This is a genomic window from Sediminihabitans luteus (genome assembly GCF_002797595.1).
GTDB classification, from domain to species: Bacteria; Actinomycetota; Actinomycetes; order Actinomycetales; family Cellulomonadaceae; genus Paraoerskovia; species Paraoerskovia lutea.
The window spans coordinates 338,644-394,459 of sequence record NZ_PGFE01000003.1 but is presented as its reverse complement, the minus strand read 5'-3'; the positions used below and the strand labels follow the sequence as shown (position 1 = coordinate 394,459).

Here is a 55,816-nt window from a genome sequence, read left to right as displayed (position 1 = left end):
GGCGACGCCGGCAGCCGGCGCGTGCTGTTCGACGCGGGCCAGCACCTCGGCGTCGCCGCCGCGAACCTGTGCAACATCGTCGACCCCGAGATCGTCGTGATCGGCGGGCAGCTCGCCGAGGCGGGCGAGCTGCTGCTCGGGCCCCTGCGCACCGCGCTCGAGCAGCGCACCGTGCCGAGCGTGAGCGGGCCGCCGCAGGTCGTCGCCTCGCAGTTCGGGGCGAGCGCCGAGGTGCGCGGGGCGCTCGCCGCCGCGCTCGACGCCGCGCGCAGCGCGGGCGCGCTCGGGGTGGGATCGTGAGGGCGGCGCGCCGGGCGTCCGCGCTCGGGGGCGTCCTCGCGGGCGTGCTCGTCCTCGCGGGCTGCAGCGGCCCCGACGCCTCGGGCGTCACGCCCGCGCCCGACGAGCCCGGCGCGGGGACCATCGGCCTGCTGCTGCCCGAGTCCAAGACCGCCCGGTACGAGGCCACCGACAGGCCCGCGTTCGAGTCCGTCGTCGGGCAGCGGTGCGAGGCGTGCACGGTGCTCGCGGCCAACGCCGACCAGGACGCCGCGGTCCAGCAGGAGCAGGCCGAGTCGATGATCGCGCGCGGCGTCGACCTGCTCGTGCTCGACGCGGTCGACACCGTCGCCGCGACGAGCATCGTCGACGCGGCCGAGCGGCACGGCATCCCCGTGGTCGCGTACGACCGGTACATCGACGACCCCGCGGTCGACTACTACGTGTCCTTCGACTCCGAGCTCGTCGGCTACCTGCAGGGCGAGGCCGTGCTCGCGGAGCTCGAGGCCGAGCCCGCGCGCGAGGACGGCCACGGTCCCGGCGTGCTGCTCGTCGGCGGCTCGTCGACCGACCCGAACTCGGCCCGGCTCGCCGCCGGGGCGCACCGCGCGCTCGACGGCGCCAAGGTGCACGGAAGGCTCGTCGAGATCCTCGGCGAGTACGCGACCCCCGACTGGAGCCCCGACAAGGCCCAGGAGTGGGTCGCCGGCCAGGTCACGCAGTTCGGCAGCCGCGTCGACGCGGTCGTCGCCGCGAACGACGGCACCGCAGGCGGGGCCATCGCCGCGCTGCGCGCCGCCGGCCGCGTGCCCGTCCCGCCCGTGACCGGGCAGGACGCCGAGCTCGCCGCCGTGCAGCGCGTCGTCGCAGGCGACCAGCTCATGACCGTGCACAAGGCGTTCGAGCAGCAGGCCCGCACCGCGGCCGAGCTCGCCGTGCGGGTCGTGCGCGGCGAGGACCCGGTCGCGCCCGGCGTGATCGGCGGCATCAAGAGCTTCGTGCTCGCACCCACGTCCGTCGAGCGCGACGACGTCGAACGCGTGATCGTGGACGGGCGCGTGCACACCACCGAGCAGATCTGCACCGACCCGTACCTCGCGGCCTGCCGCGACCTCGGGCTCGTCGAGGAGGACGACGCATGACATCCCCCGTCCTGGAGCTCTCCCGGGTCTCCAAGAGCTTCGGCGCCGCGCGCGCCCTGATCGACGTCGACCTCGCGGTGCACCCGCGCGAGGTCGTGGCCGTCGTCGGCGACAACGGGGCGGGCAAGTCGACGCTCGCGGGCGTCCTCGCGGGGGTCTACCCGCCCGACGCGGGCGAGATGCGCGTCGACGGCGAGCCCGTGCGGTTCGCGGACCCCGGGGCAGCCCGCGCGCGCGGCATCGCGACCGTTTTCCAGGAGCTCGCGCTGTGCGACAACCTCGACGTCGTCGAGAACCTGTTCCTCGGGCACGAGCCCGTGCGCGGCGCGCTGCTCGACGAGATCGCCATGGAGCGCCGCGCGTGGGAGCTGCTCGACCAGCTCGGCGCGAGCGTCCCGTCGGTGCGCGTGCCCGTCGCGGCGCTCACCGGGGGCCAGCGCCGCACCGTCGCGATCGCGCGCGGGCTGCTCGGGGACCCGCGCGTCGTCGTGCTCGACGAGCCCACCGCCTCGCTCGGGATCCGGCAGACCGCCGAGCTGCTCAACCTCGTCGAACGACTCCGGGAACGAGGCCACTCGGTCGTGTTCGTCAGCCACGCGACGTCCGACGTCCAGGCCGTGGCCGACCGGATCGTCGTGCTGCGGCTGGGGCGCGTCAACGGCGAGTTCGAGGCCGACGCCGCGACGTCCGAGGACCTCCTCGCGGCCATGACGGGCGCCCGGCCCGTGCGGCGCGGAGGCGGGCGATGAAGGCCGACCGGGCCCCGCTGCCCACCCCCGGCGACGTCCTGCGGCGCATGCGCGAGGGCGAGCTCACGCTCCTGCCCATCGCCGCGGCGCTCGTGGTCATCTGGATCGGGTTCGGCCTCGCCAACCCCACGTTCTGGTCGAGCGAGAACCTCGTCAACCTGAGCCTGCAGAGCGTCTCGACCGGCGTCATCGCGCTCGGCGTCGTGATCGTGCTGCTCGTCGGGCAGATCGACCTCTCGGTCGGGTCCGTCAGCGGGGTCGCGGCGGCCGTGGTCGCCGCGGGCGCCGTCAACGGCGGGTGGCCCCTGTGGGTCGGGGTGCTCGTCGCGATCGCGGTCGGCGTCGTGGTCGGGCTCGTGCTCGGGATCGCCGTGACCCGGCTCGGGCTGCCGAGCTTCGTGCTGACCCTCGCGGCGCTGCTCGTGCTCGCCGGGGTGCAGGTGCGGATCCTCGAGCCCGCCGGGTCGGTCAACATCCCGTTCGACTCGTGGCTCGTGAAGTTCTGCCAGGCGTGGTTCCTGCCCACCTGGTTCGCGTGGAGCGTCGTGGTCGTGGTCGTCGTCGGGTTCGCCGCGACGCGCTGGTCGGACCGCCGACGCCGCCGCGCCGCCGACCTCCCGTACGCGTCGACCGCCACGACCGCGCTGCACGTCGGCACGCTCGCCGCGGTGCTCTGCACGGTCGTCGCGGTGCTCGGCGGGGCACGCGGCGTCGGCTACTCGGTCGTGCTGTTCGTCGTGCTCGTCGCCGTCGCCGACGTGCTGCTGCGCCGCACCCGCTGGGGCCGCGCCGTCCACGCGATCGGCGGCAACCGCCGCGCCGCGGTGCTCGCCGGGCTGCCCGTGCGCCGCACCGTCGTCTCGGCGTTCGTCGCCTGCTCGGCGCTCGCGGCGCTCGGCGGCGTGCTCGCCGCGGGGCGCCTCGCCGCCGCCAACCAGGAGACCGGCGGCGGCGACATCTTCCTCACCGCGATCGCCGCGGCCGTGATCGGCGGCACGAGCCTGTTCGGCGGGCGCGGGCGCGCCTGGTCGGCGCTGCTCGGCGTGCTCGTGATCCAGTCGATCTCGAACGGCCTCACGCTGCTCGACCTCGACACCGCGACCCGGTCCATCGTCACGGGTGCGGTGCTCGCGCTGGCCATCACGATCGACACCGTCGTGCGCGGGCGCCGACCCGAGTAGCGGACGCGCCCCCCGCCCGACGTACGGTGGGGCGATGACGACGCACGACGACGCCGCCGGGCTCGGCCCGGCCTGGCGCAGCACCCAGGTCCGCGGACTCCTCGAGTTCGGCGCCGGCTCCCTCCTGCCGGACGGCGGGGCGGGTTGGCTCGACGACGACGGCGGCCTCGACCCCGCGCAGCCCGTGCACACCTGGATCACGAGCCGCATGGCGCACACCTTCGCGCTCGGCGCGCTGCTCGGGGTGGACGGCAGCACGGACCGGGCGGCCCGTGCGCTCGCCGGGCTGACCGGCGTCCTGCACGACGACGCGCACGGCGGCTGGTACGCCGCGCGCGGCGTCCCCGGGGCGGGAGAGTCGGGCACGGACGACGGCACCAAGGCCGCGTACGCGCACGCATTCGTCGTGCTCGCGGCCTCGACCGGCAGCGTCGCCGGGATCCCGGGCGCGCGCGAGCTGCTCGCCGAGGCGCTCACGACGCTCGACGAGCGGTTCTGGGAGGCCGACCCCGGGCTCCTGCTCGACGCCTGGGACGAAGGGTTCACCACGGCGTCCGACTACCGCGGGGTCAACGCCAACATGCACGGCGTCGAGGCCATGCTCGCCGCGTACGACGCGACCGACGACGCGCGCTGGCTCGACCGCGCCGCCGGCGTCGGCGACCGCGTCGTCGCGTGGGCCGAGGGCAACGACTGGCGCATCCCCGAGCACTTCACCGCGACCTGGGAGCCCGACCTCGAGCACCACGCCGACCAGCCCGACGACCAGTTCACCCCCTACGGCGCGACGCCCGGCCACGGGTTCGAGTGGGCGCGTCTGCTGCTGCAGACCGACGTCGCGGCCGGCACTCCTGGACGCCGCACCGACGCGGCGGTCGCGCTGTTCGAGCGCGCGCTCGCCGACGGCTGGGACGCCGAGCACGGCGGGTTCGTCTACACGACCGACTGGTCCGGGACGCCCGTGGTCGCGCGGCGCTTCCACTGGGTCGCCGCCGAGGCCGTCGCCGCCGCGTCCGTGCTCGCGACCGTGACCGGCGAGGAGCGCTACGCCGCGCTCGTCGACGCCTGGTGGGCGTGGATCGACGCCGTGCTCGTCGACGCCGAGCGCGGGTCGTGGCGCCACGAGCTCGACGCCGACAACCAGCCCGCGGCCGACGTGTGGCGCGGCAAGCCCGACGTCTACCACGCGGTGCAGGCGCTGCTCGTCGCCGACCTGCCGCTGCGCGGGAGCTTCGCCGCGTCGGCGCGCGACGGCGCGGGCGCCTGGGACTGACGCGCCCGACGCCTACGCCGGGTAGACCTGCACCTCGGCAGCCTTGACCACGAACCACACCCGGTCGCCCGGCGCGAGGCCCAGGTCGGCGACGGCGGCGGGGGTCAGGTCGGCGGCGAGGGACGGGGCGGGGTGTTGCGGTGCGGGATCCTGCGGTGCGGGGTCCTGTGGGGCGGCCTCCTGCGGTGTGGCGTCCGACGGGGCGCGGGGCGCGGACGGGACGGGCCCGACGGCGTCCGCGGGGACGGTGGTTGCCGGCCCGGCGGCGTCCGCGGGGGAGGTGGTTGCCGGCCCGACAGCGTCCGCGGGGACGGTGGTTGCCGGCCCGGCGACGTCCGACGGGGCGATGGTCTCGTCATGCACGAGCTCGGCGCGCACGCGCACGAGCGACAGGTGCGGCTCGAGGGCCACGACGCGGACGGGCAGCACGTTGCGCGGGCTCCCGTGCGGGCGCTCGCGGTGCACGGCGACGGCCGCGGGCGAGAACACCGCGACCGCGGGGGCGCCGTCGTCGACCCTCCCCGTCCCGACGAGGGTTCCGCCGCCACCCCCGGCCCTGCCGCCACTCCCACGGCCGAACGCAACGTTCTGCACCAGATCTGTCGTCTCAGCGTGCGCAACGTTGCGTTCGGCGGTGGGGCTGGTGGGTCCGGTGGGGCTGGTGGGCCGGGTGGGGCTGGTGGGCTCGGTGGCGGTGCCCGTCAGGAGGTTGACGCCCGCGAGGCGGGCCGCGAACGCCGAGCGCGGTCGGGTCAGGAGCTCGCGCGCGGGGGCGTCCTCGACGACGCGACCGTGGTCGAGGACGACGGCCCGGTCGGCCAGGAGCAGCACGTCGAGCAGGTCGTGGGTGACTAGGAGCGTCGTGCGGGGTCGCGCCGCCTGCGCGGCCTGCAGCGTGGCGCGCACCGCCTGCGCGACCTCGACGTCGAGCGACGCGAGCGGCTCGTCGAGCAGCACGACACGCGGGTCCGTCGCAAGGGCTCGCGCGATCGCGACCCGCTGCGCCTGCCCGCCCGAGAGCGCCCCGGGTCGGCGGTCCGTGAGGTGCTCCGCGCCGACCGCGACGAGCGCCTCGCGGGCGGCGGCACGTGCCTCGCGCCGGCTCGCACCCCGGGCCCGCGGCCCGAAAGCGACGTTGTCGAGCACGCGCAGGTGGTCGAGCAGCAACGGGCGCTGGCTGAGCCACGCGACCCGGCGGCGGTGCGGGGCGGACGGCGGGGCGGCGCCGTCGAGCACGAGCCGCACGTCGTCGTGGCGGGACCGGGGGAGCACGCCCGCGACCGCCTGCAGCAGCGTCGACTTCCCGGCGCCGTTGGGTCCGAGCACCGCGACGACCTCGCCCGGCGCGACGTCGAGGTGCACGACGACGTCGCGGCCGGGGACGCGCACCTTGACCCGCAGCGCGGTCGGGGCAGGGGTCGGAGCGGGAGCCGGAGCCGGAGCCGGAGCAGGGGCGGAGCCACGGGTCGGGACGGCGCTCGACGCGCGGTGCGGGTGCGGCACGTTGCTCGGGCGGGTGCCGACGGCGTCATCCTCGTCCGTGCCCGGACGCCGCCCCCGTGCGTCCGCCCGCTCGCTCGCCCGTCCGCTCGCCCGTCCGCTCGCCCGTCCGCTCGCCGGGGTGCCTCGCCCCGACGGCCCGCGCCCGTGCACGCCCGCCGTGATGACGACCGCGACCAGCACGAGCAGCAGTGACAGCGCGATCGCGGCGTCCGGGTCGGCGCTGCGCTGCAGGTAGATCTCGAGCGGCAGCGTCTGCGTGACGCCCTGGAGCGCGCCGGCGAACGTGATGGTCGCGCCGAACTCGCCGAGCGCGCGCGCGAACGCGAGCACCGCACCGCTCGCGAGCCCGGGCAGCACGCGCGGCAGCGTGACCCGGCGCAGCACCGTGGTGGGTCGGGCGCCGAGGGTCGCGGCGACGTCCTCGTAGCGCGTGTCGTGCGTGCGCAGGGCGCCCTCGAGCGAGAGCACGAGGAACGGCAGCGCCACGAACGTCTGCGCCATGACCACCGCGGCGGTCGTGAACGCGATCTCGACGCCCAGCACCTCGAGGTGCTCGCCGATCAGCCCGCGGCGACCGAACGTGTGCAGCAGCGCGAGCCCGCCGACGACGGGCGGCAGCACGAGCGGCAGCAGCACGAGCGAGCGCACGAGCCGCTGCCCGGGGAACGTGGTCCGGGCGAGCACGAGCGCCATCGGCGCCCCGAGCAGCACGCACAGCGCGGTCGCGACGAGCGCCGTGCGCAGCGACAGCCCGAGCGCTGCACCTGCCGTGGGCGAGGTCAGCAGGGACCAGAGCCGCGCCAGGCCACCGTGGCCGGTTGCGTCGTCCGACAGGTCGAGCCGGGCGACCATCGCGACCACCGGGACGACGACGAACAGCGCCCCGAGCAGCGCGGGCGCGACGACCCAGCGGGGCAGGCCGCGCATCAGGGACGCCGGGTCGCGGGGCGCACGGGTGCAGGGCACCAGGACGTGGCGCGCGGTCGCGCCGAGGGCCACGTCACGGCGCGCCGAACCCGTCCGCGGCGAGGGCCTCGCGGCCGACGGTGCCCGTCACGAGCGCGACGAACTCGCCCGCGAGCGCGGCGTCGTCGGCGGTCGGCAGGAGCGCGATCGGGTAGCGGTTGACGACGTCGGCGGTCTCGGGCGTGGGGACGACGCGCACGTCGTCGCCCGCGAGCGCGGCGTCGGTGCCGTAGACGACGCCCGCGTCGGCCTCGCCCGAGGTGACCTTGGCGAGCACGTCGGTCACGGACGCCTCCTCGCTCACGGCGTGGACCTCGCCCGCGGACGCTTCGACCTGCGCGGTCGCGGTGCCGCACGGGACCGCGACGGCGCAGATCACGACCTTGGCGTCGGGGTCGGCGAGGTCGGTCCAGCCGGTGATGCCTGCCGGGTTGTCGGGCGGCACGACCACGACGAGCGCGTTCGACGCGAACAGGGTCGGCTGCTCGGCGTCGCCCGCGTCGACGACGCGCGCCATGGTCGCCTCGTCGGCGGTCGCGAGGACGTCGGCCGGAGCGCCGGCGAGCACCTGGTCGGCGAGGTCGTTCGACCCCGCGAACGACAGCCGGACCGTGACGCCCGGGTGCGTGTCCTCGAACTCGTCGCCGAGCTCGGTGAAGACGTCGCGCAGCGACGCCGCGGCGAGCACGGTCAGGGTGCGGTCGGCGGGGCCCGCGGTCGCGGTCGCCGGGGTGTCGGACGACGTCGCGCACCCCGCGAGGGTGAGCGCGAGCAAGGCAGCGGCGGGCAAGGTCGCGGTAGTCCCGGCGGCGGCGCGGCGCGCCGACCTCCGGTGGGGCGGGGCGGACCGGGGCCGGCTCATGCGGCACCGCCCGGGGTCTCGACGATCACGGTCGTGGCCTTGACGACCGCGACCGCGAGGCTGCCGGGCACGAGGCCGAGCTCGTGCACGGCCTCGGTGCTCATGAGCGACACGACGCGCTGCCTGCCGCACACCATCTCGACCTGCGACATCACGCGGTCGGACTCGACGGCCGTCACGATGCCGACGAACCGGTTGCGTGCCGATCGGGCGATCCCGGACGGGTCGGGGGTCGCGGCGGTCTGCGCGGCCGCGTACGCGGCGAGGTCGGCGCCGTCCACGGCGAGGCGCCCGGCGGCGTCCTTGGCGGCGGGGAGCGTCCCGACGTCGACCCAGCGGCGGACGGTGTCGTCACTGACCCCGAGGAGGCTCGCGGCTTCGCTGATGCGGTACGTGGGGCGGTTGTCAGACCGTGGCTCCGGCATGGTCGGAAGTCTAGCAACGCACCTGCGGTTCTGGGAGGGTCGCGTTCCCCTGGCCCGTGTGCGTCACGTTCTGGCCCCTTCCTGGCCGCAGGAACGGGCCAGAAGGTGACGCTCGGGGGCGCGCGGTGGCGGGTGCGGGCGCGAGGGGACGCCTGCGGGCCTGCGGGGCGGCGGGACAGGGCCGGAACGTGACGCTCGCGCCGTGGCGACCCGCCGCTACGGTGGGCGCATGAGCACCCGCGCGCACGTCGTGACCGTCTCGGACCGCTGCTCGCGCGGCGAGGCCGCGGACCGCAGCGGCCCGATCCTCGTCGAGGGCCTGCGCGCGGCGGGGTTCACGGTGACGCACACCCTCGTGCCGGACGGCGTCACCGCGGTCCGCGATGCCCTGGCCGATGCCCTGGCCGGGGGAGCGCGCGTGGTGCTCACCACCGGGGGCACGGGCGTGACGCCGAGGGACCTGACACCTGAGGGCACGCGCGAGCTGCTCGTGGCGGAGCTGCCCGGGGTCGCCGAGGCGATTCGCCGACGGGGCGCCGAGCACGTGCCGACCGCGGTGCTCTCGCGCGGGCTCGCGGGCATCGCCGTGGCGCCGCCCGTGTCCCTGCCCGCCGGAGCGCCGCAGCGGGCGGTCGTCGTGAACCTGCCCGGGTCGACCGGTGGGGTTCGCGACGGGCTCGACGTGCTGCTCCCGCTGCTGCCGCACCTGGTCGCGCAGCTCGATGGCAGCGACCACTGACCCGCGGACCACTGACTGCCCGACGACCGGCTGCCCGACACCGGCTGCCCGACCACCCGCCGCGTCGCCCGTACGGACCCCGGCCCGCGTCGTCCGACACTGACGTGGGGGCGCCGAGATAGAGCTGAGCGCGCGAGATTGAACGTCCGACGTTCTATCTCGCGCGCTCAGTTCTACTTCGGCGACGGTGGGTGCGACGGTGGGTGGGACGGCGACGCTGGGCGGGCTGGCGAGGGCGCGGGGGCCGGGAAGAGCTGGTGCGGGCGGCCGCGGCCCGTCCAGCCGAGGAGGTTGAACCGGCCGCCGCGCGTCGCCTCGACCGTCCCGGCAGCAGGACCATCGCCAGCCGGACCGCCGGCAGCCGGACCGCCGCCAGCAGGAGCAACAACTGCAGGACCGGCGCCCGGGGGAGCGGCGGCCCCCATGCCCGGCCCGCCGTCCTCGTCGAGCGAGCAGCCGAGCTCGGCGAGCGCCTGCGCGGACGCGGCGTACGCCTCGGGGATCACGTTGCGGTCGGCGTAGTCGGCCTTGGTCAGCAGCTGGTGCAACTCCGTGAGCTCGCCCGGGTCGAGGCCGACCGCACGGGCCACGGCCGGGTCGGGGCCGCCGCGCCGTCCGCGCGCAGGCCGGGCGGACGTCGTCGGCCCGGGACTTGCCGCACCCGACGCACCAGCACCCGACGCGCCAGCACCGGAGGACCCCGACGACCCCGACGACCCTGCAGTGACCGCGCGCACCGCGGCGAGCCGCCGCAGCACCTCGGTCACGGGCTCGCGCGCGCCCGCGGCGAACATCTCGGCGAGGTAGTCGACCGGGCCCGCGAGCTGCTCGAACGCGGCGGCGAGGGTTGCGAAGTCCTCGCCGTCGGCGCCCGTCGCGGCGACGACGTCGACCACGGGCGACAGCGGCGGCACGTACCAGACCATGGGGAGCGTGCGGTACTCGGGGTGCAGGGGCAGCGCGACGCGGAACCTCGACACGAGCTGCCAGATCGGCGACCACTGCGCGGCCATGACCCACTCCTCGGGGATCCCCGACCGCTCGGCCGCGGCGACGACGTCGGGGTCGTTCGGGTCGAGGATCACGTCGCGCTGCGCGTCGAGGAGGTCGTGCGGGTCGGCGACGGCCGCGGCGGCCTCGACCTTGTCGGCGTCGTACAGCACGAGCCCGATGTACCGCAGCCGCCCCACGCAGGTGTCGGAGCACAGCGTCGGCTCGCCCGCCTCGATGCGCTCGACGCACAGCGTGCACTTGGTCGCCTTGCCCGTCACGGGGTTGAGGTAGACCTTCTTGTACGGGCACGCGGGCACGCACCGTGCCCAGCCGCGGCACACGTGCTGGTCGACGAGCACGATCCCGTCCTCGACGCGCTTGTACATCGCGCCCGACGGGCACGCGGCGACGCACGCCGGGTTGAGGCAGTGCTCGCACAACCGGGGGAGGTAGAACGAGAACGTCTCGGCCAGGTCGGCCGTGACGTGCTCCGACAGGTGGGCCAGCACCGCGTCGTCCGCGACCGAGTCGCGCGGCGCGGGCGAGCGGACGGGCTCGGGGCCCCGGGCCCCGCCCATGGTCTCGGGTGCGGGCCCCGCGACGCGCGACCGCAGCGCCTCCGCGACCGGGTCGTCGTACGCGGCGAGCACGGGCGTCCCGGGCGCCGCGAAGATCTGGGCGAGCGACGCGAGCCGTCCGCCGCCACGCGGGCGCAGGGTGCCGGACGACGCGCGCACCCACCCGGCGCCCGTGGCCTCGCGCTCGTCCCAGGCGTGCGGGTAGCCGCGCCCGGGCCGGGTCTCGACGTTGTTGAACCACGCGTACTCGAGGCCCTCGGCGGTCGACTGCACCTGCTTGCACGCGACCGAGCACGTGTGGCACCCGATGCAGCGGTCGAGGTGCATGACCATCGCCATCTGCGCCATGACCTTCACGAGGCATCGACTCTCATGAGACATCCACCTTCATGCAGCACCCCCGCGCGAGCGGTACACGACGTACGGCCGGGCGACGTACGGGACGGGCGCGACGAACGCGTGCACGAGCCGGGTGAAGGGCCACAGCGCGAACAGCACGAGCGCCGCGACGACGTGCAGGCCGAGCACGAACGGCACGCCGTGCATGAGCGACGGGTCGGGCTGGAGCAGCCACAGGCCGCGGAACCACGGCGAGACGGTCGTGCGGTAGTCGTACCCGCCGTCGACGAGCTGCAGCTGCACCGTGGCCCACGTGCCCACGACGACCGACGTGACGAGCAGCACGAGCATCACGACGTCGCCCCGGGTCGTCGCCGTCCGCACGCGTGGCACCGTGGCACGCCGGTACAGCAGGATCACGAGGCCCACGATCGTGGCCGCCGCGGCGACCGTGCCCAACCAGGTCGCGGCCAGGTGGTAGGCGTGGTCCGTGACGCCGGCGGCCGCGGTCCACGACGCGGGAACCGCGAGGCCCGCGACGTGACCGAGCACGACCGCGAGCATCCCGTAGTGGAACAGCGGCGAGCCCCAGCGCAGCAGTCGTGCCTCGGCGAGGCCGGTCGGTCGGGCCGACCAGCTCGCGCGGTCGCGGCGGGCGCGCCAGACGGTCCCTGCGACGAGCAGCACGAAGCTCACGTAGGGCAGCACGCCCCACAGCAGCACGTCGGTCGCGCTCGTCATCGGCCGGTCAGCCCCCGGCGAACGGCGGCAGGACGTCGACGGTGACGTCGGCGCCGAGCGGCGCGGCCGGGTCGGTGGTGCGCACCCCGCCGACGAGCACCGAGCAGCGGGGGAGCACCTCGGTCAGCCGCGGACGGCGCGTGGTGACGTCCGTCAGGAGCGCGCCGAGCGTCGGGGCGTCCACAGCCTCGGACGGCGTCCCCGCGGCGTCGCGCGCCCCGGCGAAGTAGCGGACCTGGGCCACGTCAGCGAGCACCGCCGTCGAGGTCGTCGTCCGCGAGGTCGTCGTCCAGGTCGGCGGTCGCGAGGTCGTCGGGCAGGACGCCGTCGGGCACGCCGGGTGTGTCGCCTGTGTCCCCGCCGGTGTCGTCGGCGCCGTCGACACCAGCGGCGACATCGCCGTCGGCATCGCTGTCGCTGTCGCGGTCGCTGTCGTCATCGTCATCGTCGTCGAGGTCGGACGACCAGTCGAGCGCGAGCGTCGAGGCCTTGTCGAGCGCCTCCTCGACCGCGAGCTCGGGGTCCTCGCCCGCGGCGACCGCGGTCGCCGCAGCCCACCCCGCCAGGAACGTCGACACGGGCGCGGCCGGGCGCACGACCTGGTGCGCGGCGTCCTTCGCGAGGTCCAGCACGCCGTCGACGTCGACCGCGTCGGGGTCGACCCCCAACGCCTCGGCGAGCGCCTCGACCCACCGTTCGAGCTCTCTCACAGGACTCCTCCTCGCTGTGCGTCGACCGGGCACGACCCCTTGGGAGCATCGTGCCACGAGGTCGTGCGCGGCGGGAGGGCACGCCCCGCGCGACGTCCGGCCGGGCGACGGACTGTCGCGGCTCAGGCCTCGCGGTGCCAGTCGCCCGACTTGCCGCCGGTCTTGGCCTCGAGCCGCACGTCGGTGAGCTCGACGGACTTGTCGAGGCCCTTGACCATGTCGACCACCGCCAGGCCCGCGACCGCGACGGCGGTCAGGGCCTCCATCTCGACACCCGTGCGATCGGCGGTGCGGACCGTCGCGGTGATCGCGACCCCGGCGTCGTGCACGTCGAGGTCGACCACGGCGCCGTGCACGCCGATCACGTGCGCGAGGGGCAGCAGCTCGGCGGTGCGCTTGGCGCCGGCGATCCCGGCGATCCGGGCGACCGCCATGACGTCGCCCTTGGGCACGTCGCCCGAGCGCAGCGCTGCGACGACGTCAGGGCCGCACCGGACGGTGCCGGTCGCTGTCGCGGAGCGGACCGTGGGCTGCTTGGCGGTCACGTCGACCATCCGGGCGTGGCCCGCGGCGTCGAGGTGGGTGAAGGGGGTGCTCACGGGTCCACTCTCTCAGGCCGCGTGCACCAGCGGCACGCGTCAGTCGAGCAGCACGACCTCGACCCGGTCGCCCGGGCGCACCTGCGTGACGTCCTCGGGCACGAGGGCGAGCGCGTCGGCGCGCGCGAGCACCGAGGCGCGGTGCGAGCCCGAGCCGCCCGAGGTCGCCCGCACGGGAGTGACGCGTTCGGCGTCGTCGTGCACCACGGGCACGACCTGGAGTCGCCCTGGTGGCGAGGTCCACGAGTCGCCCGCGGCCCGGGTGACCGTCGCGCGTGCCGCCGCCGGCAGCCCGCGCAGCCGGTCGATCGCGGGCCGCACGAACAGCTCGGACGACACGAACGCCGCGACGGGATTGCCCGGCACCGCGATCACGGGCACACCGCGCCAGCGGGCCAGCACCTGCGGCTTGCCGGGCTGCATGCCGACCGCGGCGACGTCGGCGTCGGACGCCGCGGGGTGGGTCGTGAGCAGGTGCCGCACCACGTCGAGCGCCCCCGCGCTGACGCCGCCCGAGGTCACCACGAGGTCGGCCGTCGAGGCCGCCGCGTCGAGCGCGGCCGCGAGCGCGTCGGCCGTGTCGGGGACGGCTCCCCGACGGTCGACGACGGCGCCGGCGGCGCGGGCGCTCGCGGCCAGGAGGTACGAGTTGGAGTCGGGGATCTGGCCGGGGCCGGGGACGGCGGCCAGCTCGCTGCCGGTCGAGACCACGGTCACGTGCGGGGTCCGGTGCACCGGGAGCGACGTCAGCCCGACGGACGCGGCGAGCGCGACGAGCCGGGCGGTGACGACGGTGCCGGGCGCGGCGAGCGTGCTGCCCGCGGCCACGTCCTCGGCGCGGTCGCGCACGTGCGACCGGCCCGGGCGCACCGGGTGCAGCACCCGGATCTCGACGTGCGCAGGGTCGAGGGGTCCGTGCGCGAACGTCCCGGTCGAGGTGTCCTCGACGGGGACGACGGCGTCCGCGCCGTCCGGCACGGGGGCGCCGGTCATGATGCGCGCGGCCTCGCCGGGGCCGACGACGCCCGTCGGGGCGACGCCGGCCGCGACGTCCGCCACGACCCGGAGCGTGACGGGGGCGCCGGGGGCGGCCGCGCGGACGTCGTCCGCCCGCACGGCGTACCCGTCCATCGCGGCGTTGGCGAACGGCGGGACGTCGGCGCGCGCGACGAGCGGTGCGGCGAGGACGGCGCCCGCGGCGTCGTCGAGCGGGAGCGCTACCACCGGCAGCGGTGCGACGAGCGCAGTCACGCGTCCGGTGTGCTCGTCGACCGTCCGGGGCGGGGTCGTGCGCGGTCGGGGCATGCGGCCACCGTAGCGGGGCGAGCCCCGGCCGCACGAGCCCCGGCCGACGTCAGTCGACGATCTCGGGGTCGACCTTCTTGCCCATGTAGCGCTGCGTGAGCTTGCCGGCCTGCTGGGCCGCGAGCCGCCGCGCGAGCACCATCGCCGCACCCGAGACGGCGGCGAACGCGACCGCCTGCGCGATCCCGATCTCCGGGTCGTCCGTGTTGGTCGGCGCGTCGTTGCCGGTCGCGCGCTTCCACACCTGGCCGACGGCCTTCTGCGCGATCCACCCGGCGGCGAAGGTCAGCGCGATCGTCGCGACCTTCGTGGGCAGGTCGACGTCGTTCTCGTTCTTCTTCTTGCCCACTGTTCCTCCAGGTCCACGGTCGGTCGATGCCTCGCCCACGCTATCCGTCCCGCCACCCGGTCGCGCCCGGGGAGCACCGCGACGAGAGGTTAGGGTGGGCCTGAACGACAGGGGAGCGCCACCCTAGGGCGCTGAGAGTGCGGACCACCGCAGACCCTCGAACCTGATCCGGTTAGTACCGGTGGAGGAAGTCGGGCTTCTCGTCCCCGCACGCGCACCCGCGTGCGGAACCCCCTCCTTGAGTCCTGGGAGGACGTATGCGTATGCACAGCACGACCCGGCTCGCGGCGGTGGCCGGTGCCGCCACCCTGGCCCTGACCCTCACGGCCTGCTCGTCGGACGACGCGTCGGACGCGGCGTCGGACGGCGCGTCCGACACCGTCACGCTCGTGACGCACGACTCGTTCAACGTCTCGCCCGAGGTGCTCGAGGCGTTCGAGGCCGAGTCCGGCCTCACGGTCGAGCAGGTCGCGCCGGGCGACGGCGGCGCGCTCGTCAACCAGCTCGTGCTCACCAAGGACGCGCCGCTGGGCGACGTCGTGTTCGGGGTCGACAACACGTTCGCCTCGCGCGCGCTCGACGCCGGGGTGTTCGAGCCGTACACGCCCGAGGGTCTCTCGGACGACGCCGCGGGCCTCGTGCTCGGCGACGGCGCGCTCACCCCGATCGACATGGGCGACGTGTGCGTCAACGCCGACACCGACTGGTTCGCGAAGCACGACCTCGCGGTGCCCACGACCCTCGAGGACCTCGCGAAGCCGGAGTACGCGGACCTGCTCGTGGTGACCAACCCGGCGACGTCGTCGCCCGGCCTCGCGTTCCTCGTCGCGACCGTGGGCGCGTTCGGCGAGGACGGCTGGGAGGACTACTGGGCGTCGCTCGCCGACAACGGCGTCAAGGTCGTCGACGGCTGGGAGGACGCCTACTCGGTCGACTTCACCACCTCGGGCGGCGACCGCCCGCTCGTCCTGTCGTACTCGTCGTCGCCCGCGTTCACCGCGTCCGATGACGGCACGACGACGAGCACGACCGCGCTGCTCGACACGTGTTTCCGGCAGGTCGAGTACGCGGGCGTGCTCGCGGGCGCCGAGAACCCCGAGGGCGCGCAGCAGCTCGTCGACTTCCTCTCCTCGACCGCGTTCCAGGAGGACCTGCCGGGGCAGATGTACGTGTACCCCGTCGACCCCGACGCCGCGCTGCCCGCCGAGTGGGAGAAGTTCGCACCGCTCGCCCCGGCGCCGTTCGAGGTCGACCCCGCCGACATCTCCGCGCACCGCGACGAGTGGATCACGGCGTGGACGGCGACGGTCGTCGGCTGACGACGTGACCACCCGACGGCACCTGCCCGGCGCCCCGCGCGCCGGGCGGGTCCTCGCCTGGCGGACCGGCTGGGTGCTCGCGGCCGTCGTGCCGCTCGCGTTCCTCGGCCTCTTCTTCGCGTGGCCCGTCGCCGCGCTCGTCGCCCGCGGGTTCGTGGCGGACGGCGCGCTCGACCTCGGCGGGTTCGCCGACGTCTTCTCCGACCCGCGCACCTGGCGGATCATCGGCACGACGCTCGGGCAGGCCGTGGTCGGCACCGTGGCGTCGGTGCTGCTCGGGATCCCGGGCGCGTACGTGCTGTACCGGTGCGACTTCCCCGGCCGCGCCCTCGTGCGCGGCCTCGTGACCGTGCCGTTCGTGCTCCCCACCGTCGTCGTGGGCGTCGCGTTCCGGGCGCTGCTCGCGACGTCCGGCCCGCTCGGGTTCCTCGGCCTCGACCAGACGTTCACGGCGATCGTGCTCGCGCTGGTCTTCTTCAACTACACGGTCGTGGTGCGCACGGTCGGCGGCCTGTGGGAGCGCCTCGACCCGCGCGCCGAGCAGGCCGCACGGTCGCTCGGCGCCTCGCCCGCACGGGCCTTCCGCACCGTGACGCTCCCGGCGCTGACGCCCGCGATCGCGTCCGCCGCGTCGATCGTCTTCCTGTTCTGCGCGACCGCGTTCGGGATCGTGCTCGTCCTCGGACCGCTCGGCTACGGCACGGTCGAGACCGAGATCTACGTGCAGACCACGCAGTTCCTCGACCTGCGCACCGCGTCCGTGCTGAGCGTCGTGCAGCTCGTCGTCGTCGCCGCGGCGCTGCTCGTCGCGAACCGAGCGCGCTCGCGCCGCGAGCGCGCGCTGCACCTGACCTCGGGCACGAGCGCGCGATCCCTCGACCTGCGCACCGACGCCGCACCGCTCGCGGTCACCGCGGCCGTCGTGCTCGGCCTGCTCGCGCTGCCGCTGGGCACGCTGCTCGTGCGCTCGTTCGAGGTGCCCGACGGCTGGGGGCTCGACAACTACCGCAACCTCGGCACCACGGGCGGTGCGAACGCGCTCAGCGTCACCGTGTGGGAGGCCGCCGCGAACTCGCTGCGCACCGCCGCGCTCGCGACGCTGTTCGCCGTCGCCGTGGGCGGGCTCGTCGCGCTCGTCGTCTCCCGTCGCCCGCGCGCCCGCGCCGGCCGGCGTGCGCTCGCGGTGCTCGACTCGGTGTTCATGCTGCCCCTGGGCGTCTCGGCCGTGACCGTCGGCTTCGGGTTCCTCATCACGCTCGACAAGCCCCTCGGGCTCGACGTCGACCTGCGCACGTCGGGCCTCCTCGTGCCGATCGCGCAGGCCGTGGTCGCGGTCCCGCTCGTCGTGCGCGTGCTGCTGCCCGTGCTGCGGGCGATCGACCCGCGGCTGCGCGAGGCCGCCGCGACGCTCGGCGCGAGCCCGGGACGCGTGCTGCGCACCGTCGACCTGCCCGTCGCCGCGCCCCCGCTCGGCCTCGCGATCGGCTTCGCGTTCGCGACGTCGCTCGGCGAGTTCGGGGCGACGTCGTTCCTCGCGCGCCCCGACACCGCGACCCTGCCGGTCGTGATCTACCGGCTCATCGGCAAGCCTGGGGCCGAGAACTACGGCATGGCCCTGGCCGCGAGCGTCGTGCTCGCGCTGCTCACGGCGACCGTCATGCTGCTCGCAGAACGTCTGCGCGGCGACCGGACAGGAGAGTTCTGATGGCTGGGCTGGAGGTCCGCGGCGCCGTGGTGCGCTACGACGGCACGACCGCGGTCGACGACGTCGCGCTCGACGTCGCACGCGGCGAGGTGCTCGCGCTGCTCGGCCCCTCGGGCTGCGGCAAGTCGAGCCTGCTGCGCGCGGTCGCGGGCCTCGAGCCGCTCGCCGGCGGGACGGTGCGCTGGGACGGCGACGACCTCGCGGGCGTGCCCGTGCACCGGCGCGGGTTCGGGCTCATGTTCCAGGACGGGCAGCTCTTCGCGCACCAGGACGTCGCCGGGAACGTCGCGTACGGGCTGCGCGTGCAGGGCCTCGACCGGGCCGCACGGGCCGCCCGCGTGGGCGACCTGCTCGACGTCGTCGGCCTCGCCGGGTACGGCGACCGGTCGGTCGCGACCCTCTCGGGCGGCGAGAAGCAGCGCGTCGCGCTCGCCCGCTCGCTCGCGCCGCAACCCCGGCTGCTCCTGCTCGACGAGCCGCTCTCGGCGCTCGACCGCGCGCTGCGCGAACGCCTCGCGACCGACCTGCGCGCCGCGCTGCTCGCGACCGGCACGACCGCCGTGTTCGTGACGCACGACCACGACGAGGCGTTCACGGTCGCCGACCGCGTCGCCGTCATGGACGCCGGCCGGCTGCTCCAGGTCGCGCCGCCCGCGACGCTCTGGGCCGCGCCCGCGACGCGCACCGTCGCACGGTTCCTCGGCTACCAGGCGTTCGTGGCGGACGACGGGCACGACCTCGCGGTCGGACCGGCCGGGCTGCGGGTCGCGGACCCGGTCCCCGACGGCGCTGCGGTTCCGCACGGCGCTGCGGTTCCTGACGGCGCTGCGGTTCCTGACGACGCTGCGGTACCTTACGACGCTGCGGTTCCTGACGGCGCCGTGCCCGGAACCGACGGCTGGTCCGCGCGCGTGGTCCGCTCCGTCGTCCGACGCGGACGGCCCGAGGTCACGGTGCGCGTCGACCTGGGGGAGGGCGTGCGGGACCTCGTGGCGCTCGCGGCGCCGGGACGGGTCCCCGCGGACGGCGCCGCCGTGCGGGTCGAGCTCGACCGCGAGGGGTGCGCCGTCGTGGGGTGACCCCGTGGCGATCCTTGACCTGGTGCGTGGCCCGGGTGACCATGTGTCCGGATTGTGCGGCGACACCTCGTCCGTGCGGTGGAGGGGGAACGATGTCGACGACCAGGACGGCGCTCGCGCGCGCCTCGATCGTGGCGTTCGCGGCCGCGGTGGTGCTCTCGGGCTGCGGCGGGCAGGACCCGGCGCTCGACGGCGTGACCGGGCTCGAGACGGTCGAGGAGTTCGCGGAGCAGCACTTCGTGGTGCTCCCGGGGACCGTGCCCGAGCGGCTCGTCGGGCTCGACGCGCTCATGGCCTCGGGCGTGTCGTACTACGAGTTCTCGCGCGACGACGACGTGGTGGTCGCGGTGTGCGTCGGCACCGAGATGCAGTGCGCGCCCGCGGTCGAGGGCACGGTGCTGCGCGAGGGCGTGGCCGACGGGCTGCCGTTCACGGTGTGGGCGATCGCGCCCGCGGACGGCGAGGTACCTGCCGACGCGCGCGACTTCTGGACTGAGGTGGTCATGTCGACCGCTCCGGGCTGGCTCGACTGAGGTCACCGCGACGGGCTCAGCGCGACCGCCGGCTCAGCGTGACGTCGTGCGGCGCGCGACCACGACGGCGACGTCGTCCTCGACCCCGGCGTCCTCGAACGCGCCGATGAGGTACGCGCAGGCCTCGTCGGGGGTCAGCGTCGCGACGCCGCGCGCGACGTCCATCAGCAGGTCGAGGCCCTCGCGCAGCGAGCGGTCCCGTCGCTCGACCAGGCCGTCGGTCACGAGCACGAGCGCGTCGTGCTCGCCCAGGACGTCCTCGTGCACCGACCGCTCGTCGGGTCGTGGCAGGCCGAGCAGTCGACCGGGCGCCTTCGCGACCGTCACACCGCCGTCCGCGCGCACGAGGAGGGCCGGGAGGTGGCCCGCGTCCGAGATCTCGGCCCGACCAGTCTCCGGGTCGAGCACGCAGACGCAGGCCGTCACGAGCTCGGGGTGGTCCTCGCGCAGGGACTCGTTGACCAGGTCGAGGGCGCGGCCCGTGGCGTGCCCCTCGCGCAGGTACGCGCGCAGGTACAGGCGGACCTCCGCCATGACCGACGCGGCCCGCAGGGAGTGGCCCTGCACGTCCCCGATGACGACGGCGACCCGGCCGTCGGGCAGGTCGAACGCGTCGTAGAAGTCGCCCCCGACGTCGAGCCGCTCGTCGGACGCCGCGTAGCGGGCCGAGACCTCGACCGCGCCCCGGACCGTCAGCCCGTCGGGCAGGAAGGTGCGCTGCAGGGCGCGCGCGAGCCGCTGCTCCTCGGCGAACGTGCGCAGGTTGGCGAGGGCCACCACGGTCGCGTCCGTGAAGCGCTCGACCGCGTCGCGCTCCTCGGGGGTTGGCGTGCAGCCCGCCGCGTCGAGCCGCACGCCGAGGCCGCCCAGGAGCGTGCCGTCGCCGTCGCGCAGCCACACGGTCCACCAGGCGCCGTCCGCGACGCCCGCCTCGGCCAGCAGCGGACGCCAGGGCGCGGGCAGCTCGGACGCGGCGAACACGGCCGACGTCGGGCCGGTGGCGTCGGTCGCGGAGGGCGAACCGGGGGGCGGGACGGGTGTCGTGCCGCGGCCGCGCACGAGCGGTCCGTCGGCGTGCGCGCACACCGTGCGCAGCACCGTCTGGTGGTCGACCACCACCATCGCCACGACCGCGGTGCCGAGCACCGTCGCGGCCCCGCGCGCGGCGCGGTCGACGACCTCCTCGGGCGTCCTGGCCTCGTGCAGCGGGACGAGCGACGCGGTGAGCGCCTCGAACCGCCGTGCGGTGCGACCCGCCCCGCGCTGGGCGTCGTGGGTGCGGCACAGCGCGCGGACCGTCGCGACGAACTCCTCGCGGTCGAGCGGCTCGGGCAGGTAGGCGTCGGCGCCGCCCTCGAGGCCCGCGGTGCGCGCCGCGGCGTCGATCGCGGTCGCGGACACGTGCAGCACCGGCACGTGTGCCGTCGCCGGGTCCCGCTTGATCGCGTCGCGCACCGCCGGACCGGGGACGTCGGGCAGGTTGATGTCGAGCACGACGACGTCGATCGTCGCGACCGCGAGCTCGATCGCCGCCGTCCCGGTCGAGGCCTCGAGCACGTCGAACCCTGCCGCCCGCAGCCACGCGCACATCACGTAGCGGTGGGCGTCGGTGTCGTCGACGACCAGGACGGTCCGCGTGCCCGTCATCGGGGACCGCCCGCGCGGCCGAGCGCGGCCCGCAGGGTCGCGCGGTCGAGCGTCGACTTGGGCACGAACGTCGCACCGTGCAGGTCGGCGGGCTGGTCGCCGCTCGACATCAGGACCGCGGGCAGGTCGCCCAACTCGTCCCGCAGGCGCGCGAGCAGCTCGACGCCGTCCGTCCCGGGCATCCGCACGTCGAGCACGACGGCGTCGGCGGGGGAGTCGTTCAGCAAGGCGTGCGCGTGACGCGCGTCGTGCGCGACGCTCACGCGCTCGGCCTCGTCGCGCAGCAGGCCCGCGACGAGCGCGCCGTAGGCGCGGTCGTCGTCGACCACGAGGACGTGGCCCAGGCGCGCGGGCGGGCTCTCGGGCGCCGCCACCGAGGACGGCTCCTCGTGCGCGGGGAGCGTCGGCAGGACGAGCGTGAACTCGCTGCCCTCGCCGTGCGTCGAGCGGGCCGTGAGCCCGCCCCCGAGCGCCTCGGCCGTGCGGCGCGAGTACGGCAGGCCGAGCCCCGTGCCGCGCGCGCTCGGCTGCAGGTGGTTGGGCACCTGCACGAACTCCTCGAAGATCGCGTCGATCTGGTCCGTGGGCACGCCCAGGCCCGTGTCGGTCACCGTGAAGACCGTCGTGCCGTCGTCGCCGGCCCGCACGGTGAGGCGCACGGAGCCGGTCTCGGTGAACTTCGCGGCGTTCGAGAGCAGGTTCCGCAGGACGCGGGCGACGAGCCGACGGTCGCTCACGAGCGTCGCCGTCGGGGGCTCGCCCACCGCGAGGTCGACCCCCGGGCGCACGAGCGGCTGGATCGTTCCGCGCAGCTCGGCGAGCAGCTCGGCGAGGTCGATGGGTGCGGGGACGACGTCCTGGTGGCCGGCCTCGGCACGCGCCAGCTCGAGGAGCTCGTCGACGAGCGTCAGGAGCGTCGCGGCGCTCTCCCGGACGAAGCTCACCTGCTGGCGCTGGTCACCGTCGAGCGCCGACTCCTGCAGCAGCGACCCGAGGCCGATGATCGAGTTCACGGGCGAGCGCAGCTCGTGGCTCACGTTGCGCAGGAACCGCGACTTGGCCTCGTTCGCCGCGCTGAGCTGGCTCCCGCGCTCGTCGAGCTCGGCGTACAGCGCGACGACGCCCGAGTTGGTCTCCTCGAGCTCGGCCGAGAGCTCGTGGAACATCGCGACGACGCCCCGGTTGGTCTCCTCGAGCTCGGCGTTGAGGCGGCGCAGCTCCTCCTGCTGCGCGAGGAGCTCGTCGTGCGTGCGCAGCAGCTCGGCGTTCTGCACGCGCAGCTCGTCGAGGGCGTCCGCGGCGTGCGCCTGGCGGACGCTGCGCCGCAGGGCGGTGAGCGCGGCCGCGTCGGTCCGCGCCGACGCCGGCAGGGCGACGACCAGCACCGCGCTGCGGCCGTCAGGCGAGAGCACGAGCTCGTCGACGAGCCGCCGGGCGGCGGGGACCCCGCCGTCGGCCGTGGACCCGGACGCCGCGAGCGGGCCCGCGGCGACCACCTCGGCCTCGATCCGGCCGCGGTCGACGTCGTGCGCGAGCCGGATCGTGACGTCCGCGGGACCGAGCGCCAGCGCGGCCCTCCCGACCTCCGAGAGCGCGGTCGCGAGCCGGACCTGGCCGCGGGCCTCGTGGCCGAGCGCGCGCCCGATCTCCCGGCCCGCGCGCCGCAGCGCGAGCAGGTCCGTGTCGTGCGCGAGGTGCGCCGTGAGCAGCGGGGTGGTCATCGCGTCCCGACCACGGGCAGGACGAGCGCGCACGCGTCGTCGGGCCGTGTGCCGAAGTCGCGCACGAGCAGCCCGGCGACCACGAGCGGCGAGTGGCCCGCGACGCCCGCGTACGGGGTGAGGTCGGCACGGTCGGTGAGCCCGTCGCTGTGCAGCAGGACGACGTCGCCGCGCTCGACCGGGTGGCTGGTCTCCCGGACGGTCGGCGAGTGCGACCCCGCGATCCCGGGGTGGCTCATGAGCCGACGCACCCGCGTGCCGACCAGGGCGCCCGCGATGTTCCCGAGCCCGGCGTGCCGCAGCGTCGAGCCCTCGAGGCGCGCGACCGCGACCGCGGCGCCCCGGGTCCCCGAGATCGCGGCGTGCACGCGACGGACGTGCCCGACCGGTCCGTCGTCCGGCGCGGCCTCGAAGGCGCGCACGGCCGCGCGCGACGCGAGCGCCGCGAGGGGCCCGTGCCCGAGGCCGTCGGCCACGAGGACCGTGGTCGCGCCGCCGTCGTACCGCACCGCGCAGGCGTCCCCGCAGACGGTCTGCCCCGTCATCGGACGCAGGATCCCGGTGGGCTCGCGCAGGGCACGGGCCGCGGCGTCCGCTCCGCCCGGCGAGGCGAAGACCGCCGCGACGACCGTCCCGGCGCCGGGCGCGGACCACGCGTCCCACGCCGTCGTCAGGCGCGGGAGGGTCCCGAGGCCGATGCCGAGCGTGCCGCGCGTCGAGACGCCGTCGCGCATCGCGGCCGAGACGTCGCGCATGCCCGGGCCCGCGTCGACCGCGAGCACCTCGAGGGCGGCGTGCCCCGCGGTGCGCCGCACGCGCAGCAGGACCGTGCCCGACCCCGCGTGCAGCGTCTGGTTGGTCGCGAGCTCGGACACGACGAGGCCCACCTCGGCCGCGCGGTCCTCGCCGAGCCCGAGCCGGACGGCGGCGGCCTGCGCCGCGCGGCGCACGCCCCCCACGGCCGACGCGTGGTCGATCGTGAACCAGACGCCGTCGCCGAGCAGCTCGGCGTCGGGCACGACGGGCGTCGCGCCGGGAGCGCTCACCGCGACCACGTGGCGATCTCGACGCGCGTCCCGGCCCCGGGCGCGGTGTCGATCGAGAACTGCCCCACGAGCCGCCGCGAGCCCGAGAGCCCGAGACCGAGCCCGCCGCCGCTGGTCCAGCCGTCGGTCAGTGCGAGGTCGAGGTCCGGGATCCCGGGCCCCTCGTCGGCGAACGCCGCGCGCACGCCCGTGCGGCGGCCGTCGGACACGACCTCGACCTCGACGTCGCCCCCGCCGCCGTAGACGAGCATGTTGCGCGCGAGCTCGCTCGCCGCCGTGACGAACTTCGTCTGGTCGACGAGGGACAGGCGCGCCTGCTGCGCGAAGGTCCGCACGGCCTGCCGCACGCGGACCACGTCGGCGTCGGTGCTGACCGCGAGCCGCTCGAGCGTCGCGGTCGTCATCTCTGCTCGCGCTCGGCGGCCGCGGCGAGCAGGACGTCCTCGGCCGACTCCTCGTCGGGCTCGAGCATCGCGAGCCCGCGCTCGACGTCGAGCGCGGTCCGGACGCCGCCGAGCGAGAGGCCGAGCTCGACCATGGTGATCGCGACGGCCGGACGCATGCCGACGACGACCGTCTGCGCGTCCAGGACGCGCGAGATGGCGGCGACCGCGGCGAGCATGCGACCGATGAAGCTGTCGACGATCTCCAGGCCCGAGATGTCGATGATCACGCCGCGCGCGCCCGTGCGCGTGATGCGGTCGGCGAGGTCCTCCTGGAGCTGGAGCGCGGTGTCGTCCTGCAGGTCGACCTGGATCGAGACGAGCAGGGTCGTGCCGATCTTCAGGATCGGGACCGACTCGGTCACGCGAGCACCGTCGCTGCCGTCCGGCGGTCGGAGCGCAGCGCGTCGACCAGCGCGTCCGCGAGCGTCGCGCGCGTGCGGATGTCGCCGAACTCGATGCCGAGCGCGACGATGGTCTGCGCGATCTGCGGCCGGATGCCGCTGATCGTGCACTCGGCGCCCATGAGGCGGGCCGCGACGACCGTCTTGAGCAGGTGCTGCGCGACCTGCGTGTCGACCGCGGGAACGCCCGTGATGTCGATGATCGCGTGCGCGCTGCCCGTCTCGACGAGCGTGTTGAGCAGGGTCTCCATGACGACCTGCGTGCGCGCCGAGTCGAGCGTGCCGACGAGCGGCACGGCGACGACGCCCTCCCAGATCTTGACGACCGGCGTCGAGAGCTCGAGCAGCTGCTCGGACTGCTCGACGATGATCGCCTCGCGCGCGGCGGCGAACGACTCGAACGTGAAGAGCCCGAGCTCGTCGACGAGGCGCAGCAGCGGCGTCACGTCGGTCGTCACGCCCTGCGCGGACAGCCCGTACAGGCCCTCCTTGAGCGCGAACACGCCGACCGCGGTCTCGCGGGGCGTGAAGCCGAGGCGGGCGCGCGCGGACGAGACGTCGCTGAGGATCCCGCGCAGCTGGTCGAACGGCTCGTCGCCGATCCGCTCACCGCCCCGCTGGAGGCCCTCGACGAGCGCGTCGAAGATGTCGGCCTGCTCGCGCTCGAGCTCGCCGCGGGACGTGCGTCCGCGGAGCTCGTCGGCGACGGCGGTGATCCAGGCCGAGCGGACGGCGTCCGCGTGGTCGGTGAGGATCTGGGCGAGGGACTGCATGGCGACAGGGGGCATCGCGGTCTCCTTCCGGGGGAAGCGCGACCGCACTGCTCGAGCCGCCCCGTGAGTGTACCGAGATCGCCTGGGTGTCCCGGACGCCGCCCGCGGCGCCGCGGGCGACCGACGGGCTCGGGGTCAGAGGCCTCGCTGCCACAGCGCGACGACGCCCGACGGGGCGAACCCCATCGCGACGTTGATGTCGAGCATCGGGCCGTTCTCCTGCGCGTTCCACGTGTGCACGCGCTCGACCGACGGCCGGATCGCGGCGAGGGCGGCGAGGTTGGTCGCCTTCGCGAGCATCCCGAGGCGGCGGCCGCGGTGCTCGCGGAGCACGAGCGTGTCCTCCTGGAAGGCGAACGCCGGCTGGTCGACGGGGTGGACGAAGAGCGTGAACGCCACGAGGTCGCCCGTGGGCACGTGCTCGACGACGGTCATGAGCAGGCGCCGCCCTCCCGCGTGGAGCGCGTCGACGAGGTCGCCGTAGCGCTCCGCGTCCCAGCTCTCCTCCTCGAGCGCGGCCTCGCCCGAGGGCGCGTCGGTGCTCATGCGCTGCATCAGGTGCGCGACCTGGCCGAGCCGCTCCGGCGGGATCGCGTCGTCCCAGGTCACGGCCCTGTAGTCGGCGCCGGCCCGCGCCGCGGACGCCGCGCGCCACCCCTCGACCTCGGCCGGGTCGGCGGGCAGCGGGAGGATCGAGTGGCGCTCGACCTGGACGAGCGTCCAGCCCGCGTCGAGCACGCGGCGGACCGCCGGCGCGTCGGTCGGGACGCGGCCGCTGCCCGTGGGCGAGGTGAGCGACCCCGGCCCCTCGGCGGGCTCGTGCGCGTGCATGGTCGCCTGGATCGCGGTGGTGCGGCCCGCGGCGGTCGCGACCGCGGTGGCGCGATCGAGCAGCGCGGTGCCGAGCGCGGCGTCGGCGTCGTGCTCCGGGTGGACGACGACCGACACCTGCGCGAGGTGCAGGTTGTCGTCGAGCGGCACCTTGACCAGCGCGAACCCGCGGACGTCGGTCGCGACCGCGGTCGCCGGGTCCGTCCCCGCGGGCACCGCCACGAGGAGCGTCTTGCGCGTGTGCCGCTGGTCGGCCATCGCGGCGAGCACCGCGGGCGCGGGCGAGCTGAGGTCGTCCCAGCCGTGCAGCGCGGTCTCGGAGGCCGCGTCGACGAGGCACCGACCCACGTACGCCCACGCCTCCGGTGCGTCGAGGCTCGAAGGGTGCGGGGCCTCGACGACCAGCCAGGCGTCGTCCTGCGAGTGTGTGGTCATCCCCCGATCGTGTCGGGGCTGGGCGTGGCCGTCCACCGAATTCCGGTGCCGGCCACGCGCAGCAGGTCGGGGGCGGACGCCGCGGCGCCGGGTCAGCCCCGCAGCGCGCGGTAGTGCTCGACGAGCGCCCGCGTCGAGGCGTCCTGCGCCTCGATCACCGCGGTGTCGCCCGCGACGGCCGGGGCGAGCTCGACCGCGAGCTTCTTGCCGAGCTCGACGCCCCACTGGTCGAAGCTGTCGATGCCCCACACGACGCCCTGGACGAACGTGATGTGCTCGTAGAGCGCGACGAGCTGGCCGAGCACCGACGGCGTGAGCGCGGGCGCCATGATGGACGTCGTCGGGCGGTTCCCGGAGAACGTGCGGGCCGCGACGACCTCCTCGGCGGTGCCCTCGGCGCGCACCTCGTCGGCCGTCTTGCCGAACGCGAGCGCCTTGGTCTGGGCGAAGAAGTTCGCGAGGAACAGCTCGTGCACGTCGGTGCCGCCGTCGCTCAGCGGGTAGGCCGGGTTGGCGACCGCGATGAAGTCGGCCGGGATCACGCGCGTGCCCTGGTGGATGAGCTGGTAGAACGCGTGCTGGCCGTTGGTGCCGGGCTCGCCCCAGAACACCTCGCCGGTCTGCGTGGTCACGGGGGACCCGTCCCACCGCACCGACTTGCCGTTCGACTCCATCGTGAGCTGCTGGAGGTACGCGGGGAACCGGTGCAGGTGCTGGGCGTAGGGGAGCACCGCGTGCGTGTGGGCGTCGAGGAAGTTGACGTACCAGACGTTGAGCAGGCCCATGAGTACAGGCACGTTGCGCTCGAACGGCGTGGTGCGCACGTGCTCGTCGATCGCGTGGAAGCCGGCGAGCATCTCGGCGAACGCGTCGGGGCCGACGGCGATCGCGAGCGAGAGGCCGATCGCGGAGTCGACCGAGTAGCGCCCGCCGACCCAGTCCCAGAAGCCGAACGCGTTGGCGGGGTCGATGCCGAACGCCTCGACCTTGTCGAGCGCGGTCGAGACCGCGACGAAGTGCTTCGAGACGGCCTTGGTGCGGGCCTTGTCGGTGTCCTTGATCGCGCCCCGGGCCTGCAGGGACTCCCAGAGCCAAGCACGCGCGAGCCGCGCGTTCGTGAGGGTCTCGAGCGTGCCGAAGGTCTTGGACGCGACGACGAACAGCGTGCGCTCGGGGTCGAGGTCGGCGACGGTCGTGGCGACGTCGGTCGGGTCGATGTTGCTGACGAACCGCACCTCGAGGCCGGCCTGGACGTAGGGCTCGAGCGCCTCGTACGCCATGACGGGGCCGAGGTCGGAGCCGCCGATCCCGATGTTGACGACCGTGCGGACCTTCTTGCCGGTGACGCCGCGCCACTCGCCCGAGCGCACATTCTCGGCGAACGCGTAGACCTTGGTGAGCTCGTCCTGCACGTCCGCGTCGACGTCCTGGCCGTCGACGACGAGGTGGTCGGCGTCGCCCTCGGGCGCGGGGCGCCGCAGCGCGGTGTGCAGCACCGCGCGGTCCTCCGTGACGTTGACGTGCTCGCCCGCGAACATCGCGGCGAGGCGCTCGCCCAGCGCGACGTCGTCCGCGAGGCGGCGCAGGATCGCGAGGGTCTCGTCCGTGACGAGGTTCTTCGACAGGTCGACGTGGAGGTCGGCGGCGTCGAACGTCATGCGCGCGGCCCGGCCCGGGTCGGTCGCGAACCAGCCGCGCAGGTCGCCGCGGAACTGCGCGAGGTGGGCGGTGAGGTCCGTCCAGGCCGGGGTGGTCGTCGCGTCGATCGGTGCCGTGCTCACGTGGGTACCGTGCCTTCTGCTCGTCGGGGACTGGTGCCTGGTGCGGCACCCGGCGGAGAGGGTCGCCGTCGATCTGCTCCGGGACAAACCTATGCGTCCTGGGCGCGACCCGCCCTCGCGGTCTGCGCTGCGGGCACTCGTCAGGAGTGCTCACGAGCCCGTACAGGCCCGGCGGGCCCGCGCGCTCAGCCCCGACGGGCCCGCGCGCTCAGGCCCGCGGCGGGGCGGTGCTGCCGCGGCGCACGAGCGACGTCTCGAGCCGCACGTGCGGGTCGCGGGGCGTGCCCGCGAGCAGGTCGAGCAGCAGGCGCAGGGCCTCGGCGCCCATGCGGCGCAGCGGCTGCGCGACGGTCGTGAGCGGGGGCACGCACAGCGCGGACTCGGGCACGTTGTCGAAGCCGACGACGCTCAGGTCGCCGGGCACGTCGAGACCGAGACCGGTGGCGACCTCGACGGCGCGGATGGCGGTGAGGTCGTTCGCGGCGAAGACGGCGGTGGGTCGGTCGGGCAGGGCCAGCAGCTCGTGCAGGGGGTGGTCGGCCGTCTCGGCGCGGTAGCCGCCGACGCGCACGAGCGCCGGGTCGACGGGGACGCCCGCGGCGGCGAGCGCGTCCCGGTAGCCCTGCTCGCGCAGCCGCGAGCTCTCGAGGTCCTCGCGGCCGCCGAGGAACCCGATGCGCCGGTGGCCGAGGTCGAGCAGGTGGGTCGTGGCGAGCAGCGCGCCGGCGAGGTTGTCGGAGTCGACCGTGGGCGGTCCCTGCGGGCCGGTGTGCGGGTCGACGGCGACGACGGGGATGCCGGGGTTCGGGTTGACGACGGTCGGGGTCACGAGGATCGCGCCGTCGATGAGCGTGCCGCTCAGGCGCGAGAGGTAGCGCTGCTCCCAGCCGACGTCCTGCCCGGGGCGCCCGCCCGCGGAGTAGGCGAGGAGCTCGTACCCGGTGCCCGCGACGGCGTCGGAGATGCCCTTGAGCAGCTCGGTGCTGAAGGGCTCGAACTCGGCGACGAGGATCCCGATGACGTTGGTGCGGCTCGAGCGCAGGCTGCGCGCGACGAGCGACGACTCGTAGCCGAGCTCGGCGATGACCGACATGACGCGCTGCGACGTGGCGGGCGCGACGCCGTACCGCTCGTTGATGACCTTCGAGACGGTCGCGGTCGAGACGCCCGCGACCCGCGCGACGTCGCCGATGGTGACTCTCCCGGTGGGTTCCACGCGTCGACTGTACCGGCGCGACGAGGCCGCGTCGTGCGTCGTCCGCCGCCTCGGGCAACGGGTTCGGCGCAGGTGTCGAAATCGTTATCGAAATCGATTGACACGCACTCTCCGCGCCGGACAGACTGCGGGCGTCCAGTCAAAGACGACCGAGGAGACCGACCATGAGGCCGACCCGCCTCGCGACGACCGTCGCGATCGCCGCCAGCGCCGCACTGCTCGCCGGCTGCAGCAGCAGCGGCGACGACCCGTCCGCGGACGGCGACGTCACCATCACCTGGTGGCACAACTCGAACACCGGTGAGGGCAAGGACTTCTACGACGACGTCGCCGCGGAGTTCGAGGCCGACCACCCCGGCGTGACCGTCGAGGTCAGCGCCATGCAGCACGAGGACATGCTGACCAAGCTCGACGCCGCGTTCCAGAGCGGCGACGCGCCCTCGGTCTACATGGAGCGCGGCGGCGGCGAGCTCGCCGACCACGTCGAGGCCGGCCTGACCAAGGACCTCACCGACGTCGCGGGCGACACGATCGACAAGCTCGGCGGCTCGGTCGCCGGCTGGCAGGTCGACGGGCACACCTACGGCCTGCCGTTCTCGCTCGGCGTCGTCGGGTTCTGGTACAACAAGTCGCTGTTCGCCGAGGCCGGGATCGACACCCCGCCGACGACGCAGGCCGAGCTCGACGACGCGGTGACCAAGCTCAAGGCCGCGGGCATCGACCCGATCTCGGTCGGCGCGGGCGACAAGTGGCCCGCCGCGCACTACTGGTACTACTACGCGATGCGGGAGTGCTCGCAGGACGTGCTCTCGGACGCGGTCGGCACGCTCGACTTCTCGGACCCCTGCTTCGTGCGGGCGGGCGAGGACCTCGAGGAGCTCGTCGGGACCGAGCCGTTCAACCCCGGGTTCCTCTCGACGCCCGCGCAGTCCGGCCCCACGAGCGCGTCGGGCCTGCTCGCGACCGGCAAGGTCGCGATGGAGCTCGCCGGCCACTGGGAGCCCGGCGTCATGCAGGGCCTGACCGAGGACGAGCAGGGCCTCGGCGACGACACCGGCTGGTTCCCGTTCCCGGAGATCGACGGCGGCGAGGGCGCGCAGGACGCCGCCCTGGGCGGCGGCGACGCGTGGGCCGTGTCGCAGGACGCGCCCGACGAGGCCGTGGACTTCGTCCAGTACCTCCTCTCGGACGACGTGCAGAAGCGCTTCGCCGAGCTCGACATGGGCCTGCCCACCAACGCGACCGCGTCGCAGTACGTCTCGGACCCGTCGCTCGCGCAGCTGCTCGAGGTGCGTGACTCGGCGCCGTACGTCCAGCTCTACTTCGACACCGCGTTCGGCCCGTCCGTGGGCGGCGCGATGAACGACGCGATCGCGCTCATGTTCGCCGGTCAGGCCACGCCGCAGGACGTCGTGGACGCGACCCAGGCGGCCGCCGACGCGGAGATGTGACGTGACCCACGACGTCCGGTCCCCGGAGGCCGTCGAGCGCGCGACCGCGCGCCCGGCGGCCTCCGGGCCCGCCCGGCGGGGACGCAGCGCGAGCGTGCGCATGCGCCTCGAGATCCTGTTCTTCGTGGGGCCCGCGCTCCTGCTGTTCCTGTTCTTCGTGGTCTGGCCGATCGTCAAGGCCGTGCAGTTCTCGTTCTACCGCTGGAAGGGCTTCGGCCCGCTCGTCGACTTCGTCGGGCTCAAGAACTACGCGCTCGTGCTGCAGAACGAGGTCTTCACCGACGCGGTCGTGCACAACCTCGTGATCGTCGTGATGTCGATCGTGCTCCAGCTCCCGCTCGGCCTCGCGATCGCGCTGCTGCTCAACCGCAAGATGTGGGGCCAGGGCCTCCTGCGGACCATCATCTTCGTGCCGTACGTGCTCGCCGAGGTCATCGCGGGCGTCGTGTGGTTCCAGCTGCTCCAGCCGCAGTACGGCGTGGTCGACACGATGCTCGCGTCGATCGGCCTCGAGGGGCCCGCGCAGGGCTGGCTCGGCACCCCCGAGTACGCGCTCGGCACCGTGATCGTCGTCCTGACCTGGAAGTACCTCGGGCTCGCGGTGATCCTCTTCCTCGCCGGCCTCCAGGGCGTGCCCGACGAGCTCCACGAGGCCGCGCAGATCGACGGCGCCTCGTGGTGGCAGGTCCAGCGCCGCATCACGATCCCGCTGCTCGGGCCGACGATCCGCACCTGGATGTTCCTGTCGATGATCGGCTCGCTCCAGCTCTTCGACATGGTCTGGATCCTCACCAAGGGCGGTCCGGCCAACGCGACCACGACCATGGCGACGTTCCTCATCACCGAGGGCACCAAGCGCCACAACTACGGGACCGCGGCCGCGGCGTCCGTGATCCTGTTCGTCATCGCCCTCGTGCTCGCGCTGACGTACCAGCGGTTCGTGCTGCGTCGTGACGTCGCCGAACCGACCGCACGGAAGAAGGCCACGCGATGAGCACCATGACGCACAGCCCCGCCCCGGTCGCGGGCCACGAGGAGCGGACGACGCCCCCGACCCGCCGCACCCGGCGGTACCCGGGCGGGTCGCCCCTCGTGTACGCGATCGCGCTCGTCGTCGTCGCGCTGACCCTCGGGCCCGTGCTCTACGGCGTGCTCGGCGGGTTCCGCACCAACGCCCAGCTCGCCGACGACCCGGCCGGCCTGCCCGACCCGTGGGTGCTGACCAACTACACGGGCGTGCTGAGCAACCCGAGCTTCTGGCAGTACACGCTCAACTCGACCGTGATCGCGCTGATCACCACGACCGTCGTCGTCGTGTTCGGCATGATGGCCGCCTACCCGCTCGCGCGGTACCGGTTCCGCGGGCGCGAGCAGCTGTTCCTCGTGTTCGTCATGGGGCTGCTGTTCCCCGCGACGGTCGCGATCATCCCGCTGTTCATCCTCGTCTCGCAGGACCTCGACCTGGGCAACACCTGGTGGGGCGTCGCGCTCCCGCAGGCCGCGTTCGCGCTGCCCATGACCGTGGTGATCCTGCGGCCGTTCCTCATGGCGCTGCCGACGGAGATCGAGGAGGCCGCGCTGCTCGACGGCGCGACCCGCATCGGGTTCTTCTGGCGCATCCTCGTGCCGTTGTCCGGCCCCGGGATGGTCACCGTCGGCGTGCTCGCGTTCGTCGGCTCGTGGAACGCGTACCTGCTGCCCCTGCTGCTGCTCCAGGGCGACATGAAGACGCTCCCGCTGGGAGTCGCCGACTTCTCGTCCGAGCACTCCGCCGACACCGCCGGGGTCTTCGCGTTCACGACGCTCGCGATGATCCCCGCCCTCGTCTTCTTCCTGGCGATGCAGAAGCGCATCGTCAACGGCCTCCAGGGAGCCGTGAAGGGATGACCCACCGTGCACCACGAAGGAGGGATCCCGTGACGGATCTGATCAACGCCCTGCCGACAGACCTCGTGCCCTGGGCCTCGGCGCGCGTGCGCGAGCTCGCCGCGTCCCTGACCCTCGAGGAGAAGCTCGCGCAGCTCGTGGGCTACTGGATCGACCAGGGCGGCGAGGTCGTCGCCCCGATGCAGGGCGAGATGACCGCGACCTCGGGCAGGCTCGAGGAGGTCACCGAGCACGGCATCGGCCACTTCACCCGGGTCTACGGGACGCGACCGGTCGAGCCCATCGAGCGCGCGGCCTGGCTGTGGGCCGAGCAGCGTCGGCTCGTGACCGGCACGCGGGCGGGCATCCCCGCGCTCGTGCACGAGGAGTGCCTCACGGGGCTCGCGGCGTGGAAGGCCGCGGCGTTCCCGACGCCGCTCGCCTGGGGCGCGTCGTTCGACCCCGCGCTCGTGCGCGAGACCGGCGCACTGATCGGCGACTCGATGCGGCGGCTCGGCGTGCACCAGGGGCTCGCGCCCGTGCTCGACGTGGTGCGCGACCCCCGCTGGGGGCGCGTCGACGAGTGCATCGCGGAGGACCCGTACGTGGTCGGCACGATCGGTACGGCGTACGTCGAGGGCCTCCAGGGCGCGGGCGTGCACGCGACGCTCAAGCACTTCGTCGGCTACTCGGCCTCGCGCGCGGGCCGCAACCACGCGCCCGTCTCGGCGGGGCCCCGCGAGCTCGCGGACGTGCTGCTGCCGCCGTTCGAGATGGCGCTGCTCGACGGCGGCGCGCGCTCGGTCATGCACTCGTACGCGGACGTCGACGGCGTGCCCATGGCCGCGAACGCGGACTACCTCACCGACCTGCTGCGCGGGCGCTGGGGCTTCGAGGGCACGGTCGTGGCCGACTACTTCGGGGTCGCGTTCCTGCACGTCATGCACGGCGTCGCGGCCGACCTCGGCGAGGCCGCGGCGCTCGCGCTCGCCGCGGGGGTCGACGTCGAGCTGCCCACGGGCGACGCGTACCTCGCGCCGCTCGCCGAGCGCGTGCGCGCGGGCCTCGTCGACGAGTCGCTCGTCGACCGGGCGGTGCTGCGCGCGCTCGCCCAGAAGGAGGAGCTCGGTCTGCTCGACGAGACGTTCGAGGGCGAGCCCCCGCACGACGTCGACCTCGACCCCGCCGGGCACCGTGACGTCGCGCGTCGGCTGGCCGAGGAGTCGCTCGTGCTGCTCGCGAACGACGGCGTGCTCCCGCTCGCCGGTCCGGGCCGCCCGACGCCCGCCCGGGTCGCGGTGATCGGCCCGAACGCGGACCGCGCCGAGGCGCTGCTCGGCTGCTACTCGTTCGCGAACCACGTGCTCGCGCACCACCCCGGCACGCCGCTGGGCGTCGAGATGCCCACGGTGCTCGAGGCGCTGCGGCGCGAGCTCCCGGACGCCGAGCTCACGCTCGCCGCCGGCTGCGAGGTCGAGGGCGACGACCGTTCCGGGTTCGCCGCGGCGGTCGCCGACGCGCGCGCCGCGGACGTCGCGGTGCTCGTGCTGGGCGACCAGGCCGGGCTGTTCGGCCGCGGCACCGTCGGCGAGGGCAACGACTCCGAGAGCCTCGAGCTGCCCGGCGTGCAGGCCGAGCTCGTCGAGGCCGTGCGCGCGACGGGCACGCCGACCGTGGTCGTGCTGCTCACGGGCCGCCCCTACGCCGTCGGTCCGCTGCTCGGGCAGGGCGCGGTGCTGCAGGCGTTCTTCCCCGGCGAGGAGGGCGGCACCGCGATCGCACGCGTGCTCTCGGGCGCCGTCAACCCCTCGGGTCGGCTGCCGGTCTCGCTGCCGCGCTCGGCGGGGGCGCAGCCCTACTCGTACCTGCACCCGCGGCTCGGCGGCCCGAGCGAGGTCACGAGCACCGACTCGACCCCCGCGCTGCCGTTCGGGCACGGGCTCGGGTACACGACGTTCGTGCGCGACGCGCTCGAGGTCGACGCGACCGTCGAGGCGGGCGGCACGCTGCACGCGAGCGTGCGCGTGACCAACACGGGCGACCGCGAGGGCACCGACGTGGTGCAGCTCTACGCGCGCGACGTCGTCGGGTCGGTCGTGCGGCCGGTCGCGCAGCTGCTCGGCTACGCGCGCGTGGCGCTCGGCCCGGGGGAGTCGGCGGTCGTCGACCTCGCGGTGCCCACGACGCGCCTCGCGTTCTCGGACGCGCGCATGGTGCGCGTGGTCGAGCCCGGCGACGTCGAGCTCTGGGTCGGCCCGGACTGCGCCACGCGCGAGACCGAGGCCGCGACCGTCGTCGTCGGCGAGACCTACGAGGTCACGCCCGCGGACGCCCGGCGGTGCGACGTCACCGTCCGCCCGGTCGAGGCACGGGCCGTGGCACAGTAGGGCGATGCGCGTGGACACCTGGCTGTGGGCGGTACGGCTCCGCAAGAGCCGTTCGATCTCGACGGCCGAGTGCCGTGCTGGCCACGTCAAGGTCAACGGCACGCGGGCCAAGCCGGCCACGCAGGTCAAGCCCGGCGACACGGTCACGTACCGCGACCCGGACCGCGAGCGCGTGATCGAGGTCGTCGGGCTCGTCGCCAAGCGCGTCGGCGCGCCCGAGGCGGTGCGGTGCTACCTCGACCACAGCCCGCCGCCGCCCACCCGGGTCGAGCGGGCCGCGGTCGGCATGCGCGACCGCGGGGCGGGCCGGCCGACCAAGCGCGAGCGCCGCGAGATCGACCGGCTGCGCGGGCGCGACTGACCGGTCGCCCTGCGGTTCGCGCGGGCTCGAACACGGGGGCTCGCTCGCGGGGGCTTGCTCACCGGGGCACAGTGGTCGCATGACCGACTTCGGACGTGCCCTGCTGCTTCGTCACGGCCAGACGGCGTGGAGCCGCGACGGCCGCCACACGGGCCGCACGGACCTCCCGCTCACGCCCGAGGGCGAGGAGCAGGCGCGGGCCGCGGGCCGGGTGCTCGCGGGGCGGGAGTTCGCGCGCTGCGTCGTGAGCCCGTTCGCGCGGGCGCGCAGCACGGCCGACCTCGCGGGCCTGACCGGGTACGACGTCGACCCGGACCTCGCGGAGTGGGACTACGGCCCCGTCGAGGGGCTCTCGACCGCGGAGGTGCGCGACGAGCTCGGGTACGACTGGGACATCTGGGCGCACGGCGTCGACGTGCCCGTCGCGCCGGGGCGTGCCGCGTCCCGGGCCGCGGACGCCGGGCCCGGCCCCGCCCCCGGCGTCCCGCAGGGGGAGACGGTCGAGGACGTCGGACGCCGCGCCCGCGCGGTCGTGTCACGGATCGAGCCGGTGCTGCGTGACGGCGGCGACGTGCTGCTCGTCGCGCACGGGCACCTGCTGCGTGTGCTCACCGCCGTGTGGCTCGAGCAGGCGCCCATCGACGGGTCGCGGTTCGCGCTCGCGACCGCGGCCGTGAGCACGCTGTCGTACGAGCGCGACCGGCACGTGCTCGCCGGGTGGAACATCCACGAGTCCTGACGCGGAACGGGCCGGAGGCCGACGCCGGGGGTCTCCCGTGCGCACCGTTCTCCGGCCCGTGCCGGTCGTGCTCGGCTCACCTGGTCAGCAGGCGCCGAGGTCCTTCCACACGCCCCAGGCGCTCGCCGTCGGGGTGTCGCCCTGCGTCCACCACTTGGCCTGCCACTCGTGGCCGGCGTGCGAGACCTTGGCCCCGCCGGTGTAGACGCCGGTCGAGGACCACGCGGCCGAGGTGCACGCACCCGGGTTGGACGTCGCGGTCGGCGTCGCGGTCACGGTGGCGGTCGGGTCCGGGTTGCCCGGGTCGGTCCCGCCCGAGCCGACGGTGATGTCGACGCAGTTGTAGAACGCGTTCACGGTGTTCGACACGTTCCACCGGGCCAGGATGGTGTGGTTGCCCTGGGGCAGGCCCGTGAGGGTGTGCGAGATGTTCGACGGCGGCTGGGCCCCGCCCTGGCTGAACGTCTTGAACGGCTGGCCGTCGACGAAGTACTCCCACGTGCTCGTGTTGTGCGCCGCGGTGAGCTTCCACTGGAACGTCACGGTCGACCCCGTCTTGGTCCGGGGCCACGGCTTGCTGTTGTCGTCGAGGATGTCGAACCCGCTGCCGCCGGAACACTTCATCGAGCCCTTGGGGGCCTCGACGCTCTGCGGCTCGTACTTGATGCCCCCGCAGTCGAACGACGTGCGCCCGGTGGCGCAGTTGTCCTGCCGGCTGGGGGGCGAGGTGATCCACCCGTGCGCGTCGGCGCTCGGGGCGAGGGCCACGGGAGCGGCGAGCGCCGCCCCGAGACCCAGGACGAGGGCGAGGAGACCTGCTCTCGCCCGAGACCCGCGCGTTCGCGCGGCGATGGTGCTCGTCATCTGTCACACATCCTTGTGTCGGGTGGCCTGGCGTCGTGCGGCCGGGCCACGGCCGGTGCGTCAGCGGGCGGTGCGCCCGGCGACGTACTTCGAGAGGAACGTTCTCGAACCTACGGCGGTGCCCGAGTTGTCACCATCGTGCGGTTCGCGTACGGGAGACCTCCTACGCGGTCGGACGTCGCGTGCGTGACCGGCGTCGTCGCAGGTCAGCGCGCGCCGCTCCGCACGACGGGCCGGTCCGGGGGTCGCGGGGCGTCGGGGGAGCGGGTGAAGAACTGCGGGAATCCCGTACGGATCCCGCCCCGCGTCGTCCGCCCTTGCGGGTCTCCCCGCCGCCCGGGGACGACGACGGCCCCGCCGCTGGTGCGACGGGGCCGACGTTCGGGGTGGGGGGACTCAGCAGGCGCCGAGGTCCGTCCACACGCCCCACTGGCTCGCGGCCGGGGCGTCGTTGGTGTTCCACCACTTGGCCTGCCACTGGTGGCCGGCGTGGCTCACCTTGTCGCCACCGACGTACACGCCGCTCGCGGCCCAGGCCGGGGCGGTGCAGGTGCCGGGGTTGGACGTCGCGGTCGCGGTCGGCGTGGCCGTCGCGGTCGCGGTCGGCTTCGGCGTGGCCGTCGCCGTGGCGGTCGGCGTGGCCGTCGCGGTGGCGGTCGGCGTGGCCGTCGCGGTGGCGGTCGCCGTCGGGGTCGGGGTCGGCGTGCCCGGGTCGGTGCCGCCCGCGGTCACGGTGATGTCGACGCAGTTGTAGAACGCCATGGGCGTGTCCGCGACGCTCCAGCGCGCAAGGATCGTGTGGTTGCCGGTCGGCAGGCCCTTGACGGTGTGGCTGATGTCCTTGGGCGGCTGCTGGCCCTTCTGGTCGTAGGTCGCGAACAGCTGACCGTCGACGAAGTACTCCCAGACGCTCGTCGCGTGGTTCGCGGTGAGCTTCCACTGGAAGGTGACGTCGCGGCCCGTGGGCGTGCGGGGCCACGGCTTGCTGTTGTCGTCGAGGATCGCGTAGGCGCTGCCGCCCGAGCACTGCATCGAGCCCTTGGGGGCCTCGACGCTCTGCGGCTCGTACTTGATCTCGCCGCAGTCGAACGAGGTGCGGCTCTGCGCGCAGTTGTCCTGGCGGCTCGGGGGCGACGTGATCCACCCGTGCGCGTCGGCGGACGGCGCGAGCGCGACGGGGGCCACGATGGCGCCGCCGACGGCGAGCGCGAGCGCGATCGCCGCAGTGCGGGCGCGGGTCGCGAACGACCGGTTGGTGGTCGTGCTGGTCATGAGGGCTCTCTCTCTGTGTCCGTGGCCCACGGACGCCTCCCCCTGACGGGTCACGGCCCCCGCACGGCCACGCTCGGTAGAACGTCGCGACGGTACCGGCGCGCCCGGCTCGTCCTCAATGGTGCCTATCGCGTACGGAATTCCACGTATGCCCAGGTTGAGAGGTCGATTCGGCACGACACGCCGCAAGGTATGCCGCGACGTCCGCGTGGCGGCGACGGCGCAGGTCGCGGGGGTGTCGCAGGGGCGCGCGCGAGCGTGTGGAGAACCCGTAGGGGCGTCGGGCCTCAGGCGCCCCGGCGCATCGCGAGCGAGGGCTCGGCGAGCGGCGCGGCCGCGGGGTGCAGGTCGATGCGGGCGGACGCCGCAGCCGGGGACGAGTCGTCCGCCGGCACCGGGTCGGTCGTGAGCGGGACGACGTCCGCGTCGTCCGCGCGGGCGGTGACCGCGTGCCACCGGCCGCGCAGCGCGACGACCCGCGCCGACCGCTCCTCGTGCCGCAGGACGCGGTCGAGCCGGACCGCGAGGACGACCGCGGCGGCGGCGAGCAGGACCAGGGCGGCGAGGGCGAGCCACGGCTGCCACAGCGCGGCGAGGGTTCCCACGAGCGCGCCGCCGAGGACGGCGACGAGCGATGCGGTCACGATGGTCCGGGTCACGGGAACCCCCTCGAAGGTCTGGATCTCCCTGCTGTCCATGAGAACGCGAACCCCGGGACCGTGCCATCGCAGGCGGGTGAAGTGCACCGGATCGTTACACTCGTGGCCGGGGACGCGGCCCGTGCCGCGTGCGTCGCCACCCGCGAACCGAGGCATCCCTCGCATCCCTCGCACCCCAGAGCCCGACCGAACGGATCCCCCTGTGCCCACCCCCGTGCCCTCCGGGCCCACGGCCCCCATCGTCCCCGAGGCCGACGCCACGAGCTCGGTCCGCGCCGCGCTGCGCTCGCCGCGACGCCTGCGCACCGAGGTGCTCGCGGGCCTCGTGGTCGCGCTCGCGCTGATCCCCGAGGCGATCAGCTTCTCGATCATCGCGGGTGTCGACCCGCGCGTCGGGCTGTTCGCGTCGTTCACGATGGCGGTCTCGATCGCGTTCCTCGGCGGCAGGCCCGCGATGATCTCGGCCGCGACCGGTGCGATCGCGCTCGTCGTCGCGCCGGTCATGAAGGAGCACGGGTACGACTACCTGATCGCGACGGTGCTGCTGGGCGGGGTCATCCAGATCGTGCTCGCGCTCCTCGGCGTCACCAAGCTCATGCGGTTCGTCCCGCGCTCGGTCATGGTCGGGTTCGTCAACGCGCTCGCGATCCTCATCTTCACCGCGCAGCTCCCGCAGCTGCTCGGCGTGCCGTGGCTCGTGTACCCGATGGTCGCGGTCGCGCTCGCGATCATCGTCTACCTGCCGCGGCTCACGACCGTCGTGCCCGCGCCGCTCGTCGCGATCGTGCTCGTCACGGTCGCGGTCGTGGCGACCGGGATGAGCGTGCCTACCGTCGGCGACGAGGGCAGCCTGCCCGACTCGCTGCCCTCGCTGCTGCTGCCCGACGTGCCGCTCACGCTCGAGACGCTCACGATCATCGGCCCGTACGCGGTCGGCATGGCGCTCGTCGGGCTCATGGAGTCGCTCATGACGGCCAAGCTCGTCGACGACGTCACGGACACGCACTCGAACAAGACGCGCGAGGCGTGGGGCCAGGGTGCGGCGAACATCATCACCGGGTTCTTCGGCGGCATGGGCGGCTGCGCGATGATCGGCCAGACGATGATCAACACCAAGGTCTCGGGCGCGCGCACCCGGATCTCGACGTTCCTCGCGGGCGTGTTCCTGCTGATCCTCGTGGTCGGGCTGGGTGACGTGGTCGCGGTGATCCCGATGGCCGCGCTCGTCGCGGTCATGATCATGGTCTCGGTCGGCACGTTCGACTGGCACTCGGTGCGGCCGTCGACGCTGCGGCGCATGCCGCGGTCCGAGACCGCGGTCATGGTCGTCACGGTCGTCGTCACCGTCGCGACCAGCAACCTCGCGATCGGGGTGGTCGTCGGGGTGCTCGTCGCCTCGGTGCTGTTCGTGCAGCGCGTCGCGCACTTCACGTCGGTGCGTCGGGTCGACGACCCGCAGGGCCGCCGCGTGTACACGGTCACGGGCGAGCTGTTCTTCGCCTCGTCCAACGACCTCGTCTACCAGTTCGACTACGCGGGCGACCCGGACGAGGTCGTGATCGACATGAGCGAGGCGCACGTGTGGGACGCCTCGACGGTCGCGACCCTCGACGCGATCACGCACAAGTACGCGAGCAAGGGCAAGACCGTGACGATCCGGGGGCTGAACCCCGACTCGGCGGCGCGGCACGAGCGGCTCGCGGGGAACCTGGGCGCCGGGCACTGACCGCCGACCCGGCCCTGGTTCAGGAGCGGCCGGTGCGCCCCGTGTAGGCGGACTCGCGCGCGGCCCGCAGACCCGTGACGAGCGCGCCCCGCAGGATCGACTCCTCGCCGAGCGTCGCGGCGGCGAGCGGCGTGCGCAGCGGCGTCAGCGCGGCGACGCGCTCCTCGAGCGCGGGCTGCAGCAGGTCGAGGTTCTGCCCGACGCCGCCGCCCACGAGGATGAGCTCGGGGTCGAGGAACGCGCTGATGGCGGCGACGACCGACGCGAGCTGGTGCGCCTCGGTGCGCACCGCGACGAGCGCGCGGCCGTCCCCGGCCCGGGCCGCGGCGAACACGTCGGCCGAGCTCACGTCGGCGGGCATCCCGGCCGCGACCGCGTACCGCGCGACCGAGTCGGCCGCGGCCCGCTCCTCGAGCAGGCCGCGCGCGGGGGCGACCGCGTCGTCGGGGTCGACGCCGATCGGCAGGTAGGCGATCTCGCCCGCCGCGCCGCTCGCGCCGTGGTAGATCTCGCCGTCGACGACGATCCCGAGGCCGATGCCCGATCCCACGTGCAGGTAGGCCAGGTGCGAGGCACCGACGCCGGCGCCCTGGACGTGCTCCGCGACGGCCGCGAGGTTGGCGTCGTTCTCGATCGTGATCGCGCTGCCGACGTGCTCGCGCAGGGCGTCCGCGAGGCCGGGCCGCTGCCACTCCGGCACGTTGTCCGCGTACTTGACCGCGCGCCGCGACTTCTCGAACACGCCCGGGGCGGCGATCGCGGTGTGCGTGGGCGGGCCGTCGATCCCGGCCTCCGCCAGGAGCGCGGACGACGCGCCCGCGATCGCGTCGACGAGGTCGGACGACGTCGTGGCCGGGTTCGCGACGTCGGCGCGCGCGAGCTGCGTGCCGGCGAGGTCGCACAGCGCGAGACGGATCCAGCGGCGTCCGACGTCGATGCCGAGGGCGCAGCCCGCGGCGGGGTCGGCCTCGTAGAGCTGTGCGGGGCGGCCGATGCCCGCCTCGGGGCGGCCGGCCTCGCGCACGAGGCCGTCGGCGACGAGGCCGGCGAGCGCCGCGAGGATCGTGGGCTGCGAGAGCCCGGCGAGGCGTGCGAGCTGGGGGCGGGTCGAGGCGCCGCGCGCGTAGAGCAGGTCGAGGATCACGCGTTGGTTCGTGGTGCGCATCATGGTCGGCCCGACCGCCGCCACGGGGGCGCGTGTCGCCGCAGGCAGGTTGATCGTCGTCGTGTCCCCCGTGTTCACGCCCGCAAGCATAGGGGGCGAAGGTTGACATTTCTCCTCGAGTTATTAAATACTCCTAACTATGACGTGGGATACAGGGGTCGGTGCTGTCGCGATCGACATCGGGGGCACCAAGGTCGACCTGGCCCTCGTCGACGCCTCCGGGGAGATGCTCGAACGCCGCCGCCTCGACACGCGCGCCGCGGACGGCCCCGAGCAGGCGGTCGAACGCATCGCCCGCGTCGTCCGTGAGCTGCGGGCCGCCGCCGCGGCGGTGGACCTCGAGGTCGGGGCGCACGCCGTCGTGAGCCCCGGCGTCGTGCAGGACGGCCGCGTGCTGCTCGTGCCGACCATGCCCGGATGGGACCGGGTGCCGCTCGGCGCCGTGCTCGGCGAGGCGCTCGACGTGCCCCCGATCGCGGTCTGGAACGACGTGCACGCCGCCGCGCTCGCCGAGGCGCGCTCGGGCAGCCTCGTCGGTGCCGACCCGGGCATCTACGTGAACCTCGGCACGGGCCTGTCGTCCGCGCTCGTCGTCGGCGGTGACGTGGTCCGCGGCGCGCACCGCGCCGCGGGCGAGATCGGCTACCTCGTCCCGGGGGACAGCGCCACGACGCCGCTCGGCACCGCGCCCCTCGAGGACGTCGTCGGCGGAGGACCCATGGCGCGCCGCATCTCCGCGCTCGTGGGCGTCGAGGCCGACGCCGCGACGATCTTCGCGAGCGACGACCCGGTCGTGGGCTCCCTCGTGCAGCACGCGGTCGCGGTGCTCGCGACCGCCGTCGCGAACCTCTCGACCTTCGCCGACCCCGCGGTCGTGGCGATCGGCGGCGGGATGGCGGCCGCCGTGCCCACGATCCTGCCCGTGGTCGACGCCGAGGTGCGCCGCCGGGTGCCGTTCCCGCCCGCCGTGCGCCTCGCCCACCACGTGCGCGACGCCTCGCTGCACGGCGCGGTCGCGCTCGCGCTCGACGAGCTCGCCCGCCACCGCCTCGCCGAGCCCGCACGGCAGGGCTGAGCCGGCCGTCGTCCGACCCCCCGACCACCCCGGTCATCGACCGGATCGACCGCACCCGCTGGAGGCCCCGTGTTCCTCGACGTCGTCGAGCGCCGCAACCCCGCGCTCGTCGCGGCCGCCGTGTCCCTGCACCAGCAGGGCGCGTTGCCGGCGAACACCTACGCGTACGACCTCGACGCGATCGGCGCCAACGCCGCCGGCATCGCCGCCGAGGCGCGGCGCCTCGGGCTCACGCCGTACGCGATGCTCAAGCAGCTCGGCCGCAACCCCGACGTCACGCGTACGGTGCGCGACGCGGGGATCGGGGCGAGCGTCGCGGTCGACATGGCGTGCGCCCGCGCGACGTTCCGGGCGGGCATGCCGCTCGGGCACGTGGGCCACCTCGTCCAGGTGCCGCGCGGCGAGGCCGACGAGGCCGCCGCGATGACCCCGCGCGAGTGGACGGTGTTCAGCGAGCACAAGGCCCGCGAGGCCGCCGCCGCCGCGGCCCGGCTCGGGCTCGAGCAGCGGCTCGTCGCGCGCGTCCACGCGGGCGGCGACGAGTTCTACGCGGGGCACGAGGGCGGGTTCGCGGCCGAGGACGTGCTCGAGGTCGCCGACCGCCTCGACGCGCTCGACGGCGCGCGGTTCGCCGGCCTCACGACCTTCCCCGCGCTGCTGTTCGACCGTGAGCGCAACGCGGTGCGTCGCACCCACAACCTGGCGACGCTCGAGAGGGCCGTCGCCCGGCTGCAGGGCGCGGGACGCGCCGATGTCGTCGTCAACGGACCCGGGACGACGTCGACCCGCACTCTCGCGGCGCTCGCCGAGGTCGGCGTGACGCACGTCGAGCCTGGGCACGCCCTGACCGGCAGCACTCCGTGGCACGCGACGACGACGGGCGACGACGACCTGCCCGAGGTCCCGGCAGCGGTGTACGTGAGCGAGGTCAGCCACCACCACGGCGGGCGCGCGTACTTCTTCGGAGGTGGGCTCTACGTCGACCCGGTCTTCCCCACGTACCAGGTGCAGGGCCTCGTCGGGAGCGACCCCGACGGGCTCGCCAGGCTCGACGCGACGCTCCCGCCGCGCGAGGCCATCGACTACTACGGCCAGCTCGACCAGGCACGCGGCACCGCGGCGTCGGGCGACACCGTCGTGCTGGGGTTCAGGTCGCAGGCGTTCGTGACCCGGGCCTTCACGGCCGGGATCACGGGAGTCGCGTCCGGGAACCCGCAGCTCGCGGGCGTCTGGACCGCCGAGGGAACCCCGGTGCTCGGCGGGTTCGTCGGACGGCGCCCGTGAGCATCGAGGCGGACGACGCGGCCTCGGTCGCCGGGACTGTGCAGACCGTGCTCGGCCCGGTGCCGGCGTCCGACCTCGGGCGGGTGCTGCACCACGAGCACCTGCTCTCGCTCACGCCCGGTGCCTGGCTCAGCGGAGGCGGGGACGACCCCGCGCTGATCGCCGAGGACCAGGTCGAGCGTGCCGTCGGGGCGCTGCGCGGGGCCCGCGCGGCCGGGGTCGGCACGGTGGTCGACCTCAGCCCCTACGGCGTGGTCGGGCGCGACGAGCGGGGCGAGAACGTCGTCCGGCTGCAGGAGATCTCACGGCGCGCGGGCGTGCACGTGGTCACGGGAACCGCCGTGTACCTCGAGTCGTTCAGCCCCGTGTGGACGGTCGAGGCGAGCCTCGACGACATGACGGCACGGTTCGTCCGCGACGCTGCTCGGGGCATCGCGGGCACTGGGGTCCGTGCCGGAGTGCTGGGGGAGCAGGCGACCGGTCTCGACGTGATCACCGCTCACGAGGAGAAGTGTCTTCGTGCCGCGGCCCGCGCCCACGCCGAGACCGGTCTTGCGCTCGTCACGCACACGACGCACGGCACGATGGCGCTCGAGCAGGTCGAGCTGCTGCGCTCCGAGGGGGTCGACCTGGCGCGCGTCGTGATCGGGCACATGGACACCCACCCCGACACGGACTACGTGCGGCGCGTGCTCGACACGGGCGTGCACGTCGCGTTCGACACGATCGGCAAGCAGCTGTGGGACTTCCGGGTCGAGCCGCTGCCGGCCGACCTGCCCGACGGGCCGATGCTCAAGGACGCCTACCACCGCTCCGACGTCACGCGCGCGGACCGGGTCGCGGCCCTCGTCGCCGAGGGGTACGGCGAGCGCGTGCTGCTCGCGCAGGACCTCACGGGCGAGGAGGTCTCGCTCAACCCCGGCACGCACGGCGTGTGGGGGTACGGGTACCTGACCGGGCCGTTCGCGGCGATGCTGCGCGAGCGCGGCGTCGGTGAGGATGCGTTCGAGACCATGCTCACGACGACCCCGGCGCGGCTCCTCGCGGTCTGAGGCCGCGAGCAGCGTCCTTGCACGGCAGACTCGGCCCGGCGGGCACGGCAGGGCGCGTTCGGCAGGACGTGTTTGGCAGGATGGCGTCGTGGACACGGACGACACCCCGCACACCCACGACCCCGCCCTGCAGACCGACGACGGCTACGTCGTCCGCCCTGCGACCGGTGACGACCTGCCCGGAGTCGCCGCGGTCTACGCGCACTACGTCGCCGAGAGCACCGCGACGTTCGAGGAGGTCGCGCCCGGCATCGAGTTCTGGCGCGAGCGGCACGCCTCGACGCTCGCGCAGGGCTGGCCGTTCCTCGTCGCCGTCGACGCCGACGACGTCGTGGTCGGGTACGCGTACGTCGGGTGGTGGCGGCCCCGCCCCGCCTACCGGTTCACGGTCGAGACGAGCATCTACGTCGCGGCCGACGTCGCTGGGCACGGCCTCGGACGCCGCCTGCTCGAGCCAGTCCTCGACAGCGCGGCCGCGGCCGGGGCGCGCGAGGCCGTCGCCGTGATCAGCTCCGGGGCGTCGCCGGCGTCGCGTCGCCTGCACGAGAGCCTCGGCTTCGAGGCGGTCGGCGTGCTCACGGGCGTCGGGGTCAAGCGCGGCGAGGTGCTCGACACCGCGATCCTGCAGAAGCACCTGCGGGCGCCGTAGCGCAGGGACTCAGGTGGTCGGGCCCGCCGTCGGGTCGCCCGTGGCCTGCTCGCCGGTCTCGTCGCGCAGCCGCGGCTCGGTGCGCAGCGCAGGGTGGAACCCCGACTTGTCGGCGTAGAACGCGCGGACCGCGTCCATGTCGGCCGCGACGTCGCCCGTGAGGTCGAGCGTCACGCCCAGTCCGGTCGTCATGGTCGTGCGGTCCACGAACCCGAGCGTCACGGGCAGCCCCGCCTCGCGCGCGACCCGGTAGAAGCCCGACTTCCAGTGCGAGCCCGCGCCCCGCGTCCCCTCCGGGGTCACCACGAGCGAGAACACCTCGCCCGAGCGCACGCGCTCGAGCACGTCCGCGACCACGCTCGACGGGTCGCGGCGGTCGACGGGGATCCCGCCGAGCGCGCGCATGATCGGCCCGCGCCACCCGGTGAACAGGGTGTGCTTGCCGAGCCAGCGGAACTTCAGGCCCGCCTCCCAGCCGATCGCGAGCATGAACCAGAAGTCCCAGTTCGACGTGTGCGGGGCGCCGATCAGCAGGCGCGGGCCCGTCACGGGCTCGGCCTCGTGGACGAGGGTCCACCGGCTGACCCGCCAGTAGGTGCGGGCGACGAGGCGTCGGATCACGGGGGTCTCCAGGGCTCGGGCCGTCCGGGGGACGGTCGGTCCGGCGACGCGCGTGACGCACGACGACGGCAGGGTCGGGCAACGATACCCGGGGTCGGCTCAGGACCGCGGCTCGACCGGTCCGTCGGTGCCCGCCACGAGGTCGCCGCAGCTCGTCTCCTGGGCGGTGGTGACCACGGGGTCGGACGACGCGGCGTCCGTCGCGACCGTGTCGCTCGCCCCGTTCGTGGCGTGGGTCGCGTCCGCCGAGAGGTCGATCATGGTCCGGGTCACGGCGTAGCCGTCCCCCTCGGACGTCGCGAGCAGGCCGGCGAGGTGCAGCGCGCCGTCCTGCTCGGTGCACCCCACGCCCGTCCCGTGGCCCGCGAAGCCGAGGTCGAACCGGTACTGGTCGCCCCGGTCGTCGACCGTCGGCGTGACCGCGCACGCGGCGAGCGAGAACAGCAGCGTCTCCCGCCCGACGTCGACGAGCACGATCGGGGCGCTCGACATGCCCGCGCTGCCGCCCGCGGTCGCGACCACGTTCACGACGGCGCTCGCGGGCACGGGGCTCGCGGTGCGGATCGGTGCCGAGAACGTCGCGCCGGACGCGGTCGTGACGCCGATGCGGCGGTCCGCACCCGGGGTGATCCACGCGGTGTCGGGCGCGCCGTCGCCGTCGACGTCGACCACGGGGGCTGCGCCCGCCCCCGCAGGAGTCCCGTCGCCGCCGGGCGCGCAGCCCGCGTCGGCGCCCGTCGCACCGGCGCCCGAGGTCTGGCTCGCCTCGGGTGCCGTGCTGGGCGAGGTGCTCGTGGTGGAGCTCGTCGAGCTCGGGGGCGGGGATGCGCTCGAGGGCGGGCTCGCGTCCGTGCCGCACGCAGCGGTCGCGACGAGCAGGAGCGCCGCGACGGCGACCACGGGTCGCGGTGTCCTGCGTGCGCGTCGCTGGTCCTGGCTCTGGCTCTCGTTCTGGATGCGGTGCCGGCGGCGGTCGGGTCGAGACATGTCCACCACGGTGCCCCAGGCAACCTGTTCTTGCAGCGGCAGACGGTCGCGACGTCAGCCGCGCATGCGCGTGACCTTGTGCGGCACGCCCGCGCGGTCGTACGTCGTCCAGTCGCCGACCTGCACGCCGTGGTCGAACGTCCCCGAGCGCATGAGCGTGCCGTCGAGGCGGAACCACTCCCAGTACCCGTGCGGGATCTCGCCGTCCATCGGCCCGCGTCCGCGCACGCTGCCGTCGCGGTGCCGCTCGACGTGCTCGTGCAGGCCGGCGTGGTCCGGGTCGTCCGGGCGCGGCTCGGTGCCGTGGCCGCCGTGGCCGCTGGGCTCGGGAGACGCACGGCCGGGCGAGCGTCCGGGAGGTGTGCTGCCCGTGGGTCCGGTGTTCACGCCCCCATGGTCGCCGACGGGTGTGACGCAGCGCGCGGTGAAAACGCCGTGACGCGCCGTCCGGCACGGGCGTAGGCTCGGACCATCATGTGGAACTGACCTGCCCCGGCCCCCGAACGCCGCGCCGCGACCCCGTCGCCGCGCCCACACCCGGCAGGTGACCTCTTTTGTCAGTCCACCCCCTCGCATCCTCCGCACCGCACGACGGCGCACCCACCCTCGCGGTGCACGACCTCGCGAAGTCCTACGACGGCCGCAGCGTGCTGCGCGGCGTCGACCTCACGGTCGACCCCGGCCACCGTGCCGGCCTCGTCGGCGAGAACGGCGTCGGCAAGTCGACGCTCCTGCGGCTCGTCGCAGGCCTCGAGGACGCGGACGGCGGGGACGTCGTCCGCCCCCCGGACCTCGGCTACCTGCACCAGGAGCTCCCGTACGCGGCGACGACGACGGTCGGCGACCTCGTCGAGGACGCGCTCGCGCACGTGCGCGCCCTCGAGGCGGACCTCGAGCGGGCCGGTGCGGCGCTCACCGGCGACGGACCCGACGGTGCCGGTCAGGACGCGGCCGACGCGTTCGACCTCGCCCTCGCGCGCGCCGAGCAGGCCGACGTGTGGTCGGCCGACGTCCGCGCGGCCCGCACGCTCGCCGGGCTCGGACTCGACGGTGTCGACCGCGAGCGCCCCGTCGCCCGGATGTCCGGGGGTCAGCGCACGCGCCTCGGGCTCGCCGCACTGCTGATCCGGCAGCCGGGCGCGCTGCTGCTCGACGAGCCGACCAACCACCTCGACGACGACGCCGCCGAGTTCCTCGCCACGGCGCTGCGGGCGCTGCCCGGGGCCGTGCTGCTCGCGAGCCACGACCGGGTGTTCCTCGACGAGGTGTGCACCGAGATCGTGGATCTCGACCCGACCCAGGCGGCGACGTCCGCGGGGCGCACCGGCCTCACGGTGTACGGCGGCGGGTACAGCGACTTCCTCGACGCCAAGCGTGTCGAGCGCGAGCGCTGGGAGCAGCGGTTCGCCGCCGAGCAGGAGGAGCTCGCGGGGCTGCGCCGGTCGGTCGCGACCACGGCGCGCGAGCTCGGCTACGGCCGCCGCCGCGACAACGACACCATGGCGTACGGGGTCAAGGGCAACGACGTGCAGCAGCAGATCTCGCGGCGCGTGCGCAACGCGCGGCTGCGCCTGGACACGCTCGAGGCCGAGCAGGTGCGCAAGCCCCCGGCGCCGCTGCGGTTCGCCCCGCCCGCGTCGCGCGGCGCGACGTCGCGTGGTGCGTCATCGACCGGGGGATCGGTCGTGGCCTGGGCCAGGGACGTCGTCGTGCGGGCGGACGCCGGTCGCGCCGTCCGCCTCGACATGCGGGCCTCGGGCGTGGCGTCGCTCGACGTCGCGGCGGGCGCCCGTCTGCTCGTGACCGGGGCGAACGGGGCGGGCAAGTCCACGCTGCTGCACGTGCTCGCGGGCGACCTGGCGCCCGACGAGGGGGTCGCGGCGACGGCGCGTGGCGTGCACGTCGGTCTGCTCGAGCAGGACCCGCGGCTCGGCGACGAGTCCCGCACCCCGCGCACGCTGCTCGCGCTCGTCGCGGGTGTCGACCCGCTCGACGTCGCCGACGCACGGGTCGACGCGCACGGGCTCGTCGCGCCGCGCGACCTCGACCGTCCGGTGGGCGCGCTCAGCGTGGGTCAGCGGCGGCGGGTGCTGCTCGCGATGCTCGTGACCCAGTCGCCCGACGTCCTGCTCCTCGACGAGCCGACGAACCACATCTCGCTGGCGCTCGCCGACGAGCTCATGGCCGCGATCGAGGGGTGGCCGGGCGCCGTCGTCGTCGCGTCGCACGACCGCTGGCTGCGGCGGCGGTGGACGGGATCGGTCGTGCGCCTGGGGTAGGGGCGGCCGCAGCGCGCGCCGTCGCGCGCAGGGCGTCGCTGTGCGGCATGCTGCCTGCGGGACGCCGAGCGTGCTCGCGCCCCGCACGCGCCCCGGGACCGGGCCGTGAGCTGCGCGATCGAAGGAGCACCCATGGGATCCGCTGTCGGGGCGTCGTTGCCCATCGCGGTCGGCGTCATGATCAGCCCGCTGCCTGTGGTCGCGGTCGTGCTCATGCTCGTCACACCGCGTGCCAAGCCCAACAGCTTCGCGTTCCTGACCGGCTGGTTCGTCGGCGTCGCGCTCGTCGGCAGCATCGTGCTGCTGCTGTCCGGCGCAGCGGTGCCCGACGACGAGGGGACTCCCACCTGGGCCGCGGTCGTCAAGATCGTGCTCGGCGCCCTGCTGCTGGTCGTCGCCGTCGGGCAGTTCCGCAAGCGTCCGCGTGAGGGAGTCGCGCCCGAGACACCCCGGTGGATGGCGACCATCGACACGTTCACGCCCGTGAAGGCCGCGGGTCTCGCGGTGCTGCTCAGCGCGGTGAACCCGAAGAACCTCCTGCTCGTCGTCTCGGGAGCCGCGGCGATCGCGACGGCGGCCCCCGGCGACACGGGTGCGCAGTTCGGGGCCCTCGCGGTGTTCGCGGTCGTCGCGAGCGTCGGGGTCGCGCTGCCCCTCGTCATCTACTTCGCGCTGGGCGACCGCGCGGGCAAGGTCCTCGACGAGCTCAAGGACTGGATGGTCCAGAACAACGCCGTGATCATGTCGATCCTGCTGCTCGTGATCGGCGCGAAGATGATCGGGGACGGCATCGGCGCGCTGTAGCCGACCGCGCCGCGGCACGGGGGCGGTGCCTCACGCGCAGTCGATGCACCGGCGTGCGGTGGGCCGCGCCTCGAGGCGGCCCGGCGCAATCGGGCGCCCGCACGACTCGCAGGTGCCGTACGTCCCGGCGTCGAGGCGCGCGAGGGCGGCGTCCGCCTCGTCGATCTCCGCGGTGGCCTGTGTCGCGAGCGCCTCGGCCTGGGCGCGCTCGAACGCGATCGTGGCGCCCTCCGGGTCGTGCTCGTCGTCGGCGTTGGACCCGCGCGACGCCTCGACCAGGCCGCGGACGTCGCCCCGCAGGCCCGCGAGCCGGCGCAGGGTCGCGTCGCGGCGGGCCAGGAGACGGTCCCGGATGGGGTCGGAGGTCACGCTCCGACGCTACCCGGGCTGCGGCGTCCGACACCCTGGCCCGGGAGCGCCACGGGGCCGGGGCGCAGGTCACGGCTCGACGCGACCCCCGCGGGCTCAGGCGGCGAGGGCCAGGTGCACGTGCCACGACTCGTGCTCGACGTGCAGGCCGCGGTGCCGCACGAGGTAGCGCAGGCCGATCACGACCGCCCCGAGCGCCGCGAGGGCGCCGACGGTGAGGCCGGCGCGGGGGTCCACGGCGTCCGCGACCCACCCGAGCAGCAGGGCGCCGACCGGGGCTCCGCCGCGCGCGACCGCGAGGTAGATCGCCATGACGCGTCCGCGCAGGTGCGGGGCGGTCGAGAGCTGCACGAGCGTGTTCGAGGTCGCCGAGAACGTCTGCGCGGCGACCCCGACGAGCACGAGCACGACCGCGAACAGCCAGTACCCGGGCGCTGCGGCCGCGAGCCCCAGGCCGACCGCGAACACGGCCGCGCCGGCGAGCAGCGCCGCCATGCCGGGGCGCGAGCGGCGCGCGGCGAGCAGGGCGCCCGCGACGGACCCGACCGCCATGACGGAGGTCAGCATGCCGTAGGCCGCCGAGCCGACGCCGAACTCCGCGACCGACATGGTCGGCACGAAGATCTGGAACTGCAGGCCGAACGTGCCGACGAGCAGCATCATGAGCATCACGGTCGACGTGAGCGGGTCGGAGCGCACGGCGCGGAACCCGTCGAGCAGCGACGCGCGGCCCGTGGCGGTCGGGCGGGGACGTGCGCGCAGGTCGGCCGGGCGCAGGAGCAGCAGCGAGCCGAGCACCGCGACGAACGACAGGCCGTTGAGCAGGAACACCCAGCCCGTGCCGACCGCGGCGATGAGGACGCCCGCGACCGCGGGGCCGACCATGCGCGCGAGGTTGAACGAGGTCGAGTTGAGCGCGACCGCGTTGCCGAGCTCGGTCTCGGGCACGAGCTCGGCGACGAACGTCTGCCGCGCGGGGCCGTCGAACGCGGTCGTGACGCCGAGCAGGAGTGCGAACACGTACACCTGGCCGAGGGTCACCAGCCCGGTCACGGTCAGCACGCCGAGCGCGAGCGCGAGCACGCCCTGCACGGCCTGCGTCGCCATGAGGAGGCGGCGGCGGTCCAGGTGGTCCGACGCCCAGCCCGTCAGGGGCAGGAGCAGCACGATCGGGGTGAACTGCAGCGCGGTGACGACGCCGAGCGCGGTCGCGCTGCTGTGCGTGAGCACGGTCAGCACGAGCCAGTCCTGCGCGGTGCGCTGCATCCAGGTGCCGACGTTCGAGACCGCGGCGCCCGCGGCCCAGACGCGGTAGGCGCGGACCTTCAGCGAGCGGAACGTTCCGCCCGACGCTCCTCGCGTCGGGCGGCCGGTCTCACGCGTGGGTCGCCAGGAGGTCGAGGATCTCCTGGGTCGTGCCGGACTCGCCGATGCGGCGGAAGATGCCCGCGAGCGCGGCCTCGTGCGCCTCGGGCGTGAGGTCGGCCATCGCGTCGGTCGCGAGCACCACGTGGTAGCCGAGCTCGTAGGCCGCGCGGGCGGTCGACTCGACGCCGATGCTCGTCGCGATGCCCGTCACGACGACCTGCGAGACCGCCTGCTGCTGCAGGTACGCGTCGAGGTCGGTGCGCGTGAACGCCCCCCACGACTTCTTGGTCACGGTCTTGTCGCCCGCCTGCCGGTCGAGCTCGGGAACGAGGTCGGACCAGTCGGCGGGACGCTCGGCGCGCGGGCGCGGCGGCGCGTCCGTCCGTCCGGGGGCCGACCCCGCGACGTTGACGAGGACGACGGGCAGCCCCTTGGCACGGAACGCGGCCGCGAGTCGGGCCGAGCGGTCGACGACGTCGCGCACGGGCTGGGCGGGGTCGGGGCCGACGATCCCGCGCTGGAGGTCGACGACGACGAGGGCGGGGCGGGCGTCGAGGGTGGTGACGGCCATGGTGCTCCTTGCGGGTGGTCCGGGGTGGTCCGGGGTGGTCCGGGGTGGTTCCGGGGGGATGGTCCGGGGGCTGACGAGGTCGGGCGGGCTCAGGACTCGACGAGGCGGCGCAGGAGCGCGACCGCGTTCGCGAGGGTCTGCTGCTCGCCGGTGTCGAGCTCGGTCGCGATCGTGCGGTGCAGCCAGTCCTGGCGGGCCGCGCGGTGCGCCGCGAGGCGCTCGCGGGCCTGCGGCGTCAGATCGAGCAGCGTGCGACGGCGGTCGCACGGGTCGGGCGTGCCGGTCACGAGGCCGGCCTGCTCGAGCGCCGCGACGATCGCGCCCATCGACTGCGGGCGCATGCGCTCGGCGCGCGCGAGGTCGGTCACGGTCGCCGGGCCGAGTCGGCCGAGGTGGCCGAGCGCGGCGGTCTGCGAGGGCGTGAGGTCGTGCTCGCCCGACTCCTCGCGCAGGCGGCGGCGCAGGCGTCCGACGATGCTGCGGAGGTCGGCCGCGACGTCCGACGTGTCCGGCACCGCGGTCGGGGAAATTGGTTCGCTCACGCAACTATTGTGCCACGCGAGAAGGGAAACTGCCAAGTCTTCCTTTGCATTCTTCGACCCTGAGCGGTTGGACGCGACCTTGCATGCAAGACGTCGGACGGCGTACGGTCGCGCCGTGAGCACCCCCGCGGACGACCGGACACCTGCCGCCGAGCGCGCCTACGCGATCGTCAAGCAGCAGATCCTCACCGGGCGGCTGCCCGGCGGGGCGCTCCTGAGCGAGGCGCAGGTGGGCGCAGAGATCGGCGTGAGCCGCACGCCCGTGCACGAGGCGTTCCTGCGCCTCGCGGCCGAGCGGCTGCTCACGCTCGAGACCCGCCGCGGCGCCGTCGTCGTGCCCCTGGCGGCCGACGAGACGCGCGACGTGCTCGAGGCGCGCGAGGCCATCGAGGCGAGCGCGGCCCGGCGCGTGTGCGACGACGCCCGCGCCGCCCAGGTCGCCGCGACCCTCGCGCCGAGCGTCGCGACCATGCGCGAGCACGTCGCGACGGGCGACGTCGAGGCGTTCGTCGCGGCCGACGACGCGTTCCACGCGGCGGTCGTGCACGCCGCGGGCAACGCCCTGCTGAGCAGCTTCTACGCGCTGCTCGGCGACCGGCAGAGCCGGCTGCGGCACCAGCTCCTGCGCGTGCGCGCCTACCAGCTCGCGGGGGCCGCCGACGACCACGCCGCGCTCGCCGACGCGCTCGCGCACGGCGACCCCGAGCGGTACGCACGGGTGCTGCACGAGCACGTCGCCCGGTACCGGGGCGCGCTGTGAGCGCGACCGCGGTGACGTCGTCCGACCGGAGGGCGCACCGCGGACGACCCTGGGTCGTGGTGTTCGCCCTCGTGTTCGTGTGCTCGTACGCGGGCAACCAGTTCACGCCGCTGCTGCTGCTCTTCAAGGACGTGCAGCACTACTCGACGACGGTCGTCAACGAGTTCCTCGGGGTCTACGTGTTCGGGCTCGCGCCCGCCCTGCTGCTCGCAGGGGCGCTCTCGGACCGCTACGGCCGCCGGCCGCTCATGCTCGTCGCGACGCTCAGCGCGGTGCTCGCGAGCGGGTTCCTCGCGTTCAGCGCGCACGGCGTCGCGCTGATCCTCCTCGGGCGCTGGTTCGCGGGCGTGACCGTGGGCGTCGCGATGGCCGTGGGGACCGCCTGGATCAAGGAGCTCTCCGAAGGACCCTACGACCCGGGCGCCGACCTGCAGGCCGGCGCCCGGCGGGCGTCGCTCGCGTTCACGCTCGGCTCGGCGCTCGGGGCGCTCGTCGCCGGGGCCATCGCGCAGCTCACCGACCTGGGCGAGTGGCTGCCCTTCGTGATCCACGCGCTGCTCGCGCTGCCGTTCGTGTGGCTCGTGACCCGGGTGCCCGAGACCGCGACCACGGGCGGCGTCGCCGGCCCGCTGCGCCGGCAGCTGCGCATCCCCGCCGCCGGGCACCGGCGGTTCGTGCGCGTCGTGGTGCCGGCCGCCCCGTGGCTGTTCTGCGGCGCGGCCGTCGCCTACGGCTACCTGCCCGTCCTCCTCGGCGACGCCGCGGGGGAGTGGGGGCTCGGGTACGCGACGCTGCTGACCGTCACGACGCTCGTCGTCGCGGCGCTCGTGCAGCCGCTCGCCAAGCGCGTCGACACCCCGTCGAGCGCGCGCGGCCTCGTCGTGTGCCTCGCGGCCATGGCGGTCGGGCTGGGCGCGGTCGTGGCGGCCGTGGTCGCCGACTCGCTCGTCGTCGGTCTCGTCGCGGCGGCCATGGTCGGCGTCGCGTTCGGCATCGGGATCGTCTCGAGCCTGCTCGAGGTCCAGCGGATCGCCGGCCCGGCCGACCTCGCGGGCCTCACCGGCGTGTTCTACGCCGTCGCGTACGCGGGATTCCTCGCGCCCGCGGTGCTCTCCGCGCTCAGCGGGTGGGTCGCCGTGCCCGTGCTGCTCGGGGCGCTCGTGGTGCTCGCCGCGCTCACGGCCGTCGCGGTGCTCGCGGCGTACCGGCGGCACCTGCCCGCGCGGTGACCGGCCGGCCGTGAGGCCTCAGTCGTGCAGGATCCGTTGGAACAGCACGTGGTCCTGCCACCGCCCGGCG

Annotated in this window: 56 protein-coding genes and 1 riboswitch (2 of these 57 running past the window's edge); of the genes, 25 read left to right on the top strand and 31 right to left on the bottom strand. The window is 74.9% G+C overall.

Going from position 1 to position 55,816, the window contains the following annotated elements:
• The 5 genes in view from CLV28_RS11490 to CLV28_RS11470 are tightly spaced (at most 34 nt apart) and all read left to right on the top strand, a layout consistent with a single transcriptional unit that may run on beyond the window.
• Window positions 1–300, top strand: partial view of an ROK family transcriptional regulator gene (locus tag CLV28_RS11490; RefSeq protein ID WP_100423434.1) — the end only. Its footprint begins 885 nt before the window's first position; 300 of the gene's 1,185 nt are visible here — the last part of the coding sequence; its start codon lies off the left edge, out of view; the stop codon is at window positions 298–300.
• On the top strand, window positions 297–1,421 hold the full coding sequence (locus tag CLV28_RS11485) for a substrate-binding domain-containing protein (RefSeq protein WP_157802620.1): 1,125 nt from the start codon (window positions 297–299) through the stop codon (window positions 1,419–1,421). Before CLV28_RS11490 ends, CLV28_RS11485 begins: the two co-directional genes overlap by 4 nt.
• Complete coding sequence (locus tag CLV28_RS11480; protein ID WP_100423432.1) at window positions 1,418–2,170, top strand: ATP-binding cassette domain-containing protein; 753 nt, start codon at window positions 1,418–1,420, stop codon at window positions 2,168–2,170. Before CLV28_RS11485 ends, CLV28_RS11480 begins: the two co-directional genes overlap by 4 nt.
• Complete coding sequence (locus CLV28_RS11475; RefSeq protein ID WP_100423431.1) at window positions 2,167–3,351, top strand: ABC transporter permease subunit; 1,185 nt, start codon at window positions 2,167–2,169, stop codon at window positions 3,349–3,351. Before CLV28_RS11480 ends, CLV28_RS11475 begins: the two co-directional genes overlap by 4 nt.
• Window positions 3,352–3,385: 34 nt before the next feature.
• Window positions 3,386–4,624, top strand: a complete 1,239-nt coding sequence (locus tag CLV28_RS11470; RefSeq protein ID WP_100423430.1) for an AGE family epimerase/isomerase — start codon at window positions 3,386–3,388, stop codon at window positions 4,622–4,624.
• 12 nt (window positions 4,625–4,636) lie between these two features.
• Here CLV28_RS11470 and CLV28_RS16290 read toward each other — a convergent pair whose 3' ends face one another.
• From CLV28_RS16290 to CLV28_RS11450, 3 genes are all read right to left on the bottom strand, one after another.
• A complete protein-coding gene (locus CLV28_RS16290) occupies window positions 4,637–7,054 on the bottom strand; it encodes an ABC transporter permease (protein WP_203968055.1) in 2,418 nt (805 codons plus the stop codon).
• A 73-nt stretch (window positions 7,055–7,127) separates the two neighbouring features.
• Window positions 7,128–7,883 (bottom strand): molybdate ABC transporter substrate-binding protein, encoded by a 756-nt coding sequence (gene modA / locus CLV28_RS11455; protein ID WP_244900157.1) that lies wholly within the window; start codon window positions 7,881–7,883, stop codon window positions 7,128–7,130.
• A gap of 68 nt (window positions 7,884–7,951) precedes the next feature.
• Window positions 7,952–8,380 (bottom strand): TOBE domain-containing protein, encoded by a 429-nt coding sequence (locus CLV28_RS11450; RefSeq protein ID WP_100423428.1) that lies wholly within the window; start codon window positions 8,378–8,380, stop codon window positions 7,952–7,954.
• A 229-nt stretch (window positions 8,381–8,609) separates the two neighbouring features.
• Here CLV28_RS11450 and CLV28_RS11445 point away from each other — a divergent pair, with 229 nt between their 5' ends.
• Entirely contained in the window at window positions 8,610–9,119 is a 510-nt protein-coding gene (locus tag CLV28_RS11445; protein ID WP_100423495.1) for a MogA/MoaB family molybdenum cofactor biosynthesis protein, read from the top strand.
• A gap of 173 nt (window positions 9,120–9,292) precedes the next feature.
• On the opposite strand, the gene CLV28_RS11440 is transcribed toward CLV28_RS11445, so the two are convergent.
• From CLV28_RS11440 to CLV28_RS11410, 7 genes are all read right to left on the bottom strand, one after another.
• On the bottom strand, window positions 9,293–11,038 hold the full coding sequence (locus CLV28_RS11440) for a 4Fe-4S dicluster domain-containing protein (RefSeq protein WP_308440368.1): 1,746 nt from the start codon (window positions 11,036–11,038) through the stop codon (window positions 9,293–9,295).
• A gap of 39 nt (window positions 11,039–11,077) precedes the next feature.
• On the bottom strand, window positions 11,078–11,770 hold the full coding sequence (narI, locus tag CLV28_RS11435) for a respiratory nitrate reductase subunit gamma (protein ID WP_100423426.1): 693 nt from the start codon (window positions 11,768–11,770) through the stop codon (window positions 11,078–11,080).
• A 7-nt stretch (window positions 11,771–11,777) separates the two neighbouring features.
• Window positions 11,778–12,014 (bottom strand): MoaD/ThiS family protein, encoded by a 237-nt coding sequence (locus CLV28_RS11430; protein WP_100423494.1) that lies wholly within the window; start codon window positions 12,012–12,014, stop codon window positions 11,778–11,780.
• Between the two features lies 1 nt (window position 12,015).
• Complete coding sequence (locus CLV28_RS11425; RefSeq protein ID WP_100423425.1) at window positions 12,016–12,480, bottom strand: DUF6457 domain-containing protein; 465 nt, start codon at window positions 12,478–12,480, stop codon at window positions 12,016–12,018.
• A gap of 122 nt (window positions 12,481–12,602) precedes the next feature.
• Window positions 12,603–13,079 carry a cyclic pyranopterin monophosphate synthase MoaC gene (moaC, locus tag CLV28_RS11420; protein ID WP_100423424.1) on the bottom strand — a complete coding sequence of 159 codons (477 nt, stop codon included), beginning with the start codon at window positions 13,077–13,079 and terminating at the stop codon, window positions 12,603–12,605.
• Between the two features lie 39 nt (window positions 13,080–13,118).
• Complete coding sequence (locus CLV28_RS11415) at window positions 13,119–14,384, bottom strand: molybdopterin molybdotransferase MoeA (protein WP_100423423.1); 1,266 nt, start codon at window positions 14,382–14,384, stop codon at window positions 13,119–13,121.
• A 49-nt stretch (window positions 14,385–14,433) separates the two neighbouring features.
• The gene (locus CLV28_RS11410; RefSeq protein WP_239073066.1) at window positions 14,434–14,733 is read right to left on the bottom strand and encodes a DUF4235 domain-containing protein; all 300 of its coding nucleotides are present in this window, start codon (window positions 14,731–14,733) and stop codon (window positions 14,434–14,436) included.
• A gap of 99 nt (window positions 14,734–14,832) precedes the next feature.
• A riboswitch (TPP riboswitch) is annotated at window positions 14,833–14,940 on the top strand.
• Window positions 14,941–14,990: 50 nt separating this feature from the next.
• On the opposite strand from CLV28_RS11410, the gene CLV28_RS11405 reads away from it, so the two are divergent.
• From CLV28_RS11405 to CLV28_RS11390, 4 genes are all read left to right on the top strand, one after another.
• Window positions 14,991–16,052: a thiamine ABC transporter substrate-binding protein gene (locus CLV28_RS11405; RefSeq protein ID WP_100423422.1), complete on the top strand. Its 1,062-nt coding sequence runs from the start codon at window positions 14,991–14,993 to the stop codon at window positions 16,050–16,052.
• Between the two features lie 4 nt (window positions 16,053–16,056).
• The gene (locus CLV28_RS11400) at window positions 16,057–17,757 is read left to right on the top strand and encodes an ABC transporter permease (RefSeq protein WP_373314233.1); all 1,701 of its coding nucleotides are present in this window, start codon (window positions 16,057–16,059) and stop codon (window positions 17,755–17,757) included.
• Window positions 17,757–18,836 carry an ABC transporter ATP-binding protein gene (locus CLV28_RS11395; RefSeq protein ID WP_100423421.1) on the top strand — a complete coding sequence of 360 codons (1,080 nt, stop codon included), beginning with the start codon at window positions 17,757–17,759 and terminating at the stop codon, window positions 18,834–18,836. Before CLV28_RS11400 ends, CLV28_RS11395 begins: the two co-directional genes overlap by 1 nt.
• A gap of 92 nt (window positions 18,837–18,928) precedes the next feature.
• A complete protein-coding gene (locus tag CLV28_RS11390; RefSeq protein ID WP_100423420.1) occupies window positions 18,929–19,369 on the top strand; it encodes a hypothetical protein in 441 nt (146 codons plus the stop codon).
• 33 nt (window positions 19,370–19,402) lie between these two features.
• Here the strand turns inward: CLV28_RS11390 and CLV28_RS11385 are convergent, their stop codons facing one another.
• From CLV28_RS11385 to CLV28_RS11345, 9 genes are all read right to left on the bottom strand, one after another.
• A complete protein-coding gene (locus tag CLV28_RS11385; protein ID WP_100423419.1) occupies window positions 19,403–21,016 on the bottom strand; it encodes a fused response regulator/phosphatase in 1,614 nt (537 codons plus the stop codon).
• Window positions 21,013–22,737, bottom strand: coding sequence for an ATP-binding response regulator (locus tag CLV28_RS11380; RefSeq protein WP_100423418.1), 1,725 nt, complete (start codon window positions 22,735–22,737; stop codon window positions 21,013–21,015). Before CLV28_RS11380 ends, CLV28_RS11385 begins: the two co-directional genes overlap by 4 nt.
• Complete coding sequence (locus tag CLV28_RS11375) at window positions 22,734–23,783, bottom strand: ATP-binding protein (RefSeq protein ID WP_203968045.1); 1,050 nt, start codon at window positions 23,781–23,783, stop codon at window positions 22,734–22,736. The genes CLV28_RS11380 and CLV28_RS11375 overlap by 4 nt, the downstream gene beginning before the upstream one ends.
• Entirely contained in the window at window positions 23,780–24,187 is a 408-nt protein-coding gene (locus CLV28_RS11370; protein WP_100423417.1) for an ATP-binding protein, read from the bottom strand. Before CLV28_RS11370 ends, CLV28_RS11375 begins: the two co-directional genes overlap by 4 nt.
• Window positions 24,184–24,591, bottom strand: a complete 408-nt coding sequence (locus tag CLV28_RS11365) for an STAS domain-containing protein (RefSeq protein ID WP_211281471.1) — start codon at window positions 24,589–24,591, stop codon at window positions 24,184–24,186. The genes CLV28_RS11370 and CLV28_RS11365 overlap by 4 nt, the downstream gene beginning before the upstream one ends.
• Complete coding sequence (locus CLV28_RS11360; RefSeq protein ID WP_100423490.1) at window positions 24,588–25,418, bottom strand: STAS domain-containing protein; 831 nt, start codon at window positions 25,416–25,418, stop codon at window positions 24,588–24,590. Before CLV28_RS11360 ends, CLV28_RS11365 begins: the two co-directional genes overlap by 4 nt.
• Before the next feature lie 120 nt (window positions 25,419–25,538).
• Window positions 25,539–26,669, bottom strand: a complete 1,131-nt coding sequence (locus CLV28_RS11355; RefSeq protein ID WP_100423416.1) for an N-acetyltransferase — start codon at window positions 26,667–26,669, stop codon at window positions 25,539–25,541.
• Window positions 26,670–26,761: 92 nt separating this feature from the next.
• Window positions 26,762–28,450 carry a glucose-6-phosphate isomerase gene (pgi, locus tag CLV28_RS11350; protein ID WP_100423415.1) on the bottom strand — a complete coding sequence of 563 codons (1,689 nt, stop codon included), beginning with the start codon at window positions 28,448–28,450 and terminating at the stop codon, window positions 26,762–26,764.
• A 208-nt stretch (window positions 28,451–28,658) separates the two neighbouring features.
• Entirely contained in the window at window positions 28,659–29,666 is a 1,008-nt protein-coding gene (locus CLV28_RS11345) for a LacI family DNA-binding transcriptional regulator (RefSeq protein ID WP_100423414.1), read from the bottom strand.
• 164 nt (window positions 29,667–29,830) lie between these two features.
• On the opposite strand from CLV28_RS11345, the gene CLV28_RS11340 reads away from it, so the two are divergent.
• The 6 genes from CLV28_RS11340 (at window position 29,831) to CLV28_RS11315 (ending at window position 36,470) form a co-directional block, all read left to right on the top strand.
• Window positions 29,831–31,117 (top strand): extracellular solute-binding protein, encoded by a 1,287-nt coding sequence (locus CLV28_RS11340; RefSeq protein WP_100423413.1) that lies wholly within the window; start codon window positions 29,831–29,833, stop codon window positions 31,115–31,117.
• Window position 31,118: 1 nt separating this feature from the next.
• The gene (locus CLV28_RS11335; RefSeq protein ID WP_203968043.1) at window positions 31,119–32,111 is read left to right on the top strand and encodes a carbohydrate ABC transporter permease; all 993 of its coding nucleotides are present in this window, start codon (window positions 31,119–31,121) and stop codon (window positions 32,109–32,111) included.
• Window positions 32,108–33,004, top strand: a complete 897-nt coding sequence (locus CLV28_RS11330) for a carbohydrate ABC transporter permease (protein ID WP_100423412.1) — start codon at window positions 32,108–32,110, stop codon at window positions 33,002–33,004. The genes CLV28_RS11335 and CLV28_RS11330 overlap by 4 nt, the downstream gene beginning before the upstream one ends.
• A complete protein-coding gene (locus CLV28_RS11325) occupies window positions 33,001–35,370 on the top strand; it encodes a beta-xylosidase/alpha-l-arabinosidase (protein ID WP_100423411.1) in 2,370 nt (789 codons plus the stop codon). The genes CLV28_RS11330 and CLV28_RS11325 overlap by 4 nt, the downstream gene beginning before the upstream one ends.
• Before the next feature lie 4 nt (window positions 35,371–35,374).
• Entirely contained in the window at window positions 35,375–35,731 is a 357-nt protein-coding gene (locus tag CLV28_RS11320; protein ID WP_100423410.1) for an RNA-binding S4 domain-containing protein, read from the top strand.
• A 79-nt stretch (window positions 35,732–35,810) separates the two neighbouring features.
• Window positions 35,811–36,470, top strand: a complete 660-nt coding sequence (locus CLV28_RS11315) for a histidine phosphatase family protein (RefSeq protein WP_100423409.1) — start codon at window positions 35,811–35,813, stop codon at window positions 36,468–36,470.
• A gap of 84 nt (window positions 36,471–36,554) precedes the next feature.
• Here the strand turns inward: CLV28_RS11315 and CLV28_RS16225 are convergent, their stop codons facing one another.
• The 3 genes from CLV28_RS16225 to CLV28_RS11300 form a co-directional block, all read right to left on the bottom strand.
• Entirely contained in the window at window positions 36,555–37,334 is a 780-nt protein-coding gene (locus tag CLV28_RS16225; RefSeq protein WP_100423408.1) for a lytic polysaccharide monooxygenase, read from the bottom strand.
• Between the two features lie 396 nt (window positions 37,335–37,730).
• Window positions 37,731–38,606 carry a lytic polysaccharide monooxygenase gene (locus CLV28_RS11305; protein WP_100423407.1) on the bottom strand — a complete coding sequence of 292 codons (876 nt, stop codon included), beginning with the start codon at window positions 38,604–38,606 and terminating at the stop codon, window positions 37,731–37,733.
• Window positions 38,607–38,893: 287 nt separating this feature from the next.
• The gene (locus CLV28_RS11300) at window positions 38,894–39,265 is read right to left on the bottom strand and encodes a hypothetical protein (protein ID WP_100423406.1); all 372 of its coding nucleotides are present in this window, start codon (window positions 39,263–39,265) and stop codon (window positions 38,894–38,896) included.
• Between the two features lie 202 nt (window positions 39,266–39,467).
• On the opposite strand from CLV28_RS11300, the gene CLV28_RS11295 reads away from it, so the two are divergent.
• Window positions 39,468–40,991 carry a SulP family inorganic anion transporter gene (locus CLV28_RS11295; protein WP_100423405.1) on the top strand — a complete coding sequence of 508 codons (1,524 nt, stop codon included), beginning with the start codon at window positions 39,468–39,470 and terminating at the stop codon, window positions 40,989–40,991.
• Between the two features lie 19 nt (window positions 40,992–41,010).
• Here the strand turns inward: CLV28_RS11295 and CLV28_RS11290 are convergent, their stop codons facing one another.
• Window positions 41,011–42,234, bottom strand: coding sequence for an ROK family transcriptional regulator (locus CLV28_RS11290; RefSeq protein ID WP_157802618.1), 1,224 nt, complete (start codon window positions 42,232–42,234; stop codon window positions 41,011–41,013).
• A 61-nt stretch (window positions 42,235–42,295) separates the two neighbouring features.
• On the opposite strand from CLV28_RS11290, the gene CLV28_RS11285 reads away from it, so the two are divergent.
• The 4 genes from CLV28_RS11285 to CLV28_RS11270 all read left to right on the top strand — a co-directional run bounded on the left by CLV28_RS11285 (window position 42,296) and on the right by CLV28_RS11270 (window position 46,216).
• Window positions 42,296–43,231, top strand: a complete 936-nt coding sequence (locus tag CLV28_RS11285) for an ROK family protein (protein WP_100423403.1) — start codon at window positions 42,296–42,298, stop codon at window positions 43,229–43,231.
• Window positions 43,232–43,300: 69 nt separating this feature from the next.
• Window positions 43,301–44,515, top strand: a complete 1,215-nt coding sequence (locus CLV28_RS11280; RefSeq protein WP_100423402.1) for an alanine racemase — start codon at window positions 43,301–43,303, stop codon at window positions 44,513–44,515.
• Window positions 44,512–45,567 (top strand): phosphotriesterase family protein, encoded by a 1,056-nt coding sequence (locus CLV28_RS11275; protein ID WP_203968042.1) that lies wholly within the window; start codon window positions 44,512–44,514, stop codon window positions 45,565–45,567. The genes CLV28_RS11280 and CLV28_RS11275 overlap by 4 nt, the downstream gene beginning before the upstream one ends.
• An 88-nt stretch (window positions 45,568–45,655) precedes the next feature.
• Complete coding sequence (locus CLV28_RS11270; protein ID WP_203968040.1) at window positions 45,656–46,216, top strand: GNAT family N-acetyltransferase; 561 nt, start codon at window positions 45,656–45,658, stop codon at window positions 46,214–46,216.
• Window positions 46,217–46,225: 9 nt separating this feature from the next.
• Here CLV28_RS11270 and CLV28_RS11265 read toward each other — a convergent pair whose 3' ends face one another.
• The 3 genes from CLV28_RS11265 to CLV28_RS16065 all read right to left on the bottom strand — a co-directional run bounded on the left by CLV28_RS11265 (window position 46,226) and on the right by CLV28_RS16065 (window position 48,211).
• Window positions 46,226–46,837 (bottom strand): 1-acyl-sn-glycerol-3-phosphate acyltransferase, encoded by a 612-nt coding sequence (locus CLV28_RS11265; protein ID WP_100423400.1) that lies wholly within the window; start codon window positions 46,835–46,837, stop codon window positions 46,226–46,228.
• A 99-nt stretch (window positions 46,838–46,936) separates the two neighbouring features.
• Complete coding sequence (locus tag CLV28_RS15565) at window positions 46,937–47,824, bottom strand: hypothetical protein (protein ID WP_157802617.1); 888 nt, start codon at window positions 47,822–47,824, stop codon at window positions 46,937–46,939.
• A 54-nt stretch (window positions 47,825–47,878) separates the two neighbouring features.
• The gene (locus tag CLV28_RS16065) at window positions 47,879–48,211 is read right to left on the bottom strand and encodes a toxin-antitoxin system YwqK family antitoxin (protein WP_100423398.1); all 333 of its coding nucleotides are present in this window, start codon (window positions 48,209–48,211) and stop codon (window positions 47,879–47,881) included.
• 167 nt (window positions 48,212–48,378) lie between these two features.
• Here CLV28_RS16065 and CLV28_RS11245 point away from each other — a divergent pair, with 167 nt between their 5' ends.
• A complete protein-coding gene (locus CLV28_RS11245) occupies window positions 48,379–50,103 on the top strand; it encodes an ABC-F family ATP-binding cassette domain-containing protein (RefSeq protein WP_100423397.1) in 1,725 nt (574 codons plus the stop codon).
• Between the two features lie 132 nt (window positions 50,104–50,235).
• Window positions 50,236–50,907, top strand: a complete 672-nt coding sequence (locus CLV28_RS11240; RefSeq protein ID WP_100423396.1) for a GAP family protein — start codon at window positions 50,236–50,238, stop codon at window positions 50,905–50,907.
• A 30-nt stretch (window positions 50,908–50,937) separates the two neighbouring features.
• Here CLV28_RS11240 and CLV28_RS11235 read toward each other — a convergent pair whose 3' ends face one another.
• The 4 genes from CLV28_RS11235 to CLV28_RS11220 all read right to left on the bottom strand — a co-directional run bounded on the left by CLV28_RS11235 (window position 50,938) and on the right by CLV28_RS11220 (window position 53,757).
• Window positions 50,938–51,276, bottom strand: coding sequence for a TraR/DksA family transcriptional regulator (locus tag CLV28_RS11235; RefSeq protein ID WP_203968038.1), 339 nt, complete (start codon window positions 51,274–51,276; stop codon window positions 50,938–50,940).
• Between the two features lie 96 nt (window positions 51,277–51,372).
• Entirely contained in the window at window positions 51,373–52,605 is a 1,233-nt protein-coding gene (locus CLV28_RS11230) for an MFS transporter (RefSeq protein WP_100423395.1), read from the bottom strand.
• A gap of 46 nt (window positions 52,606–52,651) precedes the next feature.
• Window positions 52,652–53,215 (bottom strand): isochorismatase family protein, encoded by a 564-nt coding sequence (locus CLV28_RS11225; RefSeq protein ID WP_100423394.1) that lies wholly within the window; start codon window positions 53,213–53,215, stop codon window positions 52,652–52,654.
• Window positions 53,216–53,304: 89 nt separating this feature from the next.
• Window positions 53,305–53,757 (bottom strand): MarR family winged helix-turn-helix transcriptional regulator, encoded by a 453-nt coding sequence (locus CLV28_RS11220; RefSeq protein WP_100423486.1) that lies wholly within the window; start codon window positions 53,755–53,757, stop codon window positions 53,305–53,307.
• A gap of 115 nt (window positions 53,758–53,872) precedes the next feature.
• On the opposite strand from CLV28_RS11220, the gene CLV28_RS11215 reads away from it, so the two are divergent.
• Together CLV28_RS11215 and CLV28_RS11210 are read left to right on the top strand one after the other, a co-directional pair.
• Entirely contained in the window at window positions 53,873–54,517 is a 645-nt protein-coding gene (locus CLV28_RS11215; RefSeq protein ID WP_203968036.1) for a GntR family transcriptional regulator, read from the top strand.
• Entirely contained in the window at window positions 54,514–55,746 is a 1,233-nt protein-coding gene (locus CLV28_RS11210) for an MFS transporter (protein ID WP_100423393.1), read from the top strand. The genes CLV28_RS11215 and CLV28_RS11210 overlap by 4 nt, the downstream gene beginning before the upstream one ends.
• Before the next feature lie 18 nt (window positions 55,747–55,764).
• On the opposite strand, the gene CLV28_RS11205 is transcribed toward CLV28_RS11210, so the two are convergent.
• Window positions 55,765–55,816 carry the final stretch of a GNAT family N-acetyltransferase gene (locus CLV28_RS11205; protein WP_100423392.1) on the bottom strand. 488 nt of this gene lie beyond the right edge of the window, so 52 of the gene's 540 nt are visible here — the last part of the coding sequence; its start codon lies off the right edge, out of view; its stop codon occupies window positions 55,765–55,767.

What these genes read in the sequence shown, in the direction of transcription:
- CLV28_RS11480 (WP_100423432.1), top strand. Translation starts at nt 1,418, where the DNA reads ATGACATCCCCCGTCCTGGAGCTCTCCCGGGTCTCCAAGAGCTTCGGC.
- CLV28_RS11475 (WP_100423431.1), top strand. Translation starts at nt 2,167, where the DNA reads ATGAAGGCCGACCGGGCCCCGCTGCCCACCCCCGGCGACGTCCTGCGG.
- CLV28_RS11470 (WP_100423430.1), top strand. Translation starts at nt 3,386, where the DNA reads ATGACGACGCACGACGACGCCGCCGGGCTCGGCCCGGCCTGGCGCAGC.
- CLV28_RS16290 (WP_203968055.1), bottom strand. Translation starts at nt 7,054, where the DNA reads ATGCGCGGCCTGCCCCGCTGGGTCGTCGCGCCCGCGCTGCTCGGGGCG.
- CLV28_RS11450 (WP_100423428.1), bottom strand. Translation starts at nt 8,380, where the DNA reads ATGCCGGAGCCACGGTCTGACAACCGCCCCACGTACCGCATCAGCGAA.
- CLV28_RS11445 (WP_100423495.1), top strand. Translation starts at nt 8,610, where the DNA reads ATGAGCACCCGCGCGCACGTCGTGACCGTCTCGGACCGCTGCTCGCGC.
- CLV28_RS11440 (WP_308440368.1), bottom strand. Translation starts at nt 11,038, where the DNA reads ATGGCGCAGATGGCGATGGTCATGCACCTCGACCGCTGCATCGGGTGC.
- narI (WP_100423426.1), bottom strand. Translation starts at nt 11,770, where the DNA reads ATGACGAGCGCGACCGACGTGCTGCTGTGGGGCGTGCTGCCCTACGTG.
- CLV28_RS11415 (WP_100423423.1), bottom strand. Translation starts at nt 14,384, where the DNA reads ATGCCCCGACCGCGCACGACCCCGCCCCGGACGGTCGACGAGCACACC.
- CLV28_RS11405 (WP_100423422.1), top strand. Translation starts at nt 14,991, where the DNA reads ATGCGTATGCACAGCACGACCCGGCTCGCGGCGGTGGCCGGTGCCGCC.
- CLV28_RS11395 (WP_100423421.1), top strand. Translation starts at nt 17,757, where the DNA reads ATGGCTGGGCTGGAGGTCCGCGGCGCCGTGGTGCGCTACGACGGCACG.
- CLV28_RS11390 (WP_100423420.1), top strand. Translation starts at nt 18,929, where the DNA reads ATGTCGACGACCAGGACGGCGCTCGCGCGCGCCTCGATCGTGGCGTTC.
- CLV28_RS11385 (WP_100423419.1), bottom strand. Translation starts at nt 21,016, where the DNA reads ATGACGGGCACGCGGACCGTCCTGGTCGTCGACGACACCGACGCCCAC.
- CLV28_RS11380 (WP_100423418.1), bottom strand. Translation starts at nt 22,737, where the DNA reads ATGACCACCCCGCTGCTCACGGCGCACCTCGCGCACGACACGGACCTG.
- CLV28_RS11370 (WP_100423417.1), bottom strand. Translation starts at nt 24,187, where the DNA reads ATGACGACCGCGACGCTCGAGCGGCTCGCGGTCAGCACCGACGCCGAC.
- CLV28_RS11360 (WP_100423490.1), bottom strand. Translation starts at nt 25,418, where the DNA reads ATGCCCCCTGTCGCCATGCAGTCCCTCGCCCAGATCCTCACCGACCAC.
- CLV28_RS11355 (WP_100423416.1), bottom strand. Translation starts at nt 26,669, where the DNA reads ATGACCACACACTCGCAGGACGACGCCTGGCTGGTCGTCGAGGCCCCG.
- CLV28_RS11340 (WP_100423413.1), top strand. Translation starts at nt 29,831, where the DNA reads ATGAGGCCGACCCGCCTCGCGACGACCGTCGCGATCGCCGCCAGCGCC.
- CLV28_RS11330 (WP_100423412.1), top strand. Translation starts at nt 32,108, where the DNA reads ATGAGCACCATGACGCACAGCCCCGCCCCGGTCGCGGGCCACGAGGAG.
- CLV28_RS11325 (WP_100423411.1), top strand. Translation starts at nt 33,001, where the DNA reads ATGACCCACCGTGCACCACGAAGGAGGGATCCCGTGACGGATCTGATC.
- CLV28_RS11320 (WP_100423410.1), top strand. Translation starts at nt 35,375, where the DNA reads ATGCGCGTGGACACCTGGCTGTGGGCGGTACGGCTCCGCAAGAGCCGT.
- CLV28_RS11315 (WP_100423409.1), top strand. Translation starts at nt 35,811, where the DNA reads ATGACCGACTTCGGACGTGCCCTGCTGCTTCGTCACGGCCAGACGGCG.
- CLV28_RS16225 (WP_100423408.1), bottom strand. Translation starts at nt 37,334, where the DNA reads ATGACGAGCACCATCGCCGCGCGAACGCGCGGGTCTCGGGCGAGAGCA.
- CLV28_RS11305 (WP_100423407.1), bottom strand. Translation starts at nt 38,606, where the DNA reads ATGACCAGCACGACCACCAACCGGTCGTTCGCGACCCGCGCCCGCACT.
- CLV28_RS11285 (WP_100423403.1), top strand. Translation starts at nt 42,296, where the DNA reads ATGACGTGGGATACAGGGGTCGGTGCTGTCGCGATCGACATCGGGGGC.
- CLV28_RS15565 (WP_157802617.1), bottom strand. Translation starts at nt 47,824, where the DNA reads ATGTCTCGACCCGACCGCCGCCGGCACCGCATCCAGAACGAGAGCCAG.
- CLV28_RS11240 (WP_100423396.1), top strand. Translation starts at nt 50,236, where the DNA reads ATGGGATCCGCTGTCGGGGCGTCGTTGCCCATCGCGGTCGGCGTCATG.
- CLV28_RS11225 (WP_100423394.1), bottom strand. Translation starts at nt 53,215, where the DNA reads ATGGCCGTCACCACCCTCGACGCCCGCCCCGCCCTCGTCGTCGTCGAC.